General features: G+C 68.6%; 48 protein-coding genes, 1 tRNA gene and 3 pseudogenes. 27 read left to right on the top strand and 25 right to left on the bottom strand.

The annotated features are described in order from the left end of the window. Positions 1-676: 676 nt before the first annotated feature. Positions 677-724: pseudogene (locus ACZ54P_RS38440) on the top strand (hypothetical protein); the annotation flags it as partial. A 417-nt stretch (positions 725-1141) separates the two neighbouring features. Here ACZ54P_RS38440 and ACZ54P_RS38435 read toward each other — a convergent pair. Further along, a complete protein-coding gene (locus ACZ54P_RS38435; RefSeq protein WP_465466538.1) occupies positions 1142-1564 on the bottom strand; it encodes a nuclear transport factor 2 family protein in 423 nt (140 codons plus the stop codon). A gap of 537 nt (positions 1565-2101) precedes the next feature. Between ACZ54P_RS38435 and ACZ54P_RS38430 the strand changes: the two genes are divergently transcribed. Then, a complete protein-coding gene (locus tag ACZ54P_RS38430) occupies positions 2102-2341 on the top strand; it encodes a tyrosine-type recombinase/integrase (RefSeq protein ID WP_465466537.1) in 240 nt (79 codons plus the stop codon). A gap of 53 nt (positions 2342-2394) precedes the next feature. Here ACZ54P_RS38430 and ACZ54P_RS38425 read toward each other — a convergent pair. The 3 genes from ACZ54P_RS38425 to ACZ54P_RS38415 all read right to left on the bottom strand — a co-directional run bounded on the left by ACZ54P_RS38425 (position 2395) and on the right by ACZ54P_RS38415 (position 3475). Next, positions 2395-2469, bottom strand: a tRNA-Val gene (locus ACZ54P_RS38425). Between the two features lie 36 nt (positions 2470-2505). After that, positions 2506-2967 carry a peroxiredoxin gene (locus tag ACZ54P_RS38420; protein WP_465466536.1) on the bottom strand — a complete coding sequence of 154 codons (462 nt, stop codon included), beginning with the start codon at positions 2965-2967 and terminating at the stop codon, positions 2506-2508. A 76-nt stretch (positions 2968-3043) separates the two neighbouring features. Beyond that, entirely contained in the window at positions 3044-3475 is a 432-nt protein-coding gene (locus tag ACZ54P_RS38415) for a DUF3052 domain-containing protein (protein ID WP_061984298.1), read from the bottom strand. A gap of 402 nt (positions 3476-3877) precedes the next feature. On the opposite strand from ACZ54P_RS38415, the gene aceE reads away from it, so the two are divergent. Both aceE and ACZ54P_RS38405 read left to right on the top strand, forming a co-directional pair. Further along, positions 3878-6673 (top strand): pyruvate dehydrogenase (acetyl-transferring), homodimeric type, encoded by a 2796-nt coding sequence (gene aceE, locus ACZ54P_RS38410; RefSeq protein WP_465466535.1) that lies wholly within the window; start codon positions 3878-3880, stop codon positions 6671-6673. Positions 6674-6800: 127 nt separating this feature from the next. Beyond that, a complete protein-coding gene (locus tag ACZ54P_RS38405) occupies positions 6801-8012 on the top strand; it encodes an alpha-hydroxy acid oxidase (RefSeq protein WP_465466534.1) in 1212 nt (403 codons plus the stop codon). A 12-nt stretch (positions 8013-8024) separates the two neighbouring features. On the opposite strand, the gene ACZ54P_RS38400 is transcribed toward ACZ54P_RS38405, so the two are convergent. Both ACZ54P_RS38400 and ACZ54P_RS38395 read right to left on the bottom strand, forming a co-directional pair. Further along, a complete protein-coding gene (locus ACZ54P_RS38400) occupies positions 8025-8666 on the bottom strand; it encodes a nicotinamide mononucleotide transporter family protein (protein WP_465466533.1) in 642 nt (213 codons plus the stop codon). A gap of 226 nt (positions 8667-8892) precedes the next feature. Next, positions 8893-9506 (bottom strand): annotated as a pseudogene (locus ACZ54P_RS38395) (mechanosensitive ion channel family protein). Positions 9507-9835: 329 nt separating this feature from the next. Between ACZ54P_RS38395 and ACZ54P_RS38390 the strand changes: the two are divergent. The 5 genes from ACZ54P_RS38390 to ACZ54P_RS38370 all read left to right on the top strand — a co-directional run bounded on the left by ACZ54P_RS38390 (position 9836) and on the right by ACZ54P_RS38370 (position 14994). After that, positions 9836-11050 carry a PucR family transcriptional regulator gene (locus ACZ54P_RS38390; RefSeq protein WP_465466532.1) on the top strand — a complete coding sequence of 405 codons (1215 nt, stop codon included), beginning with the start codon at positions 9836-9838 and terminating at the stop codon, positions 11048-11050. Between the two features lie 432 nt (positions 11051-11482). Next, positions 11483-12409: an ACP S-malonyltransferase gene (locus tag ACZ54P_RS38385; protein WP_465466531.1), complete on the top strand. Its 927-nt coding sequence runs from the start codon at positions 11483-11485 to the stop codon at positions 12407-12409. After that, positions 12406-13389 carry a beta-ketoacyl-ACP synthase III gene (locus ACZ54P_RS38380; protein WP_465466530.1) on the top strand — a complete coding sequence of 328 codons (984 nt, stop codon included), beginning with the start codon at positions 12406-12408 and terminating at the stop codon, positions 13387-13389. Before ACZ54P_RS38385 ends, ACZ54P_RS38380 begins: the two co-directional genes overlap by 4 nt. 68 nt (positions 13390-13457) lie before the next feature. After that, positions 13458-13703, top strand: coding sequence for an acyl carrier protein (locus tag ACZ54P_RS38375; RefSeq protein WP_004559006.1), 246 nt, complete (start codon positions 13458-13460; stop codon positions 13701-13703). Positions 13704-13743: 40 nt separating this feature from the next. Further along, on the top strand, positions 13744-14994 hold the full coding sequence (locus ACZ54P_RS38370; protein ID WP_465466529.1) for a beta-ketoacyl-[acyl-carrier-protein] synthase family protein: 1251 nt from the start codon (positions 13744-13746) through the stop codon (positions 14992-14994). Positions 14995-15071: 77 nt separating this feature from the next. Here the strand turns inward: ACZ54P_RS38370 and ACZ54P_RS38365 are convergent, their stop codons facing one another. The 4 genes and pseudogenes from ACZ54P_RS38365 to ACZ54P_RS38350 all read right to left on the bottom strand — a co-directional run. After that, the gene (locus ACZ54P_RS38365) at positions 15072-17432 is read right to left on the bottom strand and encodes a cation-translocating P-type ATPase (protein ID WP_465466528.1); all 2361 of its coding nucleotides are present in this window, start codon (positions 17430-17432) and stop codon (positions 15072-15074) included. Positions 17433-17498: 66 nt separating this feature from the next. Further along, positions 17499-18092: a hypothetical protein gene (locus tag ACZ54P_RS38360; RefSeq protein WP_465466527.1), complete on the bottom strand. Its 594-nt coding sequence runs from the start codon at positions 18090-18092 to the stop codon at positions 17499-17501. A gap of 41 nt (positions 18093-18133) precedes the next feature. Continuing rightward, positions 18134-18637 (bottom strand): DUF3145 domain-containing protein, encoded by a 504-nt coding sequence (locus tag ACZ54P_RS38355; protein WP_465466526.1) that lies wholly within the window; start codon positions 18635-18637, stop codon positions 18134-18136. 168 nt (positions 18638-18805) lie between these two features. Next, positions 18806-20262, bottom strand: a pseudogene (locus ACZ54P_RS38350) (S8 family serine peptidase); the annotation flags it as partial. A 191-nt stretch (positions 20263-20453) separates the two neighbouring features. On the opposite strand from ACZ54P_RS38350, the gene ACZ54P_RS38345 reads away from it, so the two are divergent. After that, positions 20454-21896 carry a hypothetical protein gene (locus tag ACZ54P_RS38345; RefSeq protein ID WP_465466525.1) on the top strand — a complete coding sequence of 481 codons (1443 nt, stop codon included), beginning with the start codon at positions 20454-20456 and terminating at the stop codon, positions 21894-21896. 3 nt (positions 21897-21899) lie between these two features. On the opposite strand, the gene ACZ54P_RS38340 is transcribed toward ACZ54P_RS38345, so the two are convergent. Beyond that, positions 21900-23273 carry a dihydrolipoyl dehydrogenase family protein gene (locus tag ACZ54P_RS38340; protein WP_465466524.1) on the bottom strand — a complete coding sequence of 458 codons (1374 nt, stop codon included), beginning with the start codon at positions 23271-23273 and terminating at the stop codon, positions 21900-21902. 157 nt (positions 23274-23430) lie between these two features. Between ACZ54P_RS38340 and ACZ54P_RS38335 the strand changes: the two genes are divergently transcribed. Further along, a complete protein-coding gene (locus tag ACZ54P_RS38335) occupies positions 23431-24150 on the top strand; it encodes an Lsr2 dimerization domain-containing protein (protein ID WP_465466523.1) in 720 nt (239 codons plus the stop codon). A gap of 101 nt (positions 24151-24251) precedes the next feature. Here the strand turns inward: ACZ54P_RS38335 and ACZ54P_RS38330 are convergent, their stop codons facing one another. The 5 genes from ACZ54P_RS38330 to ACZ54P_RS38310 form a co-directional block, all read right to left on the bottom strand. Further along, positions 24252-24995 carry a lipoate--protein ligase family protein gene (locus ACZ54P_RS38330; protein WP_465466522.1) on the bottom strand — a complete coding sequence of 248 codons (744 nt, stop codon included), beginning with the start codon at positions 24993-24995 and terminating at the stop codon, positions 24252-24254. Then, positions 24992-26377, bottom strand: a complete 1386-nt coding sequence (locus ACZ54P_RS38325; RefSeq protein WP_465466521.1) for an NAD(P)(+) transhydrogenase (Re/Si-specific) subunit beta — start codon at positions 26375-26377, stop codon at positions 24992-24994. The genes ACZ54P_RS38330 and ACZ54P_RS38325 overlap by 4 nt, the downstream gene beginning before the upstream one ends. Then, positions 26374-26673, bottom strand: a complete 300-nt coding sequence (locus ACZ54P_RS38320; protein ID WP_037313815.1) for an NAD(P) transhydrogenase subunit alpha part 2 — start codon at positions 26671-26673, stop codon at positions 26374-26376. The genes ACZ54P_RS38325 and ACZ54P_RS38320 overlap by 4 nt, the downstream gene beginning before the upstream one ends. After that, a complete protein-coding gene (locus tag ACZ54P_RS38315) occupies positions 26673-27779 on the bottom strand; it encodes a Re/Si-specific NAD(P)(+) transhydrogenase subunit alpha (RefSeq protein ID WP_465466520.1) in 1107 nt (368 codons plus the stop codon). The genes ACZ54P_RS38320 and ACZ54P_RS38315 overlap by 1 nt, the downstream gene beginning before the upstream one ends. Before the next feature lie 226 nt (positions 27780-28005). After that, positions 28006-28662, bottom strand: a complete 657-nt coding sequence (locus ACZ54P_RS38310; protein ID WP_465466519.1) for a TetR family transcriptional regulator — start codon at positions 28660-28662, stop codon at positions 28006-28008. 103 nt (positions 28663-28765) lie between these two features. On the opposite strand from ACZ54P_RS38310, the gene ACZ54P_RS38305 reads away from it, so the two are divergent. From ACZ54P_RS38305 to ACZ54P_RS38285, 5 genes are read left to right on the top strand one after another with little or no spacing between them, the layout of a single operon-like run. Beyond that, complete coding sequence (locus ACZ54P_RS38305) at positions 28766-29857, top strand: ferredoxin reductase (RefSeq protein ID WP_465466518.1); 1092 nt, start codon at positions 28766-28768, stop codon at positions 29855-29857. 13 nt (positions 29858-29870) lie between these two features. After that, on the top strand, positions 29871-30986 hold the full coding sequence (locus ACZ54P_RS38300; protein WP_465466517.1) for a fatty acid desaturase family protein: 1116 nt from the start codon (positions 29871-29873) through the stop codon (positions 30984-30986). A gap of 10 nt (positions 30987-30996) precedes the next feature. Next, positions 30997-31200 carry a hypothetical protein gene (locus ACZ54P_RS38295; protein ID WP_037313821.1) on the top strand — a complete coding sequence of 68 codons (204 nt, stop codon included), beginning with the start codon at positions 30997-30999 and terminating at the stop codon, positions 31198-31200. A 47-nt stretch (positions 31201-31247) separates the two neighbouring features. Next, positions 31248-32513: a sensor histidine kinase gene (locus ACZ54P_RS38290; RefSeq protein WP_465466516.1), complete on the top strand. Its 1266-nt coding sequence runs from the start codon at positions 31248-31250 to the stop codon at positions 32511-32513. A gap of 14 nt (positions 32514-32527) precedes the next feature. Then, positions 32528-33172, top strand: coding sequence for a response regulator transcription factor (locus tag ACZ54P_RS38285; protein ID WP_465466515.1), 645 nt, complete (start codon positions 32528-32530; stop codon positions 33170-33172). A 65-nt stretch (positions 33173-33237) separates the two neighbouring features. Here the strand turns inward: ACZ54P_RS38285 and ACZ54P_RS38280 are convergent, their stop codons facing one another. After that, entirely contained in the window at positions 33238-33768 is a 531-nt protein-coding gene (locus tag ACZ54P_RS38280) for a GNAT family N-acetyltransferase (RefSeq protein ID WP_465466514.1), read from the bottom strand. Between the two features lie 31 nt (positions 33769-33799). On the opposite strand from ACZ54P_RS38280, the gene ACZ54P_RS38275 reads away from it, so the two are divergent. Continuing rightward, positions 33800-34363 carry a helix-turn-helix domain-containing protein gene (locus ACZ54P_RS38275; protein ID WP_465466513.1) on the top strand — a complete coding sequence of 188 codons (564 nt, stop codon included), beginning with the start codon at positions 33800-33802 and terminating at the stop codon, positions 34361-34363. An 18-nt stretch (positions 34364-34381) separates the two neighbouring features. Continuing rightward, entirely contained in the window at positions 34382-34792 is a 411-nt protein-coding gene (locus ACZ54P_RS38270) for a secondary thiamine-phosphate synthase enzyme YjbQ (protein ID WP_465466512.1), read from the top strand. On the opposite strand, the gene ACZ54P_RS38265 is transcribed toward ACZ54P_RS38270, so the two are convergent. Beyond that, positions 34730-35749, bottom strand: coding sequence for a YhgE/Pip domain-containing protein (locus tag ACZ54P_RS38265; RefSeq protein WP_465466511.1), 1020 nt, complete (start codon positions 35747-35749; stop codon positions 34730-34732). The two genes, ACZ54P_RS38270 and ACZ54P_RS38265, sit on opposite strands and share 63 nt — an antisense overlap. A gap of 129 nt (positions 35750-35878) precedes the next feature. On the opposite strand from ACZ54P_RS38265, the gene ACZ54P_RS38260 reads away from it, so the two are divergent. From ACZ54P_RS38260 to ACZ54P_RS38245, 4 genes are all read left to right on the top strand, one after another. Then, the gene (locus ACZ54P_RS38260; protein WP_465466556.1) at positions 35879-36565 is read left to right on the top strand and encodes an HAD hydrolase-like protein; all 687 of its coding nucleotides are present in this window, start codon (positions 35879-35881) and stop codon (positions 36563-36565) included. Positions 36566-36574: 9 nt separating this feature from the next. Further along, positions 36575-37495, top strand: a complete 921-nt coding sequence (locus tag ACZ54P_RS38255; protein ID WP_465466510.1) for a DUF8017 domain-containing protein — start codon at positions 36575-36577, stop codon at positions 37493-37495. Next, complete coding sequence (locus ACZ54P_RS38250) at positions 37492-38352, top strand: DUF8017 domain-containing protein (RefSeq protein WP_465466509.1); 861 nt, start codon at positions 37492-37494, stop codon at positions 38350-38352. Before ACZ54P_RS38255 ends, ACZ54P_RS38250 begins: the two co-directional genes overlap by 4 nt. A 70-nt stretch (positions 38353-38422) precedes the next feature. Continuing rightward, positions 38423-40612 carry a bifunctional lysylphosphatidylglycerol flippase/synthetase MprF gene (locus ACZ54P_RS38245; protein ID WP_465466508.1) on the top strand — a complete coding sequence of 730 codons (2190 nt, stop codon included), beginning with the start codon at positions 38423-38425 and terminating at the stop codon, positions 40610-40612. Here ACZ54P_RS38245 and ACZ54P_RS38240 read toward each other — a convergent pair. Further along, complete coding sequence (locus tag ACZ54P_RS38240; RefSeq protein WP_465466507.1) at positions 40549-41478, bottom strand: DUF8017 domain-containing protein; 930 nt, start codon at positions 41476-41478, stop codon at positions 40549-40551. The genes ACZ54P_RS38245 and ACZ54P_RS38240 overlap by 64 nt on opposite strands. Beyond that, positions 41478-43226 (bottom strand): proline--tRNA ligase, encoded by a 1749-nt coding sequence (locus ACZ54P_RS38235; RefSeq protein WP_465466506.1) that lies wholly within the window; start codon positions 43224-43226, stop codon positions 41478-41480. The genes ACZ54P_RS38240 and ACZ54P_RS38235 overlap by 1 nt, the downstream gene beginning before the upstream one ends. A 126-nt stretch (positions 43227-43352) precedes the next feature. Between ACZ54P_RS38235 and ACZ54P_RS38230 the strand changes: the two genes are divergently transcribed. Next, positions 43353-43709, top strand: coding sequence for a VOC family protein (locus tag ACZ54P_RS38230; RefSeq protein WP_465466505.1), 357 nt, complete (start codon positions 43353-43355; stop codon positions 43707-43709). A 28-nt stretch (positions 43710-43737) separates the two neighbouring features. Then, positions 43738-44640 carry a 2-hydroxyacid dehydrogenase gene (locus ACZ54P_RS38225; protein WP_465466504.1) on the top strand — a complete coding sequence of 301 codons (903 nt, stop codon included), beginning with the start codon at positions 43738-43740 and terminating at the stop codon, positions 44638-44640. A gap of 831 nt (positions 44641-45471) precedes the next feature. On the opposite strand, the gene ACZ54P_RS38220 is transcribed toward ACZ54P_RS38225, so the two are convergent. Together ACZ54P_RS38220 and ACZ54P_RS38215 are read right to left on the bottom strand one after the other, a co-directional pair. Further along, a complete protein-coding gene (locus ACZ54P_RS38220; protein WP_465466503.1) occupies positions 45472-46407 on the bottom strand; it encodes an aminoglycoside phosphotransferase in 936 nt (311 codons plus the stop codon). Positions 46408-46479: 72 nt separating this feature from the next. After that, on the bottom strand, positions 46480-47448 hold the full coding sequence (locus tag ACZ54P_RS38215; RefSeq protein WP_465466502.1) for a GNAT family N-acetyltransferase: 969 nt from the start codon (positions 47446-47448) through the stop codon (positions 46480-46482). Between the two features lie 58 nt (positions 47449-47506). Here ACZ54P_RS38215 and yaaA point away from each other — a divergent pair, with 58 nt between their 5' ends. Continuing rightward, on the top strand, positions 47507-48262 hold the full coding sequence (gene yaaA, locus ACZ54P_RS38210; protein WP_465466501.1) for a peroxide stress protein YaaA: 756 nt from the start codon (positions 47507-47509) through the stop codon (positions 48260-48262). 87 nt (positions 48263-48349) lie between these two features. Then, the gene (locus ACZ54P_RS38205; RefSeq protein WP_465466500.1) at positions 48350-49801 is read left to right on the top strand and encodes a trypsin-like serine protease; all 1452 of its coding nucleotides are present in this window, start codon (positions 48350-48352) and stop codon (positions 49799-49801) included. Between the two features lie 51 nt (positions 49802-49852). Here the strand turns inward: ACZ54P_RS38205 and ACZ54P_RS38200 are convergent, their stop codons facing one another. The 3 genes from ACZ54P_RS38200 to ACZ54P_RS38190 form a co-directional block, all read right to left on the bottom strand. Beyond that, positions 49853-51385 carry a phytoene desaturase family protein gene (locus tag ACZ54P_RS38200; RefSeq protein WP_465466499.1) on the bottom strand — a complete coding sequence of 511 codons (1533 nt, stop codon included), beginning with the start codon at positions 51383-51385 and terminating at the stop codon, positions 49853-49855. 70 nt (positions 51386-51455) lie between these two features. Beyond that, the gene (locus tag ACZ54P_RS38195; RefSeq protein ID WP_465466498.1) at positions 51456-53003 is read right to left on the bottom strand and encodes a S8 family serine peptidase; all 1548 of its coding nucleotides are present in this window, start codon (positions 53001-53003) and stop codon (positions 51456-51458) included. Next, positions 53003-54166 (bottom strand): S8 family peptidase, encoded by a 1164-nt coding sequence (locus ACZ54P_RS38190; RefSeq protein WP_465466497.1) that lies wholly within the window; start codon positions 54164-54166, stop codon positions 53003-53005. The genes ACZ54P_RS38195 and ACZ54P_RS38190 overlap by 1 nt, the downstream gene beginning before the upstream one ends. Positions 54167-54436: 270 nt before the next feature. Here ACZ54P_RS38190 and ACZ54P_RS38185 point away from each other — a divergent pair, with 270 nt between their 5' ends. Continuing rightward, complete coding sequence (locus ACZ54P_RS38185) at positions 54437-57301, top strand: ATP-binding protein (protein WP_465466496.1); 2865 nt, start codon at positions 54437-54439, stop codon at positions 57299-57301. Positions 57302-57413: the final 112 nt, after the last annotated feature.

The following is a 57413-nucleotide window of genomic DNA, read 5'->3' as shown; positions in this document are numbered from 1 at the left end:
ACTTACGACCACTCGGGTGTGAATTAGGTGCTTCCTTGCCGCGACCTGGTGTCAGCCACCCAGGATCAGCCTGAGACAGCTCTCTTCGACCACAGTCGTTCACGGCAGTTCGGAGAAAGATCTGTCACTCCCGGCGTCACGTCCCGGCCCCCTACGCACCACTCCGATGCGGCCGTAACGCGGAGCGCTACAGATGCGTCGTCCCGATGGCAAATCACACCATCGGGACGACCAACAGCTACTTGCGCTTCTTACCGGCGTCGCTGCGCTTTTCGCGCCAGCTGCCGTCCTTGGTGCGGTCACGCTCTTGCTCGCCGCCGCCCTTGCGCGGCACTTTTGGCACTGGCATCGCCGCAGCCGAAGGCAGCTGCTCAGCTAAAGGCGGATCCCTTCGGCTGGTCCCATTCCAGGCGAACACCTGAAATATCAACGTTCTTCAGCGACCGACTCGATAAACGTGCGCCGAATGGTGCCAGCTTAGACAGGTCAGTCATGTCACTCTCCTATGCGGGCCGCTGAATTTCCCCGAGCTGTTCGACGTAGCTGACCATTTCGGGTTCCTCCGGATAGCGGTTTTTCAGCACGCTGACCAGGTCGCGCGACACCATCGCGAGGGACGGTAGTGACCGCCACCCGTTAGAGATGGGCCGCGCCGGGCTGGCTGGCTCGGGCAGGAGTGGAGCTGTTCGTTTCGGACACCCGGCTCCGGGTCTACAAGACACTGCCGAAGGCAATCGCGCCGTGGGCGGAGGACTCGGGGACCCATCAACGACTGTCGCTGCTCAACGTCGCGCATCTGCGCCAGCTGGCCCCAGATCTGTGGGTCATTCCCGTGGCCCCGGGCCAGCACCCCGAGGACTACCTGTACTGCAAAGAGCTGTACTGGGAACTCGCGGGAATCGACCCGACCACCGAACCCCTGGTCGGCGTCGGCGGCGGGGCACCACTGAGGCCGGAAAGATCCTGCAGGCACTGCACGACGCCGAAGTGGCCCTGCCGCCTGGGTTTGGGTTCAAGCTGCTCGGACTCCGCGAGTTCTGGTACCTGCGCACCTCCGCCGACTCGATGTGTCTCCACCCAATCGGCAGTTGTCGGTGGATGTCGATCATGGACAGTCGGCGCGTTCGGACATGATGCAGGTCTAGGACCTCTCGTCGAACACCATGCGGTGTCCGCGTGCGGTGTCCATGTACTCGCGGACCTGGTGAATCAGTCCACCCCGCAATTCGAAGACGAAGCAGTAGTCGTTGACGTAAGCGTTCCCGTTCGCCAGGGTCGCGCTCATTGTTGTCTCCACGATCACACGCTCGCTCGCCGCGTAGAAGCCATGAAACGTGAAGCTGACGTCCCGCGCGAAAAGCCGGGAGAAGTCTTCGGTGATGAACTGAACGATCGCCTTCCTGCCGATCATATGGCTGGAAATTCCCAGCGCGACAACGGTGGCGTTGCCCTCGGGGCCCAGCCACTCGGCATCGTCGGTAAAGAAAGCCGATATCTGGTCGGCGTCGCGCTTGGAGAAAGCCTGCCACGCATCTTGGACGATATCGCGGTTCGCTTGTGCCATACCGAAACCTTAGAAGGGTGCCGGTAAACAAGGCTGGCTGGAATCCGACCTGATCCTCGGCAACTGGGCACGTCACGGTCGTCGGCTTGCAGCCTATGGCGGCCTCCAGCCTGGAGAGCGCGCCGGGCAGCGCTCCAGATGGTCTCCGGCTGCCGCACACAAGAGTTCTCGACCCGGCAGAGAACCATGGCCTGGCCGTTTGGTGCCCGACGGCTCAAGCGTCCCGCTCTGTCGGAGTGCATAGGCGGCCCGCTCAAGAACTGCGCGTCCTGCTTCACCCGGGCGATGCACTGGCGCCGGTTCGCTCTCACGGCAGCCGTCCCGCAGCTGCGCGACGCGCTCCTCGCTCAGTCCCCGCCGCAGCCGGACCCCCGCCACCTTCCGGATGTACTACGTCCTGACCACGACCCGGCCGGTGGCCGCGCCGCTGCTCACCCTGGAAACCTCGTGCCCGAGGATGACCGCGGAACCTGGCAGAGGGCCAGCCGGATGACCTGATCTTCGTCACAAGTTCCGGGTGAGTAGCCGGGCCAAGGAATGTCACCACGATGCGCGACCGCATTTTCGAAGAACGCGGAGATCGAAGGGAAGCGGGTACATGACCTGCGTCACAGCGTCGCGACGTCGCTCTTGATGAACGGAGCCCCGATCCGGGAGGTGAGGGAGCAGCTCGAGCACGTGTCGATATCGACTACCGCGAACATCCACGGGCACGTCTTGGACTCGGCCAAGCAGGAGATGGCGAAGCGCATGGACCGGCGCGCGACCGGGAGCTGATGTCAACTCATGATGCCAACGGGGCCCAGTGATTTTCGGGGCCCCTTTTCGCCTGGTGGGCGCAGTAGGGATCGAACCTACGACCGCTCGGGTGTAAACCGAGTGCTCTCCCGCTGAGCTATGCGCCCGGGAGGTGGCACCGCGAGGGTGCCACCGGTGAAGACTCAGGCCAGGGAGGCCACGGCCTTCTTCCACGCCTGCTGGTCGCGCGCCTCGCCGGGCTGGTTGACCTCGGCGAACCGCACGACGCCGTTCTTGTCGATCAGGAAGGTGCCACGGGTGGCCAGGCCCGCCGCCTCGTTGAAGACGCCGTAGGCCTTCGCGACCTCGCCGTGCGGCCAGAAGTCCGAAAGCAGGGGGAACTGGTAGCCCTCCTGCTCGGCCCACGCCTTGAGCGAGAACGGCGTGTCCACGGACACACCGATCACCTGGACGCCCTGACCGTCGTAGTCCGCGAACTCGTCGCGGAGCTGGCACAGCTCGCCGGTGCAGATACCGCTGAACGCGAACGGGTAGAACACGAGCAAGACCGGCTTCTCGCCCTGGAAGGACGACAACGTCACGGCCTGCTTGTTGTAGTCGTTGAGCGTGAAGTCCGGGGCTTGCGATCCGACCTCGACGGCCATACCGGCGGTTTCCTCTCAAGAGCGAACAGGGGCCTGCGTCGACAACCCTATCGTGTCGATCGCACGGCCTTCGAGGTCACCGCTTGGTCTTGGACGACTTCGGCGACACCAGCCGGGTACCCGCCCACTTCGGGCCGGCGCTGATGTTGGCCGTCTGCGCCAGTCCGACCTGCGGCACCGCTTCGGCGATCTCGCTCGGCTCGACATGTCCAGGCTGTCCCGTCTTGGGGGTCAGCACCCAGATCACGCCGTTCTCGTTCAAGGGGGTCCGGACCTCGATCAGCGTGTCTCCGAGATCACCGTCGTCTTCGCGCCACCACAGCAGCACCACGTCGATGACCTCGTCGGCGTCCTCGTCGAGGATGTCGCCGCCGATCTGCTCCTCGATCGCCGCACGAAGATCGTCATCGACGTCCTCGTCCCAGCCGATCTCCTGGACCACCATGTCCGGCTTGATCCCAAGCCTTTCGGCGACGCTGTTCTGATCAGCGTCTCCCGCGGCGACCACTGCTGTCACTCCTCCAACTACGACGGAGCGTGGCGTCGCCTCGGCCGGATCGACCGGGCGGGCACCACACTCGGGTACACGATGCCCGTTAGCGAACACTGGTAAGGCGCTGCGCGCAACCGTCCACACCGGATCTTGAACAACTCGTGTCGCAGCGTACGGACATTCGGCCTACTCGCGCGAGGCCAATTCAGGCGCACTTGGGCACCCCGGAGAGCCCTGCTTTAGGGTGGGGGAGAAAACGCGCGCGCGAATACAGGCGCGCGCGAGGCGTGTCGCAATCGGGTCCGCCAACGTTACCGATCAGTAGCGGTGCCGTGAACGGAATCCGAGTACGACGATGGAAGGCGAACACGCCCGCGTACGAGCACAACCAGCTACCACCTTTCGCAAGGAGACCCCTTGGCCCCGCAGAACGACGGCGCCTCCGGCAAGGAGACCCCGGCACGCGTCCGCGTCATCCGTGACGGATTGGCGGCGCACCTGCCCGACATCGACCCGGAGGAGACTGCCGAATGGCTGGACTCCTTCGACGAGGCGCTGGCCAGGGGTGGTCAGCAGCGCGCCAGGTACCTCATGCTGCGCATCCTCGAGCGGGCCAGGGAACGCCACGTCGGCGTTCCGGCGCTGACGTCGACCGACTACGTCAACACCATCCCCACCGAGAACGAACCCTGGTTCCCCGGTGACGAGGAGATCGAGCGCCGCTACCGCGCCTACATCCGGTGGAACGCCGCGATCATGGTCCACCGCGCGCAGCGTCCCGGCGTGGGCGTCGGCGGGCACATCTCGACCTACGGCTCGTCCGCGGCGCTGTACGAAGTCGGCTTCAACCACTTCTTCCGTGGCAAGGACCACTCCGGCGGCGGCGACCAGATCTTCATCCAGGGGCACGCCTCCCCCGGCATCTACGCCCGCGCGTTCCTCGAGGGCAGGCTGACCGAAAACCAGCTGGACGGGTTCCGTCAGGAGTACTCGCACGCCGGTGAGGGCGGCGGCCTGCCGTCGTACCCGCACCCGCGGCTGATGCCCGAGTTCTGGGAAAACCCCACAGTGTCCATGGGGCTCGGCCCGATGAACGCGATCTACCAGGCACGGTTCAACCGCTACCTGCGCGATCGCGGCATCAAGGACACCAGCGATCAGCACGTCTGGGCGTTCCTCGGCGACGGCGAGATGGACGAGCCAGAATCGCGCGGCCTCATCCACGTGGCCGCCGGCGAGGGCCTCGACAACCTGACCTTCGTGATCAACTGCAACCTGCAGCGGCTCGACGGTCCGGTGCGCGGCAACGGCAAGATCATCCAGGAGCTGGAGTCGTACTTCCGCGGCGCCGGCTGGAACGTCATCAAGGTCATCTGGGGCCGCGAGTGGGACTCGCTGCTGCACGCCGACCGCGACGGCGCGCTGGTCAACCTGATGAACACCACGCCGGACGGCGACTTCCAGACCTACAAGGCCAACGACGGCGCCTTCGTCCGCGAGCACTTCTTCGGCCGCGACCCGCGGACGAAGGAGCTGGTCAAGGACCTCTCCGACGCCGACGTCTGGAACCTCAAGCGCGGCGGGCACGACTACCGCAAGGTCTACGCGGCCTACAAGTCGGCGCTGGAGCACCACGGCCAGCCGACGGTGATCCTGGCCCACACCATCAAGGGCTACGGCCTCGGCCCGTCCTTCGAGGGCCGCAACGCCACGCACCAGATGAAGAAGCTCACCCTCGACGACCTCAAGCTGTTCCGGGACGCCCAGCGCATCCCGATCAGCGACGAGGAACTCGAGCGCGACCCGAAGCTGCCGCCGTACTACCACCCCGGCAAGGACTCGGCGGAGATCGAGTACATGATCGGCCGCCGCAAGGCGCTCGGCGGATTCCTGCCGGAGCGCCGTCCGAAGGCCTCGAAGGCGCTCGTGCTGCCGGGCGACAAGGTCTACGAAGGCATCCGCAAGGGCTCGGGCAAGCAGGAGGTCGCCACCACGATGGCGTTCGTCCGGCTCGTCCGTGAGCTGGCGAAGGACTCCGAGATCGGCAAGCGGATCGTCCCGATCATCCCGGACGAGGCGCGCACCTTCGGCCTCGACTCGATGTTCCCGACGGCCAAGATCTACAACCCGCACGGCCAGACGTACACGTCGGTCGACGCGAGCCTGATGCTGGCCTACAAGGAGTCCGAAAAGGGCGTCATCCTGCACGAGGGCATCAACGAGGCGGGTTCGACCGCGTCATTCACCGCCGTCGGCACCTCGTACGCCACGCACGGCGAGCCGATGATCCCGATCTACATCTTCTACTCGATGTTCGGGTTCCAGCGGACCGGTGACGGCCTCTACGCGGCGGCGGACCAGATGGCCCGCGGGTTCGTGCTCGGCGCCACCGCCGGCCGCACCACGCTGACCGGTGAGGGCCTGCAGCACGCCGACGGCCACTCGCTGCTGCTGGCGGCGACCAACCCGGCCGTCGTGGCCTACGACGCGGCGTGGTCGTTCGAGATCGCTCACATCGTGCGCGACGGTCTCCGCCGGATGTACGGCGAGACCGGGCCGGACGGCAACGGCGAGAACGTCTTTTACTACATGACGATCTACAACGAGCCGTACCAGCAGCCCGCCGAGCCGGAGAACCTCGACGTCGACGGCCTGCTCAAGGGCCTGTACCGCTACGCCGACGCCCCGTCCGGCGACGGTCCGGAGGCGCAGATCCTGGTGTCCGGCGTCACCATGCCAGACGCGCTCCGCGCCCAGCGGATGCTGGCCGAGGAGTGGGGCGTCCGCGCGGCCGTGTGGTCGGCCACGTCGTGGACCGAGCTGCGGCGTGAGGCCGTCGAGATCGACCACGACAACCTGCTCCACCCCGGCGACTCCCCGCGTGTGCCGTATGTCACGCAGAAGCTGTCCGGCGTGAACGGGCCCGTCGTCGCCGTGTCGGACTGGATGCGCGCGGTACCGGATCTGATCCGCCCGTGGGTGCCGACCGACATGCTGACACTGGGCACCGACGGGTTCGGGTTCTCCGACACCCGGCCGGCCGCCCGGCGGAAGTTCCTGGTCGACGCGCAGTCGATCGTGGTCGGCACGCTGAGCGCGCTCGCCAAGCGCGGCGAGTTCGACCAGGCGAAGGTGGCGGAGGCGGCGCGGAAGTACCGCCTCGACGACGTCGCCGCCGCGGGTCCGCAGTTGTCGGATTCCGGCAGCGCCTAGCCGTGAGATGAACGGGACTTTTCATTGCAGATTTTGCAATGAAAAGTCCCGTTCATTGCGTTCGGGACCGGACGAGCTAGGGTTAGACATCGGATGTTTCTGGGGTGTGTGGAGAAGGTGAGCGAGTGTGACGAAACGTCGACTGCCGAAGCCGAGTGAGCTGAAGCAGATCCTGCGGCCGAAGCCGATCGTGCTCAACCCGACGGAGCGGCGGCTGGCGAGCGCACACACCATCGCCGACCTGCGGATGATCGCCCGCAAGCGGACCCCCAGGGCGGCGTTCGACTACACCGACGGCGCCGCGGAGCTGGAAGACAGCCTCCGCCGCGCCCGGCAGGCCTTCCGCAGTGTGGAATTCCACCCGAACGTCCTGCGCGGCGTGTCCGATGTGGACACGAGCAGGGAGATTCTCGGCAAGCGTTCGGCGCTGCCGTTCGCGTTCGCGCCGACCGGGTTCACGCGGATGATGAATCATGAGGGCGAGTCCGCGGTGGCCCGCGTGGCGCAGCGCAACGACATCCCGATGGGGTTGTCGACCATGGCGACGACGTCCATCGAAGATCTCGCGGCGGCCGCGCCCGAGGCCCGCAAGTGGTTCCAGCTCTACGTCTGGCGCGACCACAAGGCGGGCGAAGATCTGATGAATCGCGCCTGGGCGGCCGGGTTCGACACGCTCATGCTGACGGTGGACACCCCGGTCGCGGGTGCGCGGCTGCGCGACGTGCGCAACGGGCTGACCATCCCGCCCGCGCTCACCCTCAAGACGTTCGCCGACGGCGCGATGCATCCAGCGTGGTGGTTCAACCTGCTGACCACCGAGCCGCTGACCTTCGCGTCGTTGAGCAACTTCGACGGCACGGTCGCCGAGCTGCTCAACAAGCTGTTCGACCCCACCCTGAACTTCGACGACCTCGACTGGGTCCGCCAGACCTGGCCGGGCAAACTCGTGGTCAAGGGCATCCAGAACGTCGACGACGCGCGCGACGTGGTCAAGCACGGCGCCGACGCGGTCCTGCTGTCCAATCACGGCGGACGTCAGCTCGACCGCGCGCCGACCCCGATCGAGCTGCTCCCGGCGGTACTGGACGAGATCCAGGGCACCGCCGAGGTGTGGGTCGACACCGGCATCCTCTCCGGCGGCGACATCGTGGCCGCGATCGCGCGCGGCGCCGACGCGGTGCTCATCGGGCGCGCGTTCCTGTACGGCCTGATGGCCGGCGGTGAACGCGGCGTTCAGCGGTGCGTGGACATCCTGCGCGCCGAGATCGTCCGGACCATGCAGCTGCTGGGCGTCCGTACCCTCGCCGACCTCAAGCCCTCGCACGCCACCATGCGCTGACCCCCACGCGGGTCAGGCGGAGGCCGAAGTGACCCCGGCGGGCGCGGTGCGGACCTGCTTCGCCGTGCGGTTCCAGCTCCACCAACCGTGGACGACCAGCCCGGCGAACACGATGTAGACCGCCGCCGAGAAGTACAGGCCCGAGGAGAGCTGCAGCGGCACGCCGATCGCGTCGACGACCAGCCACACCAGCCAGAACTCGACGAGACCCGCGCCCTGCGCGGCGAAGGCGACCAGCGTGCCGACGAAGATCGCGGCGTCCGGCCATGGCGCCCACGAGGCGTCCAGCGCGTCGAGGACCAGCGCCATCGCGGTGGTGCCGAGCACGAACGCGCCGAGCATCACCAGCCGCTCGGAGAGGCGGCCCTTGCGGACGACGACGCCGTAGATCGGATCGCTGCGGCGAGACCAGGCCCACCAGCCGTAGATCGAGATGGCGAGGATCGCGACCTGCCTGGTGGCGAGCCCGCCGAGATGCGCCGAGAGGTAGACCGAGAACAGCAGCACCGTGGCGCCGACCTGGACCGGCCAGGTCCACAGCGTGCGGCGTTGTGCCAGGAAGACCACGGCCAGCGCGAAGATCTGTCCCGCCAGCTCGGCGAAGGAAATCCACTGTCCGAGTACCGTGACACCGTTGTGCAGCAGGAAGTCCACGTCCGCGCCCCTCTCCGTCTACCGCTCCAACATGCTCCGCCGCACCGCCATTCCCTAGGGAGTGTGAGGTGCGGAACAGGGAACCGGCTGGAGAGCCGCTGAAGTGGCGTAGTGAGCCTGCCGTCCAGACGACGAAGGGGCCCCTCACCGCGCGTTGAGCGGTCATGAGCCCCTTCAGCTCCACACGGGCCCGGTGCCTTCCTCGATCACCGGGCCCGCGGGATGCTCAGGAATCTACGCGACCGATCCCCGCGGGCGAAGTCGGCGGCTCCGAACGGACCTCTCGCTTGCCGGAGGCCTGTCCTTGAGGGGCGGAGTCCAATTGGCCCTGCAGGTTGGCCAGCCAGCCCTGCCAGCGCTCCTGCGGTGGCTTGATCAAGCCGCCGCCGATGGTGGCGAGCAGCCGTCCGGCCGGGCGGGCCGACAGCGCGCCGGTCACCAGATCGCGGACGACCTTCGCGACGGCGGCCGCGACGATCACCAGAAGCAGTGCCACCAGGATCCGCGGCAGGAACGCGATGATGTCGTCGAGCAGCGCGCTGACCGGATTGCTCTCACCGAATACGCCGAACGCGAGTTGCAAGGCGATCAGGAGAATGAAGTAGTAAACGAGTTTGACGAGGATCCCACCGGTGTCGACATTCGCTTGTTTCAGCGTTCCGGCGAGTCCGGTCTTCTCGATGAGCTTGCCGAACCCGATCTTCGGCAGAACCAGTCCCCATGCCTTTGACACGGCCTTCGCGATCAACCAGCCGATGAGCAGGATGATCAGTTTGGGCCGCGAGGTGTGGCGACAAGGTTCCATGCTTGCCCCAGACCGTCTTTCAGCTGCTCGCCCACGGTGAACTCCCTCCTCTGCGATCCGCGCCGCACCTGGCGCGGCTTGCGAGGGATCGTTGATCACAGATACCTCACCGGCACCTCGGCACCCCACGATCGAGTGAGTGAACTAGCGGGAAAAGATCCACAAGTCGCATACTTGTTCTACCGGTGGGGACCGGGGAGACGAGGCCGTCCGGCGCAGCGAAAAACGCTAGCGCCGGGCGGCCTCGAGTTTTAGGCGAACACCTTTCACAATTCGTTCACCGCGACCGTCCACTTCGGACAAGCAGGCGGAAAGGCCGCAGGACGACGGCCATCGGGACGGGTCGGACTAGGATCGGCTGATCATGGCTGATGCGACTTCCGGACGGCGTGTGCCCAAGCACCACGGGCTGTCCGCCAAGACCCTCCGGCGGCTCGATCACGCCTCCGGCCGGCTCGCGAGCGCGAGCGTGGCGGTGATGGAGGAGCGGCTGAGCTGGTTCGCCCGCCTCCCCGCCGACCAGCGCGCGAGCGTCCTGCTGATCACTCAAGCGGGTGCCGCCGGATTCGTCGACTGGCTCCGCGACTCGAAGGAGGCCCTCTCCCTCACGACCGAGGCCTTCCGCGAAGCGCCCGCCGAGCTGTCCCGCTGGGTGAGCCTGCGGCAGGCGGTCGGCATGGTGCGGCTCGCGATCGAGGTGTTCGAGGAGCAGCTGCCGGAATTCGCCGCGAGCGAAGCGGAGCGCGCCGCGCTGATCGAGGGGATTCTGCGTTACGGCAGGGAGATCGCGTTCGCCGCCGCAAACTCCTACGCGGCCGCCGCCGAGGCGCGCGGCGCCTGGGACGCGCGGCTGGAGGCGCTGGTCGTCGACGGCATCGTCCGCGGTGACGCCGAGGAGGCGGTGCTCTCCCGTGCCGCCGCGCTCGGCTGGGATCCGGCCGCGCCCGCCACCGCACTGGTCGGCACGCCGACCTCGGACGACCCGCCCGCCGTCGTGTTCGAGGTCCGCAGCCGCGCCGCCAGGGTCGGCCGTCCCGTCCTCCTTTCGGTGCAGGGGTCCCGGCTAGTCGTGGTCGTCGCCGGACCCACCGACGGCAGCGTCAAGGACCGCGAAATCCTCACCAAGCTGTCCGTCGCGTTCGCAGAAGGCCCGGTCGTCGCCGGTCCGACGGTGCCCACCCTCGCCGAGGCGCACCACAGCGCCACCGAAGCGCTCTCCGGCCTGCGCGCCGTCGTCGGCTGGCCCGGTGCGCCGCGGCCGGCGAGATCGATCGACCTGCTGCCGGAACGCGCGTTGTCCGGCGATCCCGAGGCGGAACGCCTGCTCGTCGAGCAGATCGCCCGGCCATTGGAGGAGGCTGGCCCGGCACTGCTGCGGACCGTGGAGACCTACCTCGACAGCGGCGGCGTGCTGGAAACCTGCGCGCGGACGTTGTTCGTGCATCCGAACACCGTTCGGTACCGGCTGCGCAAGGCGGCCGAACTCACCGGCCGCCACGCCGCCGAATCACGCGACGCCTGGGTGCTGAAGGTGGCCCTGACCGTCGGACGCCTGGCCCGCTCCCGCGGTCTCTGGTAAACCGGGCCGCGGCGGTCGTGAGTGGCGATGAGGGTTAGAACCGTCAATACCACTCACGACCCACGCGACCCACGCCAAGGCGATCCAAGCCAAGGCGCCCCAGACTGAGGCGACCAAGGCTGAGGCGACCAAGGTCTTTTGATCCCTTGGAGTGCCGCGTTTTGCCCGCAGGGCTCGCGAACGGGGCGGCGGGCCGCCCCGGCACCCGCTCCAGCCGGTTCCGAAAAGTCACGGCCCGGCGACCCGTTCGCGACGGCGGCATGAGCAATCCAGTGACAGACTTCATAGCGAAAGCTGATTGAACCCGACAAGGCTTTTGGGTTAAGAGCGGAGATCAGGAAGACCCTTTTGGAGGGTTCCTACAATTACGTCGGCCGGACTTGGTGAACGTCGGCATCACGACCATGGTGGCCGAGAGTGTTCTCTTGAGAGGTGACAGCAGCAGTCCTCGCCCCCGGTCAGGGTTCCCAAGCCCCAGGCATGCTCTCCCCTTGGCTCGAGCTCGACGGTGCCCGCGCGCGCGTCGAAGCCTGGTCCGAGCGCGCCGGTCTCGATCTCGTCCACCTCGGCACCGAAGCGGACGCCGAAGAGATCCAGGACACCGCGATCACGCAGCCGCTGATCGTGGCGCTGTCCCTGCTGGCGTTCGAGCACCTGCAGCGCGAGGCCCCGGTCGCCGCGGACGCGCCGGTCGCCGGTCACTCCGTCGGTGAGCTGGCCGCCGCCGCCATCGCCGGGGTGCTGAGCCCCGAGGACGCGGTCGCGCTGGCCGCCGTCCGCGGTGCGGAGATGGCGAAGGCGTGCGCGCTGGAGCCCACGAGCATGGCCGCGGTCATGCTCGGCGACCCGGAGCAGGTCGTCGCCTGGCTCGAAGGTCACGGTCTCGCCGCGGCGAACCGCAACGGTGCCGGGCAGATCGTCGCCTCCGGCTCCGCCGACGCGATCGAGAAGATCGTGGCCGAGCCGCTCGAAGGCACGAAGGTCCGCGCGCTCAAGGTCGCGGGCGCGTTCCACACGTCGTACATGGCACCCGCGCGTGCGGCGCTGGCCGACCACGCTGCGAAGATCACTCCGGCGGACCCCACGCGTCCGCTGCTGTCGAACGCCGACGGCCAGGTCGTCGCGAGCGGGGCCGAATACCTCGACCGGCTGGTCAAGCAGGTCACCAGCCCGGTGCGCTGGGACCTCACCATGGACGGGCTGGTTTCCTTGGGTGTCACTTCGACGCTCGAACTTCCGCCGGCGGGGACGCTGACGGGACTGGTCAAGCGACAGCTCAAGGGAACCGTGACCACCACCATCGCACTGAAGACGCCCGCCGAGCTGGCGAAGCTTCAGGGTCAGGAGGACGCTTCGTGACCGACCGATCCACCTTGCGGCAGGCGCCGGGCGCCGCCGGGACCCGCATCCTCGGGGTCGGGAGCTTCCAACCCGAGAAGATCGTGACCAACGACGATCTCTCGAAGATCATGGACACCAACGACCAGTGGATCCGCGACCGCGTCGGCATCGTCGAGCGCCGGTTCGCCGAAAAGGACGAGTCGCTGGTCGACATGGCGGTCAAGGCGGGCACGGCCGCGCTGGCCGACGCCGGCGTGGATCCGTCCGAAGTGGACACGGTAATCCTGCCCAACTGCACGATGCCCACCCAGATTCCGAACGCCGCCGCCCAGGTGGCCGACCGGATCGGGATCACGCATCCGGCCGCGTTCGACCTCAACGCCGCCTGCGCCGGATTCTGCTACGGCATCGGCGTCGCCTCGGATCTGATCAGGGCGGGCAGCGCGAAGAAGGCGCTCGTCATCGGCGCCGAGAAGCTCACCGACCACGTCGACCCGGTCGACCGCGCGAACGCGATCATCTTCGCCGACGGCGCCGGTGCCGCGGTGGTCGGCGCGGCCGACACCCCGCAGATCGGCCCGGTCGCCTGGGGCAGCGCCGGCGAGCACGTCGACCTCATCTACATGCGCGACGACAAGTGGATCTACCAGGAGGGCCAGTCCGTCTTCCGGTGGGCGACCACCCAGATCGCGCCGATCGCGCTGCGGGCACTGGAGCTGGCCGGGCTCGAACCGTCCGATGTGGACGTGCTGATCCCGCACCAGGCCAACCTGCGCATCGTCGAAGCCATCGCCAAGAAGTTGCGCGCCAAGGGCGGCCGCGAGGACATGATCGTGGCCGACGACATCAAGTACTCGGGCAACACCTCGTCCGCGTCCATCCCCCTCGCGCTGGACCACATGCGCAAGGCGGGCACCGTGAAGTCCGGCGACGTCGTACTCGCCGTCGGCTTCGGGGCCGGACTCTCCTACGCGGGCCAGGCCTTCATCTGCCCGTGATGAATACTTCCCCTGCGGACGCCGTGTCCGCGGGGCAGCCGAAAGCATCACCGAGAAGGGAACAACCAGTGGCAGACAACGCAGAGATCCTCGCCGGCCTCGCCGAGATCGTCGAAGAGGTCGCCGGTGTGGCGCAGGACGACGTGACCGCCGAGAAGTCCTTCGTGGACGACCTCGACATCGACTCGCTGTCCATGGTGGAGATCGCTGTCCAGGCCGAGGACAAGTTCGGCGTCAAGATCCCGGACGACGAGCTGGCGAACCTGAAGACCGTTGGCGACGCGGTGAACTACGTGTCGGCCAACTCCAAGTAATTCCGAGTTCTTGATTGGCGCCGACCTTGGGGAGACACCAATGAGCAACATCGACGTCGTGATCACCGGGATGGGCGCCACCACGCCGCTCGGCGGAGACGTCGCGTCCACGTGGGACGGTCTGCTCGCCGGGGCGAGCGGGATCCGCCGCATCAAAGCCGACTGGGTCGACGAACTCGACCTGCCGGTGAAGATCGGCGCCATGCTCGCCGTGGACCCGTCCGAAGTCCTGCCCCGGGTCCAGGCTCGCCGTCTGGACCGCTGCGAGCAGGTGGCCCTCATCGCCGCACGTCAGGCTTGGGCGGACGCGGGGTTCACGCAGCCGACCGATGAGCATCAGGACGTGGTCCCCGAGCGCCTGGGGGTGACCATCGGCACCGGTGTCGGCGGTCCGGTCACCCTGATCTCCCAGAACGACCTTCTGCACAAGCAGGGACTCCGCAAGGTTTCCCCGCTGACCGTGCCCATGCTGATGCCGAACGGTCCCGCCGCACACGTCGGGATCGACCTGAAGGCCCGCGCCGGTGTGCACTCGCCCGCGTCGGCCTGTGCCTCAGGCGCGGAAGGCATCGCCGCCGGCTACGAGATGATCCGCTCGGGCCGCGCCGACGTCGTGGTCGCCGGTGGAGCCGAATCGTGCATCCACCCGATCACCCTCGCCGGTTTCGCGCAGGCACGGACGGTGTCGACCCGCAACGACGATCCCGCGAAGGCGTCCCGGCCGTTCGACGTGAACCGTGACGGTTTCGTCCTCGGCGAGGGTTCCGGTGTCGTGATCCTGGAGCGGGCGGACCGGGCCAAGGCCCGTAACGCGCGGATCTACGCGCAGCTGAGCGGCTACGGGATCACCTCGGACGCCTACCACATCACGGGCAACCACCCGGAGGGCGTCGGCCAGATCGCCGCCATGCGGCAGGCGATGACGATGGCCGGGGTCTCCCCGGGCGACGTCGGCCACGTCAACGCGCACGCGACCTCCACGGTCGTCGGCGACGTCGGCGAGGCCGCGGCGATCCGCAACGCCATCGGCGACCACACCGTGGTGACCGCGCCCAAGGGCGCGCTCGGCCACCTGGTCGGCGGGGCGGGGGCGGTCGAGGGCATCGCCACCATCCTGGCGATCTACCACGGCCTGATCCCGGCGACGCTGAACCTCGAAGACCTGGACCCGAAGGTGCAGCTCGACGTCGTCTCCGGTGAGGCCCGCAAGGTCGAGCTGGGCGCGGCGATCAGCAACTCGTTCGGCTTCGGCGGCCACAACACGGCGCTGCTGTTCACCCCGGCGGCCTGAGGCCGGCTGTAAGTACGTGAAGGCCCCCTTCACTGCGTCTAGCGCAGTGAAGGGGGCCTTCACGTACTTCTGGGCGGTCAGGCTTCCGAGCGTTTCACCAGATGCCGCCCGATCCACCAGGCCGCTTCCACCAACACGATCCCCACTCCGGCACAGGCGAACGCCGAGAGCGTGTACGCGCTCACGCTCGGGTCCAGCGCGAAGAACTTCTGGGTGAACGGGATCAGGAACAGCGCGAGGGTCAGACCGACCATCCCGCCGATCAGGCCGATCTTCCACCACCGGTACGGTCGCGCGACGATCCCGAGCACCCATAGCGCGATCGTGATGAGCGTGATCAGCGCCGTCGTCCCCGCCTGGATCTTGTCCACTTCGGACTGTCCGGATCCCTTGTAGACCAGCAGGTAGCTGACGAACGTCGCCGTGGCGATGACCAGCCCGGCCGGTACGGCCATCCGCATCACCCGGCCGACGAACCCGCTGCGGGCGCGTTCGTTGTTCGGCGCCAGCGAAAGCACGAAGGCGGGCAGGCCGATCGTGAACCACGCCGTGATCGTGATGTGCCGCGGCAGGAACGGGAACGGCACCTGCGCGATGCCGACCATCAGCGCCAGCAGCACCGAGTAGACCGTCTTGGTGAGGAAAAGGTTCGAGACGCGCTCGATGTTTCCGATCACGCGGCGCCCCTCGGCGACGACGTGCGGCAGGGTGGCGAACTTGTCGTCCAGCAGCACGATCTGCGCGACCGCGCGGGTGGCCGGGCTACCGGCACCCATGGCGACGCCGATGTCCGCGTCCTTCAGCGCGAGGACGTCGTTGACGCCGTCGCCGGTCATCGCGACGGTGTGCCCCTTGGACTGCAGCGCACCGACCATCGCGCGTTTCTGCAGCGGGGTGACGCGGCCGAAGACGGCGCGTTCCTCCAGGGTGTCGGCCAGCTTTTCGGCGTCGTCCGGGAGCTTTCGCGCGTCGACGGGCTTGTCGGCGCCCGGCAGGTCGAGGGTGCCCGCGACCGCGCCCACCGAGATGGCGTTGTCGCCGGAGATGACCTTGACCGCGACATCCTGATGCGCGAAGAAGTCCAGAGTGTCCTTCGCGTCGGGGCGTACCTTCTGCTCCAGCACCACGAGCGCCACCGGTTCGATGTCGCCGGGGCCCTCGGCCGCGTCGACGGCGCGCGCGGCGCGGCCCAGCAGCAGGACGCGTAGTCCACGCGAGCCGATCTTCTCGGCCTCCGCCCGGTGCTCCCCTTCGGGCAGCAGGACGTCGGCCGCGCCGAGCACCCAGTCGCCATCGCCGCCGAACGACGCGCCACTCCACTTGCGCGCCGAAGAGAACGGCATCGTCGTGGAGACCCGCCAGCCCGGATCGGCCGGATACGCCTCCGCGATCGCCCGCAGGCTCGCGTTCGGCCGGGGATCGGCGGCGGCGAGCGCGGCCAGCACGGTGTCCACCGGATGTCCCGAAATGATTTCCCGGACCTCGGAAAGCCGCATGGCGTTCTCGGTGAGCGTGCCGGTCTTGTCCGCGCACACCACGTCGACCCGGGCGAGCCCTTCGATCGCGGGCAGTTCCTGCACCAGGCACTGGCGCTTGCCCAGCCGGATGACGCCGACCGCCAGCGCGACACTGGTCATCAGCACCAGGCCTTCGGGCACCATCGGCACGAGCGCCGCGACCATGCCGCGCAACGCGTCCGGCCACGCCTGGTCGCCCGCGAGCTGGTTGTAGATGGTCAGCGCGCCCGCCGGGACGAGCAGGTAGGTGATGAACTTGAGGATCTTGTCGATGCCCTGCCGCAGTTCCGACTTCACGAGGGTGAACTTGCTGGCCTCCGCGGCCAGTTTCGCGGCGTACGATTCGTCGCCGATGATGTCCGCGCGGTAGGTGCCGCTGCCCGCGACGACGAAGCTGCCGGAGAGCACCTTGTCGCCGGGCTGCTTGACCACGGGATCGGATTCGCCGGTGAGCAGCGACTCGTCGACCTCCAGCGCCTCGGCCGTCAGCGTGGGGCCGTCGACGACGATCTTGTCGCCGGGCCCCAGTTCGACGAGGTCGCCGAGAACGACGTCTTCCGGGGCGATCTCGGCGCTCTGCCCGTCACGGCGGACGGTCGGTTTCGCCTGCCCCACGATGGCGAGCCGCTCCAGCGTCCGTTTCGCGCGGAGTTCCTGGATGATGCCGACCGCGCTGTTCACGATGATCAGTCCGCCGAACAGTCCGTCGATGAAATACCCCGTCGAGAGGATGAGGACGAACAGCACGCCGTAGATCGCGTTGATCCGGGTGAAGACGTTCGCGCGGACGATCTCGCCGGTGGTCCGGCTGGTCTTCGTCGAGACCGAGTTCGTCTGGCCCGCGGCGACCCGCTGGGCGACCTCTTCGCTGGTGAGCCCCCTCGAGGCGTCGGTCAGCAGGGCCGGCTGATCAATTGCCATGCCCGCGACTCTATTCCGCCCCCGTCCGCGCACGCGTCAGCCTGAGGGACCATGTCGGCCCTTACTTCAGCATCTTTCGTGCTCGGGATTGGTGCCGCCGTCGGTGGTGTCCACGCGCCAGGTCCCGCTCTCCAGCCGCAGCGGCAGCACCAGCCGCCAGCGGATACAGCCCTCCGGCAGGTACACCGGCGCGTCGTCGACGTCCTGCGTGCTGGTGAAGGCGACGAGCACGCGGAGCGAGCCCGGCGCGCCCGGCTCGATGCGGTAGACGAGGATGCTGCCGTCCCGAGTGGACTGATAGTCGTTCTTCCACTCCGAGGCGGTCTTGGTCTTGGCCCGGTCCCGGCTGACCACCGAAGTCCACTTCGAATAGTCACGATTGTTGATGGAGTCGAAATACCCCTGCAGCACCTGGCGGACGCTCTGGTACTGCGGATGCGCGAAGACGTCGGGCGTGACTTCGACGGTGGGCGAACCCGGCTGCGCCTCCGGGGCGACCGACGACGGCGAATCGCTGACGACCGGATCGGTGGGCTCGGCCTCGGGACGGCGATAGAGCTCGCGCGCCAGTAACCCGATGCCGACGGTCAGCGAGATCACCACCACGAGGACGGGGATCAGCCACCGCTGGCGAGAGGCGGGGCGAGGCTGGGCGGTCACCCCGAAAGGTTAGCCGCCCGCCTCCTCCGTCTTCACGCCCTCTACCCGACCTGATGCAGCCAGGTGACCGGAGCACCGTCGCCGGCGTGCCGGTACGGTTCGAGCGCTTCGTCCCAACTGGCGGCGAGGAGCTCATCGAGCTTGTGCGCCAGGGATTCGCCGGCGCGGACCTTGCTCACGAGAGCGCGCAACTGGTCCTCACCCACGACGATGTCGCCGTTGGCACTGGTCCTGCCGTGCCACAGGCCGAGGCCGGGGGCGAAACAGAACCTTTCACCATCGACCCCCGCACTGGGCTCTTCGGTGACTTCGAACCGGATCATCGGCCACGCCTTGAGCGCGGACGCCAGCTTCGCGCCGGTGCCCGCAGGCGCGCGCCAACCACATTCGGCGCGGAGCTGTCCTGGACTGGCGGGCTGCGCCGTCCACTTCAACTCGACTCGGGCACCCAGGGTGCCCGAAATGGCCCACTCGACGTGCGGACAGACCGCAGACGGCGACGAGTGGACGTACACCACGCCACGGGTGTTGCCACGGGTGCTCACTGCTGACCTCCGCTACTCGACGAGGGGCGTCTTCCCCTACGACCTCGCGAGCTGCGCTGGTCAGGTGGCTCGTGCCGCCGCCCGATACGCGTGAGCACATTGTGCACCCCAACTGTGCTGTTTGGCCACATGAACACCATAAGTCGCACCTGATTGGGACGCGGGTCGACCCTGGGCGCCGAGGGACTGCGCGGCGGCGAAGGTGTCGACCAGACCGGTGCCCTTGTCGAAGCTGGACGTGTACGGCCCGGCCGCCACGTACGGCGAGCCGTTCGCGAACTCGTACGCCGTGGCCTTGATCGCGGTCTCGATGTCACCCGGGCTCGCGTTCGGCGCGACCTGGAACAGCTGCGCGACGATGCCGGTGATCTGCGGCGCCGCCATCGAAGTCCCGCTGATCACGTTGTAGGTGGCGAGGTCCAGCAACCCCGGTCCGCTCTTGGGCTGCCCGCCCTGCGTGCAGATCGGCTGCGTCGGACGACAGGACGACAGGACGTTCTCACCGGGCGCGGAAACGTCGGGCCAGCTCGGCTGGGCGGTCTTGAGGCCGCGCGAGGAGAAATCGGACACGGTGCCGTCGCGGGTGCCGGTCCCCTGGTCGTTGAACGACGCCACCGAGAGCACGCCCGGCGTCTGGTCCTGTCCCGGCGGGTTGGAGAGGTTCGCCGAACCGTCGCCGCCGTCGTTCCCGTTCGCCCACACCGTGACGACGCCTTCCGCGGCGAGCGCGCGCTGCAGCTTCACCGTCGCCGAGTTCGGGTCGAAGGTGCCGCCACCGCTGGGGCCGTAGGAGTTGTTGGTCACTTTGATCGGCGGGCACACCGACGCCGGGACGCCCGCGCCGCACGGCGCCTTGTGGTTCTCCAGCACCCAGTTCAGCGCCGCGTCCGTGCCGAGCACGAGCAACGCGGCCCCGGTCGAGACCGAGACGATCTTCGAACCCGGCGCCGAGCCGCCGACTCTGGTGCCGTCGGTCAGCGTCAGCTGGTTGCCGGCGGCGATACCGGTGACGTGCGTGCCGTGGCCGCCGAGGGAAAGGGTGTCGGTGTCGACCGACGTCGGGACGTCGACGATGCAGCCGGTCGCGGTTCCGTCGAGACAGAGGCTCTTCAGGTTGCGCACCACCCGTGTCTTGCCGTCGGCGCCCTTGAACGCGGGATGCGCCGGGTCGACGCCGGTGTCGATGATCGCGACCGAAACGCCCCTGCCGTCCACCGGAGCGCCACCGGCGTCCTTGAGCCGCGTCTGCGTCTGGAGGCTCCGCGTCGCCGTGGTGCCGGTGCTGCCGTGTGCCTTGAGCTTCTCGTTGCCTTCGACGTAGGTGACCCCCGCCGTCTCGCGGACCGCGCGCACCTGGTCGGCGGTGCCCCGGACGGCGACGACGCCGATCTTCCCGAACGAGGTGATCTTCGTGAGCCCGGCTTCGCGGGCGGCGCGCTCGGCGGTGGCGACGTCGACGGCGTGCACGAGCGCGGTCACCCCCGTGGCGCCGGAGACGGCCGCCAGCAGCCGGGACAGTCCGGGAGCGCGGGTGCCGCCTGCGCGGGGACCATGCCCGCGGCAGGGACGGCCAGCAGGGCGACGACGAGCGCTGCACGTCGACGCCAGTGGCGAAATGCGGCCACGTGTTTCTCCTGGTGACAGAGGGCAGGGAACTGTCACTTACCAATGAGTACTACCCGGATGGGTGACGGCGCTCACGCGCATTACGACTTTTCGGCGCAACCCACCGCTCCTACCTGGGACGTGTCTCCCCATTAGTCCGGATGGAGGCGCTAGTTTGTGCACCGAGACCGACGAGATGGGGAGGGGTTCGATGCGACTCGTTCGCCTCGCTCAGCAACCGTCCCGGGTGGCCGAGGACGTCCGTGCCGCGCTGGCCTCGCTCGGCCGCGGCAGCACCGTCGTCGGCGGGATCGCGCTGGTCGGCGCCCGGCCGGCCGACGAACGGGCCGTCGAGGCGGTCATCGTCATGCCCAAGGGCGTCATCATCGTCATCGGTGTCGACCTGCCGGACCCGGCACTGAAACTCGAAGCCCCGCTCGGTGGGCCGTGGAAGGCCGACGGCTGGCCGCTGGTCCACGGCGATACGTCGATCAACCCGGCCACCGACGCGCTGTCGCTGTCCGCCGCGTGCACGCACAAGATCGCCGACGTCGCCCCCGGTGCGGGGCCGATCGGCACGATCATCGCCGTCGGCCCGTACGTGGAGACGGTCGATCAGCCGCCGGCGGACCTCGCCGGTTCGGTCCGTGTCCTGTATCCGACGGCGACGACGATGCTCGCCGCGACGGTCTCGCTGGCCACCGCGGACCGGCCCCGGTCGGTCCAGCAGGCGCGGGACCTGATCGCCGCGCTCGCCCCGGACGCGCCGCCGATGCCCGAAGAGATGTTGCTGGGCGAGGGATTCAGCGCCTACTCCGACGACGAGCCGACCGTGATCCGTGAGAACCCGCTCGTCGCGATCGCGCCGACGGTTCCCGTGCAGCACCCGGGAACGACGAAGAGACCGGCGAAACCGGCCGCACCGCCCGTCAAGCCCGCGCCGCCTGTTCAGTCCGTCCCTCCGCGGGCCGCCGCGAAACCGGTTCCCCCGGTCCGGCAGACCCCGCCCCCGGCGGCCGCCCCCGCCGAGTCCGCACCGAAGACGTCTCACCAGTCCAAGACGGTGAAGTGGCTCCCTGTCGCCGCGATCGGTCTGCTCATCGTGCTGCTGATCGCGGCCATCACCGTCGCTTCCGGCGGGGACGACACCGCCTCCACGCCGACTCCACCGGCACCGACCCCGGCGACCAGTTCCGCCCCGCCGAGCAGCAGCGCCGTGGAGAACATCCAGTTCACCTCGCGGGCGTCGGCCGCGGACCAGAAATGCGCGTCGCACGCGTACGGCGACGTCCAGGCGAGCCTTCAGCAGACGAGTTGCGCGGGCGTGAAACGGGCCAGCTTCGCCAGTTCCATCGACGGCCGGGCCGCCGCGGTGACGATCGCCGTCGTGGAGTTCCCGGACGCGGCGCAGGCGACCGCGTTCAAGGCGGCCGCCGACACCCCCGGCGGTGGCGGCATCCTCGATCTCGCCACCGAAACCAACCAGTGGCAGGGCGAAGTCCCGGTGTTCGAGGGCGCGGCCTACCAGAGCAGCCAGGACGGGAAGGCGGTCCGGCTGATCCAGGTGGTGTGGGTGCCGGGACCGTCCACTCCGGACGATCCCGGCCTGGTCCGTGGCGCGAAGGCCGCGCTCGAACTCCCGGTCAGTGGCTGAGACTCAAAGCCCGTATGCCTCCAGCAGGCGCAGCCACACCTCGCTGATCGTGGGGAACGACGGGACCGCGTGCCACAGTCGCGACAGCGGGACCTCCCCCACGATCGCGATCGTCGCCGAATGCAGTAGTTCGGCCACGTCCTGCCCGACGAAGGTCGCACCGAGGAGGACACCGCGTTCGGTGTCGACGACGATCCGCGCCTTGCCCGTGTAGCCGTCCGCGTGCAGTGACGAACCGGCGACCGCGATGTCGATGTCGACGACGCGGTGCGGTTTGCCCTCTTCCGGCCCGGCGAGCCCGACCGAAGCGACCTCCGGGTCGGTGAAGACGACCTGCGGGATGGCGGTGTGGTCTGCCGTGGCGCTGTGCGCGCTCCACGGAGCGGAGTCGACCGGCTTGCCCGCCGCCTGCGCGGCCACCGCGTCGCCGGTGGCCCGGGCCGCGTACTTGCCCTGATGGGTCAGCGGAGCCCGCCCGGTGACGTCCCCGACGGCGAACAGCCAGTCACCGTCCACAGCGGACACACGACCGTTGTCGTCGGTGGTGAGCGCCGCACCGGCTTCGAGACCCAGCACCTCCACGCCGAGTCCGTCGGTCGCCGGGCGGCGGCCGGTGGCGACGAGCAGTTCGTCGACGACCAACCGATCGCCACCCTTCAGTGCCAGTTCCTTACCACCGTCCAAAGCGGACACGGAGTCGACACCGGAACCGGTGTGCACGGTGACCCCGGCTTCGCGCAGTCCCGCGATGACCGCGTCGCCGGCGAACTCCGGCAGCCGCGGCAAGGGACGCTCCCCCGAGATGATCAAGTGGACGTTGGCGCCGAGCGTGGCATAGGCCTGCGCCATTTCGACACCGACGACACCGCCACCGAGCACGCCGAGGCGGCGCGGCACCTCTTCCGCCGACGTCGCCTCCCGCGAACCCCACGGGGAAATGGTGTCCAGCCCGGGGATCGACGGCGTCCGCGGGACGCTGCCGGTGGCGACGATCACGGCGTGCCGCGCGGTCAGCACGTCACCGCCGTCGACCGTGACCTCCCGCTCACCGGTGATCCGGCCGTGGCCGCGGAGCGGGGCGATCCCGACGCCTTCCGCCCACTTGACCTGTCCGGTGTCGTCTCCCTTGCCGGTGAACCAGTCCCGGCGCGCGAACACCTCCGCCGGGTCGACCGCGTCACCGACCGGGACACCCGGGACACGTTTGGCCGCGGCGAGCAGGTTGCCCGGGCGCAGCAGCGCCTTGCTCGGAATGCAGGCCCAGTAAGAACATTCGCCGCCGAAGCGTTCGTGTTCGACGAGGGCGACCTGGAGGCCGCCGCGGGCGGCGCGCTCGGCGGCGACCTCGCCGACCGGGCCGCCTCCGATCACGATCACGTCAAAAGTCTGTGCTGACATGCATTCAGCGCACACCACCGCGCAGCTTCGCGCAACCTGCCGCTATCCTCGTGTCGCTGCGTGAGTCATCAGCCGCGGGTTCAGGTTGCACCGTGCCGGTTACGCAGTAGAACGATCGAGCGCGGGAGGTTTTTTCATGGCCAGGAACACTGCTGTGCATTTGCTGGACGATCTGACCGGTGAAGCGGCCGAAGAAACGGTCGCCTTCGCTTTGGACGGAATCGCCTACGACATCGACCTTTCGGCCGACAACGCCACCGCGCTCCGGGGAATCCTGCGTGCCTATGTGGAAAACGGCCGTCGGATCGGTGGCCGGAAACTGCGTCCGCGGGTCGTGCAGCGACCCAAGGGCGCCCGGGTGTCGAAGTCGACCCCGAAGACCGCGGCGACCGCCGCGAAGGCCGAGGCGAAGACCGCCGCGAAGCCGGGTCGCAAGCCCGCCGCGAAGGGTGTCGCCGGCCGCAAGCCCGCCGCCGCCAAGGCCGCCCCCAAGACCGCCGCCGCGAAGGTCGCCGCCCCCGAGGCCGACAGCAAGACCACCGCCAGGAGCACGGCGAAAGCCACCGCGGCCAAGGCGAAGGCGGCCCGCGGCACGGCGGCGAAGGCCACCACGGCCAAGGCCCCGGCCGGACGCGCCAAGGCCGCCGCCGCGACCAAGGCCCCGGCGAAGACGGCGGCCGCGAAGCCCGCGGCCAAGACCGTCAAGACCACGACCACGACCACGAAGACGACGGCCGCCAAGGCCGCTCCGAAGGCCGCCGCCAAGACTCCGGTGAAGAAGGCCGCTGAGCCGAAGAAGACCACCCGGGCCGCCCGCAAGGTGCCCGCCGTCACCTTCTCGGCCAAAGAAAAGTAGTTCTCCCGAAAAGGGGCCCCATTCGCGTAATCAAGCGAATGGGGCCCTTTTCGTCTCGTGAGTGTTAATGATGGTTCTAACCGTCATTACCACTCACGAGGCTATTTACGCTGAGCGCCTTCGGAGTGCCACCGCGAGTACTGGTACCGCGTGTGCCGGAGCGAGCCGTGCCACTCCCGCTCCGCCGCCGAGGGCTTCCGGGTGGTGAGTTCACCCAGTTGCGCGGCCGCCGCCGCGCGGACCGCGGCCGTGACGTCCGCGACACCTTTGCGCAGGCCATGATCGGCGAGTGACGCGACCCGGCTCCGATGTGAGTCGAGCGGACGGGGATCCGGCGGTGCCACGGTGAGGTACCGGCCGACCCGTTCGGCCGCGGTCGAAACGAGCAGGGTCGAATGCGCGAGCAAGCCCGTTCGCGTCCTGAACACGGCGAAACCGCACAGCTTGGCGTCACCGACGAACAGTCCTCGATCACCGAGCCGCGACGGCAGCCCGAGTCCGGCCACCGTCGCGGTCATCAGTTCTCCGAGTGCTTCGAGCGGCTTGACGGCTTTCGCCGACAAGCCGAGCCCCGGCAGGACGAGGGTGATGTTGAGATTGCCGGGATCGTGGAACACCGTGCCACCGCCACTGGCCCGGCGCAGCACCGGAACGCCGTCGCTCGCACAGACGTCGGCCTTGACCTCGCGTTCGATCTTCTGCCCCCGCCCCACGACCACACAGTCGGTGTTGCGCCAGATCCACAGGACCGGCGCTTCCGGTGCGGCGCGCAGGAGGGCTTCGTCGAACGCGAGGTTGTCGGCCGGGTCGTCGAACGACGCGACGACTTCCGAGGGGTCGGTCACAGTGCTTTGAGTTCCTCCACGATCTCGCCCACCGACGACTTCGCGTCGCCGAAGAGCATGCTGGTCTTCGCATCGTAGAAGAGTTCGTTGTCGATGCCGGCGAAGCCCGAGCTCATCGAGCGTTTGAGCACGATCACCGACCGGCTGTGGTTCACCTTGAGGATCGGCATCCCGTAGATGGGCGAGCCGGGATCGGTCTCCGCCGCCGGGTTCGTGACGTCGTTCGCGCCGATCACCAGCGCGACGTCGGTCTGGGCGAACTCGGAGTTGATCTCGTCCATTTCCTTGAGCTGCTCATACGGGACGTTGGCTTCGGCGAGGAGCACGTTCATGTGCCCCGGCATCCGGCCGGCCACCGGGTGGATGGCGTAGGCGACCGTGATCCCCTTGGCCTCCAGCAACTTCGCCATCTCGCGGACCACGTGCTGCGCCTGCGCGACGGCCATGCCGTAACCGGGGACGACCACGACCTTGTTGGCGTACGCCATCTGAATCGCGGTGTCGGACGCGCTGGTGCTGCGGACCGGCCGAACCTCACCGGAGCCACTGCTCGCGACCGCCGAGCCGCCACCGAACCCACCGGCGACGATGGCCGGGATCGACCGGTTCATCGCCTTCGCCATCAGGTTGGTCAGGATCGAACCCGAAGCGCCGACGATCATGCCCGCCACGATCAGCGCGGTGTTGTCGAGGGCGAGCCCCATGGCCGCCGCCGACAGACCGGTGAGCGCGTTCAGCAGGGAGATGACGACCGGCATGTCCGCGCCGCCGATCGGCAGCACGACCACCACGCCGAGCACGCCGGCGGCCACCAGCAGGCCGATCATCAGCAGTTCGGCGTCGCCACCGATGGCGATGACGACCGCGAGGACGACCGCGGCGATCAGGACCAGCGCGTTGACCGGCTGCTGCAGTTTGCCCAAGGTGATCGGACGGCCGGAGATGAGCTCCTGCAGTTTCCCGAACGCGATGTTCGAGCCCCAAAAGGAGATCGAACCGACGATGGCGGCGAACAGCGACGCGATCGCGACGTACGCCGGCTCGTGCGCGTAGCCGTCCGTGGTCCGGAACTCGACCCAAGCGATGAGCGCGACCGCCCCGCCGCCGACGCCGTTGAACAGCGCCACCATCTGCGGCATCGCGGTCATCTTCACCTTGCGCGCGGACGGCACGCCGACGACGACACCGATCGCGACACCGAGGGCGATCAACAGCCAGTTGCTCATCCCGGGGGTCAAGAGCGCCGCGATCACCGCGATGCCCATGCCGATCGCCGCGATCCAGTTGCCGCGCACCGCGGTGCGCGGACCGGTCAGGCCCATCAGTCCGTAGATGAACAGTGCGAAGGAAATGATGTAGAGGACGGCGATGAAGGTCGTCACTTGTCACCACCCTCTTCCGGCTTCTTCGCCTTGAACATCGAAAGCATCCGGTCGGTGACGAGGAAGCCGCCGACCACGTTGATCGTGCCGAAGGCGATCGCGATCACCAGCAGGATCTTGTTCAGTACGCCGTCCACCCCGAGGCCGAGCACGATCAGCCCGCCGAGCAGGACGATGCCGTGGATGGCGTTGGTCCCCGACATCAGCGGCGTGTGCAGCGTGTTGGGCACCTTCGAAATGACCGTGAAGCCCACGAATCCGGCGAGTACGAGGATCGCCAAACTGCCTACCAGCATCACTCGCCCCCTTCTTCTTTTCCGGCCACGCAGGCCCCGGCGACGATCTCGTCGGAGAAGTCGAGCGCGAGCTTGCCTTCCTTGTCGACGAGCAGTTCCAGCAGTTCCGTGACGTTGCGCGCGTACAGCTCGCTGGAATGCGCGGGCATCTCCGCGGCGAGGTTGAGCGGCGAGCAGATGGTGACGTCGTACTCGACGACCTCCTCGCCCGGTTTCGTCAGTTCGCAGTTGCCGCCGGACTCACCGGCGAGGTCGACCACGACACCACCGGCGGGCATGCCCTTCACCGCGTCGGCGGTGACGAGGGTCGGCGCCTTGCGGCCGGGGACGAGCGCGGTGGTGATCACGACGTCGAACTTCGTGATCGCCTCGGTCAGCCTGCGGTGCTGCTCGGCCCTTTCCTCTTCGGTCAGCTCACGGGCGTACCCGCCTTCGCCGACCGCCTCGATGCCGAGGTCGAGGAATTTCGCGCCGAGCGACTTCACCTGCTCGCCGACCTCGGGCCGGACGTCGTACCCGGTGGTCTGCGCGCCGAGCCGTTTCGCCGTGGCCAAGGCCTGCAATCCGGCGACGCCCGCACCGAGCACGAGCACCTTCGCCGGTGGCACGGTGCCCGCCGCGGTCGTCAGCATCGGGAAGAAGCGCGTGAGCTTCTCCGCCGCCAGCAACACCGCGCGATAGCCCGCGACACTGCTCTGCGACGACAACGCGTCCATCGCCTGCGCGCGGGAGATCCGCGGGATCGCCTCGACGGCGAAGGCGCGGACGCCCGCCGATTCGAGCGCCGCTATCCCGTCCGGATCACCCCGTGGATTCAGGAAGCCGATGAGAATGGTGCCCTGTTTGAGCTTCGCGACTTCGGCCGCGCTCGGCGGCGCCACCTTCACCACGATGTCGGCATCCCACGGGTCACCGATCACCGCGCCGGCCTGCTCGAAGGTCTCGTCGGCGAGCAGCGCGCCGGCACCCGCGCCGGGCTCGACCACCACCCGCAGTCCGCGTCCGGAGACGCGCTCGATGAGCTTCGGCACCAGCGCGATGCGGCGTTCACCTTGTCCGGTTTCCCGGACAACACCGACCGTGAGCTGCTCGTTTTCTGCCGCCACAGGCGACCTCCTCGCTGGAGAGGACCACACGAACCCGCACTGTTTACCACGTCCGACCGACAACTTTCCTGGCTGAACGTATCCGGACGACATCTTTCCGTGACATCGCTCATCACGATCGATCCAGCCATCGATCCAGGTGTGCGATGTCATAAGGGGTCCCCATAGGACCGCTTTCGTCCTATGGGGACCCCTTATGACACTTACGGAGCAACGGTTTCGTCCGTCACGGAACGCTGCGCCAGTTCGGCACCCCCAGGAAGATCAGCCGCAACCGCCGTTCGGCCGTGCGCACGATCTCCTTGTCGCGCGAAGGGGTCTCCAGTAACTCCAGCACCGTGGTGAGCATGGTGGTCACGATCAGGTCGGCCAGCAGGTGAAGGTCCTCCGTCGCCCATTCGCGGAGATTGTCGAATCGCACGAGATCGACGGCGAGCTCGCTGACGAAGAGCTTGAGTTCGAAGCCGATCGCCTGCTGGACCGGACCGGTGCCGCCGTAGCGCTCCCTGGTCAGGAAGCGGAAATGATCCTCGTGCGCCCGCACGTGCTCGTGCAGGATGCGCACCGACATCCGGATCATGTCGTTGTACGCCGCGGGCCTGGTGCGCGCCGAGCGGATCATCATGCGAAGCGTGCGCATCGATTCCTCGACGAGCGCCACGCCGAGTTCGTCCATCGACGCGAAATGGCGATAAAACGCCGTCGGCACGATGCCCGCCTGTTTCGCGACCTCTCGCAGACTCAGCCCGGAGAACCCGCGCTCCGCCACCAGATCCAGCGCGGCGTCCAGCAGGGCCTGCCGTGTGCGCTGCTTGCGCTCCTGCCGGGAAACGGGCTCTGTTGTCACGACGGACAGCGTAATCACCTCCGCGGTATCACCCACGTCACATCGCCATCCTCTCGCGTTGACAAGCGGGACCATCGCCACTTCACTGTTGAGTGTACAAGCGTTCACTGAATTTCTGGAAGAAAACCTGGGAGAAGTGATGACGGCACTCCTACCGCGCAGGGCCAGGCGGCTGGCCTCGCTGGCCGAGGCCCTGCTCACCCCCCATGGCATGGACCGCTACCTCGAACTCGTCGATCCGATGCTGGTCCGCCGCGAGATCCGCGGCCTGGTCACCGACGTCCGGCGGCAGACGCCCGACACGGTCACCCTGACCATCCGGCCGAGCCGGGCCTGGCGAGGTTTCGTCGCGGGTCAGTACGTGCGGGTCACCGTCGAGATCGACGGCGTCCGCCGGACCCGGTGCTACTCACCCGCCGGGTCGGAGCACGACCGCGCGCTGGAACTGACCATCAAGGCGGATCCGCAGGGCCTCGTCTCACGGCATCTGAACCGCGCGATCACGATCGGCTCCGTCCTCGGACTGTCCACTCCGGACGGCGAGTTCACCCTGCCTTCGCCGAGGCCGCGGCGGATCCTGCTGCTGAGCGGCGGGAGCGGGATCACGCCCGTCCTGTCGATGCTGCGTACGCTCGCGGACGAGCGATACGAGGGCGATGTCGCCTTCCTGCACTACTCCAACGGCGCCGAAGACGCGCTCTACCGCGCCGATCTCGGCGACCTCGCCCGCCGCCTCCCCGGCCTCCGGGTGGTACACGCGTTCACCCACGCGAAAACCGGCGGCGACCTGCACGGGTTCTTCTCGAAGGAGCACCTCGAGGAGGCCGCGCCGTGGTACCCCGACGCCGAGACCTTCCTCTGCGGTCCGAAGCCGCTGATGGATTCCGTTCGCGAGGCGTTCGAGGCCGACGGCCTGAGTGCACAGCTGCACACCGAAGAGTTCACTCCGCCCGCGCTCACCTTCGACACCGACAGCGCCGAAGGGCAGATCCGGTTCGCGCGCAGCGGCCGCGAGTTCGAGAACTCCGGGAAGCCCTTGCTGGAGCAGGCCGAGGACGCGGGTCTGCGCCCGGAACACGGGTGCCGGATGGGCATCTGCTTCTCCTGCACGCAGATCAAGACCTCCGGCTGCGTGCGCAACGCCAAGACCGGCGAGACCTCCAGCGAAGAGAACGAAGAGATCCAGCTCTGCATCTCCGTCCCCGTCGGGGACGTCGAGATCAACGCTTAGAAAGGACCGGACCATGACCGGCTTGCAGGACAAGCTCACCCCCGCCCAGGTCGAGGAGTTCGGCCGCGAACTGGACGAGATCCGGCAGCGGATCGTCGCCGACCTCGGCCAGGTCGACGTCGACTACATCCACAACATCATCAAGACGCAGCGCGCGCTCGAGGTCACCGGCCGCGGTCTGCTGTTCGCCGGCTTCTTCCCGCCCGCGTGGGTCGCCGGGGTGGCCGCGCTTTCGGTGGCGAAGATCCTCGACAACATGGAGATCGGCCACAACGTCATGCACGGCCAGTACGACTGGACGCGCGACCCGGCGCTGAGCTCCCAGAAATTCGAATGGGACAACGTCGCCCCCGCCGAGAACTGGCGCCATTCGCACAACTACATGCACCACACGTACACGAACATCCTCGACAAGGACCGCGACATCGGTTACGGCGTCCTGCGGATGGACCCGGCGCAGAAGTGGAACCCGTACTACCTCGGCAATCCGGTGTACGCCGTGGCGCTGGCGTTCATGTTCCAGTGGGGCGTCATGCTGCACGACCTCGAGTTCGACCGCATCGTCAAGGGCGAGCGCAAATGGTCGGACAACAAGGAGGTCGGCCTCAAGATGCTCAAGAAGGCCGGTCGCCAGGTCGGCAAGGACTACGTGCTCTTCCCGCTGCTGACCGGTCCGCTCGCGCCGTTGACCTTCCTCGGCAACGCGACCGCGAACCTGACCCGCAACCTCTGGGCGTTCTCCATCATCTTCTGCGGGCACTTCCCCGCCGATGTCGAGAGCTTCACCGAGGAGGAGACCGAGAACGAGTCGCGGGGTCAGTGGTACCTGCGGCAGATCCTCGGCTCGGCGAACATCACCGGCGGCAAGCTCTTCCACATCATGACCGGGAACCTGTCGCACCAGATCGAGCACCACCTGTTCCCCGACATCCCGGCGCGCCGCTACCCGGAGATCGCGGACGAGGTACGGGGAATCTGCGAGAAGTACGGCCTGCCGTACAACACCGGCCCGCTGCACAAGCAGCTGTTCTCGGTGGCCAAGAAGATCGTGAAACTGGCCATGCCGTGGAACGGTGAACCCCGCTCGACCGCTACCGTGGAAAGCGACAAGACCCTCCGAGCGGCATAAGGTGTCTGACATGGTCGGTCAGTTCGAAAGCACCAAGGACGTGGTCCAAGAGGTCACCGAGTCGGCGGCCACCCACATCGGCAACATCGCGACGATCATCACCGGCGCGATCCGGGACATCGCCCGCGAGACCGGCGATTGGCTGACGGACGTCATCGAGATGCGTGAGGCGTCACAGCGGGCGCAGGCGGACGAACAGCACCGCGAAGACTAGGGAAACCTGGATGGCCTGAGGCGGGTGGTCACGGCAGGCTGAAGGCCGTGACCACCCGCTTCGCCTCGCTCAGACGCGTCCTCGGCGCGCAGCTGAGCCGCGCGTACTGGGCCGAGCTGGCCTGGGTGCTGATCGGCGCGCCGCTGACGCTGGTGTTCGTGGCGCTCGTCGTCGTCGGACTGGTACTCGGGATCGGTCTGAGCCTGCTCACCATCGGGCTGCCGGTGCTCATCGGTGTCCTGGCGGGAGCGCGGCTGATCGGCGCCGCGCACATCGGGCTCGCTCGGACCCTGCTCGGCACGAAGGTCACGCCACCGACCCCACCGGAGCTGCGGCCGGGCCTCTGGAACGGGATCAAGAGCAAACTCGGTGATCCGGTGGGCTGGCGTTCGATCGCCTACCTGCTCATCCGCCTGCCGCTCACGCTGATCGAGTTCTTCCTGGTCTCGACGTTGTTCATCTACGCCGTGAGCACGCTGACCTACCCGCTCTTCTGGTTCACCCTGAACGGCGACGCCATGCCGACGTTCGACCTCCGCGTCGACACGTGGCCGCTCACCCTGCCGCTCGCGCTGACCGGGCTGGCCGTGCTGCTGGCGATGCCGTGGGTGGTCCACGGTCTGACCGAATTCGACCGGCTGCTGGTGCGCGCCGTCCTCGGCACCGAGGATCTGTCCCAGCGCGTGCGCGATCTCGAACGCAGCCGGGCGACCGCCGTCGACGACGCGGCACGGCGCCTGCGCCGGATCGAGCGTGACCTGCACGACGGCGCGCAGGCCCAGCTGGTCGCGCTCGCGATGAAACTCGGCATCGCGAAGGACGAACTCGCCTCGGAAGGCGCCGACGTCGCCCACGTCACGACCCTGGTCACCGCCGCGCATGCCAACGCGAAGCAGGCACTGGTCGAACTACGGGATCTCGCCCGCGGAATCCACCCGGCCGCGCTCGACGCCGGCCTCGACGTGGCACTGTCCACTTTGGCCGCCGGCTCGGATATCGACGCGCGGATCACCGTCGACCTGCCGAGCAGGCCGTCGCCGTCGATCGAGACCATCGCCTACTTCACCGTCGCCGAACTGCTGACCAATGCCGCCAAGCACACTTCGGCCGCGATCGAGGTCGATGTGGGCATCGTCGGTGACGTACTACGGCTCGTGGTGCGTGACGGCGGCGAAGGCGGGGCACGGCTGGAACGCGGCGGCGGGCTCGCCGGGATCGCCGAACGGCTCGCGACCGTCGACGGCGGGCTCGACATCGACAGTCCACCGGGAGGGCCTACGGTGATCAGCGCGGAGATACCACTACGGAAATAGGACATGGGGGCGGCGTGCGCGTCGTGATCGCGGAGGATTCGGCCATTCTGCGGGCCGGACTCGTCGAGCTGCTCAACCTTCGGGGGCACGAAGTCGTCGCGGCCGTCGCCGACGGCGACAGTCTGCGCGCGGCGGTCCGGGACCACCGGCCGGATGTGTCCATTGTGGATATCCGGATGCCGCCGACGCACACCGACGAAGGCCTGCGCGCGGCGATCGCGCTCCGCTCGGAACTGCCCGGTTGCGCGATCCTGCTGTTCTCCCAGTACGTCGAGACGCAGTACGCGACGGAACTCCTCGCCGACCGCGCGGGTGGTGTCGGCTACCTGTTGAAGGACCGCGTCGCGGAGGTGTCGGACTTCCTCGACGCGCTACGGCGGGTCGCCGAGGGTGAGACCGTGCTCGACCCGGAAGTGGTCAGCCAGCTCTTCAGCGCCACCCGGAAGACCGACGCGCTCGCCGGGCTGACCCCGCGGGAGCGGGAAGTACTGGGACTGATGGCCGAGGGGCGGTCGAACTCGGCCATCGCGGCGGCGCTGTTCCTTTCGGCGGGCTCGGTGGAGAAGTACGTGTCGAGCATCTTCGGGAAGCTGGCACTGCCTCAGTCCGAAGGGGACAACCGGCGGGTGCTGGCGGTGCTGCGATACCTGGAGTCTTAGTCAGACCTTCTCGTGAGTGGTAATGACGGTTCTAACCGTCATTACCACTCACGAGACCGGACGACTTACCGCGGCTCCACCGGTTCCCCGGCCGCCTCCGGCAGGCACAACTGCATCCACGCCACATCCCGCCAGGCCCCGTGTTTGTACCCGATCCGCTGGTAGGTCCCCACCGGCTCGAACCCCATCGCCTTGTGGAGACCCGCGCTCGCTTCGTTCGGCACCACCATTCCGGCGCAGAAGTTCCGGAACCCGCGCGACGCCAGGCTGTCCAGCAGCGCTTGGTAGAGCGCGCGGCCGCCACCCTTCCGCTGTCGGCCCCGCTCCAGGTAGACGCTGACCTCGCACGACCAGCGATACGCGGCACGGCCACTGAAAGGGCCCGCATACGCATAGCCGATGACGCGGCCTTCGTCGTCTTCGAGCACGAGCCAGGCATGCGACCGCTGCGCCTTGGCGATGCGCTCGGCCATCTCGTCCGGCTTGGGCGGCTCGGTCTCGAACGAGATCACCGTGTCGGTGACGTACGGCGCGTAGATCTCCGCGCACGCCGCCGCGTCGTCTGGGGTCGCTTCCCTGATCACCATGGTCAGCATAGTAGCCGAGACTGCTACTATAGTGATCAGCATGTCGGATCCCTTGTCCGCGTCGCTCGCCGCGACGCTCCAGTCCGCGAGAGTCGGCCAGAACCTCTCCGCCAACGCGCTCGCCGAGATGTCCGGCGTGTCCCGGGCGATGATCGGGAAGATCGAACGCGGTGAGGCGCAGCCGACGGCGGTCCTGCTCGGCCGGCTTTCGGCCGCGCTCGGGATGACGTTGTCCGAGCTGGTCGCGCGGGCGGAACACGGCGACCGACGGCTCGTGCGGGTGGCGGACCAGCCGACGTGGGTCGACCCGGACACCGGGTACGTGCGCCGCGCCGTCTCGCCGTCGCTCGGCGGACCGCTGGAACTGGTCGAGGTCGTGCTACCCGCCGGCGCCGAAGTCTCGTTCCCCGCCCACACCTACGCGCTGACCCACCACCAGATCTGGGTGCTCGACGGACACCTGCGGTTCCGCGAGGGCGACGTCGACCACGAACTCGACACGGGTGACTGCCTCCAGCTCGGCACGCCCCAGCCGTGCGCCTACGTCAACCCGACGGATCGGCCGGTGCGTTATCTGGTCGCGTTGGCCAGGCGGCACGCCTGAAGCACTACCGTGAAGGGCATGTACTCCACGGAGATCGAGGTGCGCACCGGCAGCGTGGCCGTGGTGCACGACCTGACCAAGGACGCCGAGACCTTCCTGCGCGACGCGGACGCCGAAGACGGGATCCTGCACGTCTTCGTGCCGCACGCGACGTCCGGGCTGGCGATCCTCGAAACCGGCGCGGGCAGCGACGAAGACCTGCTCACCGCGCTCGACGACCTGCTCCCCCGCGACGGGCGCTGGCGGCACCAGCACGGCAGTCCCGGTCACGGCCGTGACCACGTCCTGCCCGCGCTGCTGCCGCCGTACGCCACGATCCCGGTACTCGGCGGGGTGCCGGCGCTGGGCACCTGGCAGTCGATCTGCCTAGTGGACACCAACCTGGACAACCCGGTCCGGCGTGTCCGCTTCAGTCTTCTGGAGGGTTGATTTCCGGCGGGCTGACCGGCTCGGCCACAGCGCGAGCACCAGCCCGGCCACGAGCAGCGCGGCCAGCACCCAGACGGCGGTCGTGACGTCCGGCGCGCCGGGCACGCCCTGCAGCAGGCTGCGGAGACCTTCGGCCGAGAACCGGAACGGCGTCCAGGACCACAGCACCGCGCGGTAGGCGGGGTTCAGCAGTTCCGGCACCTGACCCGCGACGGCGGGCGCGATCAGGTACAGCGGGCCGAGGATCGCCATCGCCCGCACGCCGAGCAGCCGCAGCAGGCCGGTCTGCAGCGCGGCGAACCCGGTCGAGGTCAGGAAGAGGAACCCGAGGACGTCCCAGCCGAGCGGGAGCGAGGAGTCCCACAGTTTCAGGAACCCGGCCAGGACGCCGGTGACCAGCACGCCCGCCGAAACGATCTGCGTGAAGCGCGCGCCGACTCCCGCGTCTCGGCCGATCCGGTGTCCGACCAGGAGCAGCACGGCGCCCGCGACCAGGCAGCCGACCCAGGCCAGCGCGCTCAGCCCGAGCGGAGCGACGCGGCCCGCGGCGCTCGCGGCGTGCAGCGTCTCGACCTTCGGCGTCCCGCCCATCGCCTGCGCCGCGCCGGTCAGCACCTGCTGCGCGATCTGCGTGCCGGACGGATTCACCGCCCCGGAGACCACGACCGTCGACGGAAGTTCGAGTACGCCGTAGACCTCCTTGTCCTCCAACAGTTTCCGGCCTTCCGCCGGTGAGGTCACCCGCCAGGAGACCTGGTCTCCGCCGTGGGACGCGATCCCGTGCGCGGCCACTTGGAGCGGTCCCGGTGGCGCGGCGACGGCGATGGGGAGACCGTCGGGCGCGACGGTGGCCTGCGCACCGAAGGTGAGAAAGCCGAGTACGACGGCGACCAGCGCGCCTGCCGCGGCGGCGAGTAAGGCGAACGCCCCGGCGGGGCGCCGGCTCTGGGTCGGCATGACCATCCTCCATTTATTCTTCGCTTGTTGAATTAGTGCCTCAAGGTAAACCGTCACGAGCAAAGAAGTCAACAGACGTTGAATTAGCTCACCGGTACCGTCGGCGGCGTGACTACTCCGCACCGGCTCGTGCTGTGGGACATCGACCAGACCCTCGTGGACCTGCGCGGTATCGGCGCCGCCTGGTACACGGCCGCCCTCGCCGAGGTCGCCGGGGTCGAACTGCGGGCACTGCCGAACTTCGGCGGCCGCACCGAACGCGCCATCAGCGCGGACGTCCTGACCTCGCACGGCGTCGAGCCCACCGAGGAGAACGTGCGCAAGCTCTGGCTCGCGCTGATCGCGGTCTCCGAAAGCCACGCGCCGACACTGTCCTCGAACGGCCGCGCGCTCCCGGGCGCCAGGGACGCGCTGAACGCCTTCGCCTCGCACGGCGGCATCGTGCAGACACTGGTCACCGGGAACCTGCCGGAGATCTCCGTGCACAAGCTGACCGCGTTCGACCTGCACGAACACGTGGACTTCGAGATCGGCGGCTACGGCTCGCTTTCGGCGCACCGGCCCGATCTCGTGCCCGCGGCCGTCGGCAGCGCGTCGGCCAAACACGGCACCGAATTCGCGCCGACGTCGGTCGTCGTCATCGGTGACACCCCGGACGATGTGCGGGCCGCGCTCGACAACGGCGCCGTCGCGGTGGCCGTGGCGACGGGGCAGTTCAGCGCGGAGGAACTGGCCGACGCGGGCGCGCACACCGTGCTCCGCGACCTGACCGATCCGGCAGCGGTTCGTGCCGCTGTGCTCGGGAGCGCCGACTAAACTCGATTCATGGCATATCCAGGGGGCAACGGCTGGCCGGAGCAACCACAGCGGCCCGATCAGCGGCAACCCCCGCCATCGGGGTACCCGCCCCAGTACGCCCAGGATCCCCAGCAGCAGTACCAGGGCTACCAGCAGCCGAGTTTCCAGCAGTTCCCGCAGCAGACCTACCAGGGATTCTCTCCGGAACCGCCGAAGAAGGGCAAGAAAGGCCTGTGGATCGGCCTCGGCGCACTCGTCGTCGTCATCGCCGTCGGGGCCACGCTCTTTTTCGTCCTGCGCGACGGCGACGACCCGCGCCCTGAGCCCACTCCACCGCCCGCGGCCGCTTCCGCGTCGAAACCTCCGTCGACATCCCCAAGCGGTGACACCCCGGAGGACAACAAGGTCCCGGCCAAGACGTCAGGCTGGCAAGGAATCGTCTCCCGGCAGGACAAGACGGCGTACGACCTGCCCCCGACGGGCTGGGAGACCAAGCCGGGCTACAGCACCGGGAACACCGAGCGCGACCTGAAGATGGTCATCCACGAGGCGTCGCTGTACAAGATCGGCGCCTGCCCCGACGTCAGCGGCTCGAACCGGGGAACGGTCGGCTTCGCCACCGCGGATCAGATTCCGGTCGAGAACGCCGCCCGAGGCGCCGTCCGGCTCTGGATCCAATCCGCCACCGGCAAGACCGACGTGCCGCTGCCCGAAGTCAAGCAGATCCCGATCGCCGGCGGCACGATCCAGGCTCTCAGTTCCTCCGCTTCCTACACCCCGAGCGAAGGCGAAGGCTGCCGGGCGCCGAGCGTGAAAGTCACTTCCGCGGCGTTCAAGATCGGCGAACAGACCATCTGCTTCGTGATGATCCTCGACCAGGGCACCCCGGACGCCCTGTCCGAAGCGGACGCGCAAACGATCCTCGCGAGTTTGAGGCCACAGCAATGACCGGCCCCGGTGGGCGCCCCGGCGAACCGCGAACGTGGTTCGTCGATCCGCTCACCGGGCAACCGCTCGAATCCGAGACCGAACAGACGAAACCGATTCCCGTCGTCCGGGACGCCGTCTCGCCGCGCCGCCGCTTCCGCCTGCTGCCGACGCTGGGCGTCATCGGCCTGATCGTCGTCCTCGCGGTCGGCACGACGGCCACCTATCAGGCCAAAACCGTGCCCCCGCCGTCCGCCACGGACCTCGTCCTGCCCGATCCGGTGCTGCCCACCCGGATCGGCCCCGTGATCGCGGGCTGGCAGCCGGTGCTGTCCGACGATCACCCGCTCGTGTTCGACGTCCCGCCGGACTGGACGATCGAAGAGCCCGACGTCGCCGTCGGTTACGAAACTCCGGCCGGGGAACTGGTCACCTTGCAGGGCGTCGCCCGGTACCACCGCGATTTCTGTCCCGGCTCCGGACAGTCGGCGCGGGCGATGGCTGGGTTCACCACCCTCGACGAGGGCGAGGTCGGCGACATCGCACAGGCGGCGGAGGAGACGACCCTCCGGTGGGCCGAAGCCGCGTACGGCTCGATCGGCGGCGGACCCCCGAAGACCGAAACCGGCGCCGCCGGGCCGGTGAGCGTGCTCGACGGCGGCACGATCGCCACGGCCGTGACCACGACCGTCGTCCCCACCGCCGACGGGCCGTGCGCGGCACCCTCGGTCTCGATCACCGCGATCGCCCTGCCACCGCGCGCCTTGCCCGGATCCGGCCGCTACCACGTCCTTCTGGTACTGGCGGACCAGGGAATCCCCGGTGCGATAGCCAGGGACATCGTCCTCAAGATGGGTGGAAGCATCCGTCGGGAGTAGCACTCCCCTAAGGGAAATATGGGTCCCCTGCCCGATGTCCCGGCGGCCTCGGCCCGCTTACCTTGTTTCCATGCCAACAGGGGGAAGCGGGACGGCCGCGCCGGACCGGACGCACAAGATCACCACGGTGCTGAGGCACCGGCTGCCTTTCACGACCCTCGTCACGGTGACCATGCTCGCGCTCGCCTTGGCCACGGGCGCGCTCTGGTCGGCCGCCGAGGACCGCGCGGTGTACCCGTACATCGCCTATGGGCTGCCGTCGCTCGAATCAGGCCGGTGGTGGACCTTGCTCACCGGACCGCTGTTCGCGGTCGTCCCGCTGTACTACCTGCCGATGGTGCTGAGTTTCGCGCTGTTCGCCGGATTCGCGGAATGGCGGCTCGGCACCCGCCGGGCGATGGCCGTCGCCATCGGCGGCCAGTTCGTCAGCGTGCTGGTCGCGGTCCAGTTCCTCGCGCTGAGCCGCAACTCCGGCTGGGAGTGGGCCGAACGGGTCGCCGGCAGCCTCGACGTCGGCTTCTCCGGCGGCGCGCTCGCTGCGGTCGCGGTCGCCAGCGCCACCCTGCGGCCGCCGTGGCGGTTGCGGTTGCGCGCCGGGCTGTGCGTCTACGCCGGGATCGCGATCATCTTCGTCGGCACGCTCGCCGACCTCGTGCACTTCTTCGCACTCGTGCTGGCCCTGCCGTTCGGGCGCAAGTTCATCGGTTCCCCGGATTCCGCCCGTGAACGGCGGCCAAGCCTGCGCGAATGGCGGTTCTACGTCGTCGCCGGGCTGCTGGTGCTCACCGTCGCGGAACTGGTGATGTCCTTCGTACCGGGCAACGGCCCCTTCGGTTCGTCCGAGGAGCTTTCGCTGTCCACCTGGGAAGTCGGCGTTCTGTGCCTGATCGTGGTGCCGATCATGAACGGCCTGCGCAAGGGCAGCCAGGTCGCCTGGTGGTGCGCCATGATCCTGACCTCGTTCGTCATCCTGCAGGTGATGGCCTACGGCGGGGTGCTCGCGCTGGCCGAGGTCTTCGGTGAGGACACCGGGCTTTCGGATCCGCCACTGTTCTTCGTGGACAATCTCCTGTGGACGGTCGAGTTCGCGCTGCTGATCTCGTCGCGCGGCGCCTTCCGGGTCCCGTCGCGGCGGAAGTGCCGCCGTCTCGGCCGGATGGGTAACCCCGCGCTGGCCCGCACGCTGCTCAGCCGTCACGGCGGAAGCACGCTTTCGTGGATGACGACCTGGCCGCAGAACTCGTACTTCGTGGCCGCGGACGGCAAGTCCTACCTCGCCTACCGTCGCCATGCCGGTGTCGCCATCGCGCTCGGCGACCCGATCGCGCCCGACGGCGCCGGTGACCGGACGATCGCCGAGTTCATCACGATGTGCGAGAACACCGGTCTCGTGCCGTGCCTGTTCTCCGCCACCGGGGACACCACCGCCAAGACGACGGACCTCGGCTGGAAGCACGTCCAGGTCGCCGAAGACACCTTGATCGAACTGGACACGCTGGAGTTCCGCGGCAAGCGCTGGCAGGACGTGCGGACCGCGCTCAACCGCGCCAAGAAGGACGGCATCGAGTTCCGGCTGGTGCGGCTCGCCGATCAGCCCCGTTCGGTGATCTCGCAGGTGCGGGCGATCTCCGAGGAATGGATCGGCGACAAAGGCATGCCGGAGATGGGCTTCACACTCGGCGGCGTCGACGAGGCGATGGACCCGGAGACCCGGGTCGGTCTCGCGGTGGACGCCGACGGCGTGGTCCACGGAGTGACGTCATGGCTGCCGGTCCACACCGGTGCCGGTGCCGTCGGCGGCTGGACGCTGGACGTCATGCGCAAACGCGCCGACGGGTTCCGTCCCACGATGGAGTTCCTGATCGCGTCGTCGTGCCTGGCCTTCCGCGAGGAAGGTGCGAAATTCGTTTCGCTGTCCGGCGCTCCGCTGGCGAGTTCCGGCGAACCCGCGCACGCCGTCGAACGCGTCCTCGACGCGCTCGGCACGATGATGGAGCCGTTCTACGGATTCCGCTCGCTGCACGCGTTCAAGGCGAAGTTCCAGCCTCGGCACGTCCCGCTGTACCTCGCGTTCCGCGACGAAGCGGATCTGCCGAGGATCGGAATCGCGCTCGGCCGGGCTTACCTGCCGAACACCGGACTGCTGCGGCTGGCCAAACTCGCGAGGTCGGGCAAGAAGACCCAGCCCCGAAAAGATCAGCGCAGCGTAGAGGGCGGCGGCGTGATGGTCTTGCGGTCGGCCTCCGGGACACCCCGGTAGGACTCGAGGATCTTCAGGATCTGCTCGCGGTCCGCGATCCCCGGACGGTCCTGATCCGAATAGACCAGCATGGTGAGCGACTTGTCCCCCGAAGCGACGGCGAGCGCGCCGACCACCGCGCGTCGGGAGATGCAGGCGTTGCTCTGCACCGGGACGACGTCGAGAAGCACGATGCTCGCGGGGGCCTTCACACCGTTGGCGAGCGGGATCTCCGTCTTCAGGGCCGGCGAAACGGTGAACGTCGCGAGCGGCCCCTCGTCCGGACTGTAGGCACTCACCGCGAGGTCGGACGCGGCCTTCAGGGCGGCCGCGGCCGGGTCCGCGGTCTTCTCGCTCCGCACACCGCTGCCCGCCAGCCTGCTGGACCGCTCCTGCGGGCAGAAGCCGTCACCGAAGAAGGCGCTGGTCGCCATGGTGATGCCGGGTACGGCGGCGGTCTTTTCCCAGCCGTGCACGGTGCCGGGTTTCGGCGTCCAGCCGGGTGGGACGTCGTAGGCGTACGTGCCGTCTCCCCCGGTGACCGATTGCCAGCCTTCGATGGACGGCGGGCTCACGACCTGCGGCGACGGCGTGTAAACGATCGGCTTCCGGCTCGTCGGCGCGCTGGTCTCCGAGGAGTTGTCACTGGTGTTCGCCAGCGCGGCGACCGCGATGACGCCGAGCGTCGCGAAGAAGCCGTACATGGCCCTTCGCCCGCTCCGCGACATCGGCTGCTTCGCGGGCTTCTCCGGCTCCGGTTCGGCCAGAGCCGGAGTCTCCGGCGTGTAGTCGCGCGAGTCCGAGGGCTGATAGCCCCCGAACCCGTCCAGCGCGGCGTTGTCCTCGTAGCCCGGGGAATCCCCGCGCTTCTTGCCGAACCAGCCCATTACGAACGGACGAGTTTGACCAGATGCTCCACGACCGCGTCGACGGCGATCTCTTCGCGCTCGCCGGTGCGGCGGTCCTTGACCTCGACGACGCCGTTCGCCAGCCCGCGGCCGACCACCAGGATGGTCGGCACCCCGACGAGTTCGGCGTCCGCGAACTTCACCCCGGGGCTGGCCTTGCGGTCGTCGAGGACGACCTCGATCCCGGCGGCGTCCAGTTCGGCGGCGAGCTTTTCCGCGCCGGCGGCGACCGTCTCGTCCTTGCCCGCGATGACCACGTGCACGTCGAACGGTGCGACCTCGCGCGGCCAGATGATGCCGAGGTCGTCGTGGTTCTGCTCGGCGAGCACGCCGACCAGCCGCGAGACACCGACGCCGTAGGAGCCCATGGTGATGCGGATGGGCTTGGAGTCCGGGCCCAGCGCGTCCAGCTCGAAGGCGTCCGCGTACTTGCGACCCAGCTGGAAGATATGCCCGATCTCGATACCGCGCGCGGCGACCAGGGTGCCCTTGCCGTCGGGCGAGGCGTCGCCTTCGCGGACCTCGGCGGCCTCGATCGTGCCGTCACCGGTGAAGTCGCGGCCCGCGACCAGGTCGACCACGTGATGGTCGCGCTCGTCGGCGCCGGTGACCCAGGCGGTGCCGTCGACGACGCGCGGGTCGAGCAGATAGCGGACGCCGTTGTCCTTCAGCGCCTTCGGACCGATGTAGCCCTTCACGAGGAAGGGGTTCTTGGCGAAGTCGGCTTCGTCGAGCAGTTCGAACTCGGCGGGCTCGAGCGAGGCTTCGAGGCGCTTCGTGTCCACCTCGCGGTCGCCGGGGAGGCCGATGGCCAGCAGCTCCCACTCCTTCGCGCCCGGCTGACGCGTCTTGACCAGGACGTTCTTGAGGGTGTCCGCGGCGGTGAAGGTGCGGCCGAGGCCGGCGTCGTTCAAGAAGGCGACCAGCGATTCGATGGTCGGGGTGTTCGGCGTGTGGTGGACCTTCGCCTCGGGCAGGCCTTCGATCGGCTTGGCCTCGGGAGCGGGCGTGGTGACCGCTTCGACGTTGGCCGCGTAACCCGATTCGGTGCTGCGGACGTAGGTGTCTTCACCCGTCTCGGCGACCGCGAGGAACTCTTCGGAGGCCGAGCCGCCCATCGCGCCGGAGGTGGCCTTGACGACGACGTACTCGATGCCGAGGCGGTCGAAGAGCTTCGTGTACGCGTTGCGGTGAAGCTCGTACGACTTCGCCAGGCCCTCGTCGTCGAGGTCGAAGGAGTAGGAGTCCTTCATGACGAACTCGCGGCCACGCAGGATCCCGGCGCGGGGACGCGCCTCGTCGCGGTACTTGGTCTGGATTTGGTACAGGACGACGGGGTAGTCCTTGTACGAGTTGTACTCACCTTTCACGGTGAGCGCGAAGAGCTCTTCGTGCGTCGGGCCGAGCAGATAGTCGGCGCCCTTGCGGTCCTTGAGGCGGAAGAGGGCGTCGCCGTACTCGGTCCACCGGCCGGTGGCCTCGTAGGGCTCCTTCGGCAGCAGCGCGGGGAACTGGATCTCCTGCGCGCCGAAGGCGTTCATCTCTTCGCGGACGACGTTCTCGATCCGGCGCAGCACCCGCAGACCCAGCGGCAGCCAGGAGTAGCCGCCCGGAGCGACTCGGCGGACGTAGCCGGCGCGTACCAGGAGCCGGTGGCTCGGTACCTCGGCGTCCGCCGGATCCTCACGCAGGGTGCGAAGGAACAACGACGACATCCTGGTGATCACTTCTGGGCTCCTCGCTGGAATTACGTGCTGAGACGTTCTGCGCAGCGTAGTCACCCCGCCCCGGGGCGATTCAACCGGTTATCGCGGTGCGCGGTTTTTGTCGGTGGGTGCCGCTAGCTTGCCGCCATGGGAATCGAGCTGGGCATGATCACGATCGACTGCGCGGATCCGCGCGGGCTCGCGGCGTTCTGGACGAAGGCGCTCGGGGTGGAGGTGGATCAGGACTACGACGGCGAATTCCTGATCCTGCACCCCAAGGTGGAGAACGGGCCCGTGTTCGCGTTCCAGCGCGTACCGGAGCCGAGGGCGGGCAAGAACCGGGTCCACATGGACTTCGGTACCGACGACAGGGAGAAGGAGGTGGAGCGTCTGATCGGACTGGGTGCGAAGAAGGTGGACGAGCACCAGATGCCGGGGATGGCCTGGACGGTGCTGGCCGATCCCGTCGGCAACGAGTTCTGCGTCGCCACCCATCAGGGCTGACGCCGATCCCGATGGTCAGAATGGCGGCATGAGCGAGCGAGCCCTCCTGCCTTGGTCCGACATCGAGCTGCCCGAGGGGCTGAGCGCCCGCTTGTACGACGGCATCGGCCCGCTGCCGGACGGCGATCTCGGTGACGTCGAGGTGTACGTGCTGCCGTACGACACCGGAGCGGAGCCGACGAAGCTGCTCGATCGGCTGCCGTCGCTGAAGTTCGTGCAGTCGCTTTCAGCCGGGGTCGAGAAGCTGCTCCCGCTGGTGCCGACGGGGGTGAAGCTGGCCAACGGCCGCGGCCTGCACGACCTCAGCGTCGCCGAGCACGCGCTGGCGCTGATCCACGCTTCCCAGCGGGATCTGCCGCGCTGGTTCGCGCAGCAGGCGACGGGCTCGTGGGAACGCGAGCACACGCGCTCGCTGGCCGACAGCCGGGTGCTGCTGGTCGGCCACGGCTCGATCGGCCAGGCCATCGAGCGGCAACTGCTCGCGGCTGAAGCGGTCGTGACCAGGGTGGCGAGCACGGCGCGCCCCGAGGAGCGGGTGCACGGTGTCGGCGAACTGGCGGACCTGCTGCCGTCGGCCGACATCGTGGTCCTGATCCTGCCCGAGACGCCCGCGACCATGGGCCTGTTCGGTGCCGAGGAACTCGCCGCGCTGCCGGACGGCGCCCTGGTGGTGAACGTCGGGCGCGGCTCGGCGATCGACACCGCGGCGCTCACCGCCGAGACCGTGGCCGGTCGGTTGCGCGCGGCGCTGGACGTCGTCGACCCGGAGCCGCTGCCCGCCGGGCATCCACTGTGGACCGCGCCGGGGGTGGTCATCACGCCGCATGTCGCGGGCGGGTCGGCTTCGTTCTACCCGCGCGCGAAGCGGCTGGTCACCGAGCAGCTGCGCCGCTACGTCGCCGGGGACGAGCTGCTGAACGTGGTCAGCTGACCCCGCGTTTAGTCCTCTAAATGCGTACGTGCCGGACGCCGACTCGGGTCCTCCCTGCGCCCTGACTTGCGTGAGGGTAACGGTTCAGCGGATGCCGGGATCGACGACGGAGGATCGGGGACGTTGACTGTCCCCGATCCTGACGTTGCTCAACGTCAGGTCGGCCAAGACCTCCGGCAGGGCTCCGAGCGGGGAAGATCCCGGACGTTCAACGGCCGGAATCTTCCCCGCTCATCCGGGCTGCCGAGATCGACGACGAAGGAATCGGGACGTTGAGTGTCTCGATTCCGTCATCGTCGCTACCTCACCACCACGGCCAGGATCGACCCGTCCTTGACTGTCCATTAGGAACACTTCTCGCGACCATGGCGCCCGTTTTAGGTGGTTTGCACGGTTTCGAGAGGGGTCGTGAGTGGCAATGAGCGTTCTATTGAGGGGTAAGTCAAACGTGTCGTGGTGGAGTTGGCGGGAGCGGGCAGCGGCTGGGCCGTGAAGGACTCCTTGAGGGACCCAGGGGCCCTCGAAACTCCCTTCACCCTGTCCCGGAAGGCCATCGCCAGCCTCGACAGCACCACCAGTCACAAGCGGCAGCGCGTGAAGGCCCCCTTCCCTCGGCTCAGCCGAGGAAACTCGACCTTCACACCTTCCCCAAGTACGGGAGTGCGGCGGCGGGTGGGCCGTGCGTCACGGTGGTCGTGAGTGGCGATTCGGGTTAGAACCCGAATCGCCACTCACGACCAACCTGACCCCGCGCAGAACCGCACATAGAGGCATCAACCAGGCATCCAGTCGTCCGGATTTGTCCCTTATGGACACTGAGGTCGGTCGGCTCTACTGCCAGTGCGTGCGGTAGGCGAGCCAGTCACGCATGGCCGCGGCGAGACGGCGCTGCGCCGCGCGGACCCCGGTCGTCGCGGGTGGTTCCGGCAGCCGGCAGGCTCGTTCGGCGTGCCCGGCCAAGGCGACGCCGAACGCGGTGACCGCCCAGACCGGGATGCCGGTGAGCACCGGACGCCGCCGCAACAGGCGGTCGACGTCGGCCGGCCCGTGCCCGGCGTCCAGGAGGTAGGGCACCAGCGCCACCAGGTCGAGCCAGCCCGCGCCCCTGGCCGGGTAACGCCAGTTGGTGACGAGCACCCGGCCGGTTCCGGTCCGCACCAGGTATTCGGGCTGGATGTCGTTGTGCAGCAACGTGTCCCCGGCCGCCCAGGGGTACCACGAGGTCTCCAGCTGGACGAGCCGGTCGAGGTTGCGGACGGCCCAGCCGTCGAGGTCGTCCGGTGGTTCCTTCGCGAGTTCGTGCCAGCCGCGCAGGAGCGGGCCGAGATCGTCGAGGGCGTCCGGGACGTCGGGAAGCGGGCACGGCGTGAGCGTGCGCCCGAGCGCGCCGAAGGTGGCCAGCACGGCGGAGAGATCCGGTGATCCGGGGCGCAGGTTCGGCCTGGTGCCGTCGAAGTCGGCGAAGGCGAGCACCAGCCAGTCGCTGTCCACAAAGGACAGCAGCTTCGGCGTGGGCGCTTCCGTGGGCAACCTTCGCGCGATGGCGGCCTCCGTCCGGTAGCCGCCCGCGCGCGGGCTGCTCGCGGGGATCGCCTTCAGGAAGACCCAGCGATGATCGCGTTCGAGCTCGAGCCTCACGGCGACACCGCCGTCGAATTCCGGGGTCTGCCACAGCGAACGACGGACCACCGACCCGAGCTCACGCTCCACGGCGTCACGCGTCACCGACGGCAGGTCATGCCAGCCGAGGCGTGCGGAAACCGGCAACGCCCAACCACCCCCGCGATCTCTCAGAGAAGATCGACTGTACCGAAATCCACCCTTTCGGGTGGCAACCGGTCAGGTCGGGACGGGCTTCACGTACCCGGCCCAGCGCTGATGCTCGCTGAACCCGACGCGTTCGTAGACGCCGAGGGCGCGGTGGGTGTTGTCCTGGTCGACGTTGAGTGAGGCCCGCTGAAAACCGTTGGCCTTGGCTTGGACGAGCGTGTGCCCGAGCAGCGCGCTCGCGATGCCGCGTCCACGAAGGCTCGCGTCGGTCGCGACGTGGCTGACGTACAGGTCCTTCAGACCCGTCGCGGCCTCGTCGGAGGCGAAGAAAGCGCTCAGCACCATCGCGACCACCCTGTCCCTCTCCGGGCTCAGCAGCAGGAACGACAGATCCGGCCGGAAGTCCTTGCCTCCGACCACCAGATGCCGCCAGGCCTCCGGGGACTGCTCGGTACTCCCCCAGTGGTCGGCGAAGGTCTCGTTGCGGGACCGCAGGGTGAGTTCCTCGTACTTGTCCTCGTAGTTGACGAGCGGGAACTCTTCGGGCAGCGGCTGGGCCGGCGGGATCGACGCGAGGTCGGCCCGCATGTCGACGAACCACCGGGCGTGCTCGTACCCGGCGCCCACGAGGACGCCGGTGAGCCAACGCTGTGTGGCGCAGGCCCCGACGTGCAGTTCCAGCGGCGCGTCCGGGAAGGATTTCGCGTGGATCCGCCTACCCGTTTCCTCGAACCAGCCGGTGAGGTGCGCGGCGATCGCGTCGTCGCGGTATTCGGGGTGGACGAGCGTCTCGACCCGCATCATGTGCACCGGGTTCGCCGCGTCGCGCCGCCTGAGCAGACCGTAGGCGACCAGCGTATCCCCGTTCCAGGCGCTGGTGGTCGCGGTGGGCAGGTCGACGTTCGGCGAGCTGATCTCTTCGGCGAGATCCTCCGCGCTGTAGTGCTCGTCGATCGGCTCGACGCGCTCCGCCGCGGCGGAGGTGTCCGCCAGTCGCGGCATGTCGTCCATGGTCAGCGGGCGCCAGGTCAGGCTCATGCGGACGAGGCTAAGCCCGCGCCCAGGGTGACGCACTCCATTTAGCTACGCTGCCGTGGTGCTCGTGCTGCTCCCCCCTTCCGAAACCAAGGCCGTCGGCGGCTCCGGCGCGCCGCTGGATCTCGGCGCCCTGTCTTTCCCGGAGCTGAACCCGACCAGGGCGAAGCTGGCCGACGCACTGGCCGAACTGGCGGGCGACCTCCCGGCCAGTGTCGCCGCGCTCGGCATCACGCCGCGGCAGGCCGACGAGGTCACCCGCAACGCGGAGCTGTGGTCCTCGCCCACGATGCCCGCGCTGCGCCGCTACACCGGCGTGCTCTACGACGCTCTCGACGTCAAATCCTTCACCAAGGCGACGCTGGCGAAGGCCGAGAAACGCCTTGCCGTCGCTTCCGCGCTGTTCGGTGTGGTCGCGGCGACCGACCCGATCCCCGCGTACCGGCTCTCCGGCGGGAACGCGCTGCCGTCGCTCGGGACTGTCCGCAGCGTGTGGAAGCCGGTGCTCGAACCGGTACTCCAGGGCATCGAGGGCCTTGTCGTCGACCTGCGGTCCGGAACCTACTCGGCGCTCGCGAAACTCCGTCCGGACGCGGTGACGGTGCGCGTCGTGACCGAGGACGCGAAGGGCAACCGCACCACGGTGAGCCACTTCAACAAGGCGTACAAGGGAAGGCTGGCCGCGGAACTGGTGAAGTCCCGCGCGGAGCCGTCCACTGTGGAGCAACTGATCCGGGTGCTGTCGAAGGCGGGACTCGACGTCGAGCGCACCGGGGACCACAGTCTGGAACTGCTCACCGGAGACGGCGTGCATTAGTTCCGTACCCCTACGGGCCCCTTCCTCGGTTGTTCCGCCAGGTGCACATGCGGAAAGTGATTTCCAGCCATCTGGAAAGGAACCACCGTGAACAGAAGACAACGGCTCCTGGGGATCGCCAACGCCACCCTCGGCTGCCTCTCGGTCCTCCTGCCCGCACCGGCGGCCGCCGCGAACCTGACCGCCGTCACCCCGACGGATCAGGCGGTCGTCCCCGGTGGACTGCACACGAACTCCATCGGCGGCACACCCGCCTCGGTCCGGGACTACCCGTTCATCATCGCGGGCCTGCGCGAAGGCGGGACGCGGCCGCAGGGGCAGACCTGCACCGGTTCGGTCGTCGCCCCGCGCAAGATCCTGATCGCCGCGCACTGCAAGGACGCGGCGGGGGCGAAGAGTTTCCTTTACGGCCTGGACGATCTCAACGCCGGTGGCGGAACGCGGATCGGCGTCGTCAGCTATGAAAAGCATCCGAAGTACGTCAACTTCGACCAGGGTTACGACGTCGCGGTGGTCACCACGGACGCCGACATCCCGGTGCCGGGCGGTCAGTACGCGAAGGTCGCGACTTCGGCCGACACGGAACTGAACAAGCCGGGCAAGTCCGGACTCGGGCTCGGCTACGGCAAGAAGGACCACAACGACGACACCCGCAACGTCGAACTGCACAAGTTCACCCTGCCGATCGTGGCGGGCAGCAACTGCAACGGTGTCGGCGCGGGCTTCAAGGACGCCACGATGATCTGCAGTGGCTACAGCGACGGCCACGTCACGATCCTTCCCGGCGACAGCGGCGGGCCGCTCATCGTGGACGGCAAGGTCGTCGGTGTCGCGTCGTGGAGCCGTAGCGACTTCAAGTGGTACAGCGTGTACGGCAGGCTCAACAACGACATGGGCGACTGGGTCAAGCAGCAGATCGGCGAGCCGCAGAACCCGGAAAAGTTCTCCCTCGGCGTGACGCCGTCCTCGCTCAAGGTCGAGCCAGGCAAGTACGTTTCGGCCACGGTGACCAGCAAGCCCGGTAAGGACGGCGCGGAGAAGGTCGACCTGAGCGCTTCGGGTCTGCCGGACGGGGCGAAGGCCACTTTCCAGCCCGCGTCCATCAACTCGGGCGAGTCGGCCAAGGTGAGCATCGAAGTCCCCGCCGGGACGGCCGAAAAGGACTACGCGGTCACGATCTCGGGCAAGGGCACCACCGACACCGCGACCGCGAACCTGACACTGACCGTCGGCGCCGGCGGTCCGCAGCCCGGTGAGCTCAAGGTCAGCGTGAACCCGGGCAGCGGCACCGTCCAACCCGGTTTCTTCAGCAACGTCACCGTTTCCGCCACTGGCGGCACGGGCGCGATCACGCTTTCGGCGTCCGGCCAGGGCCTGCCGTTCGCGCCGTTCTTCAACCCGAAGACGATCTCGAGCGGGGGCAGTTCGACCATGCAGGTGGTCGCGCCCTTCCAGCGCGGCACCTACCCGGTGACCGTCACCGCGACGGACTCGGCGGGCAAGACCTCCACGGCGACCTACACCCTCACGGTCCAGTAGCGCGTGTCATAAGGGGTCCCCATAGGACAGATTTTGTCCTATGGGGACCCCTTATGACACGCGGGACCGCGAAAGCACGGCCATCGCGGCATTGTGCCCGGGGATACCGGAGACGCCACCGCCCCGCACGGCCCCGGCTCCACAGAGCAACACCCGCTCGTGCGCGGTCTCGACGCCCCAGCGACCCACCTGATCGGCATCCGGGGCGTAAGGCCACGACAGGTCCCGGTGGAAGATGTGCCCGGCAGGCAAGCCCAGCTCGGCTTCGAGGTCCAGCGGGGTCTTCGCCTCGATGCACAACCGGCCATCCGGTGAACGGAGCACGCAGTCTTCGATCGGCTCGGCCAGCACACTGTCCAAAGAGGACAACGTCGCCCGCAGCGCCTCCTCGCGCGCGGCGTCGTTGCGGCCCTCGAACAACCGTGCGGGCATGTGCAGCCCGAACAACGTCAGCGTCTGCACACCGGCGGAGCGTTCGGCCGGGCCGAGGATCGACGGGTCGGTCAGCGAGTGGCAGTAGATCTCACACGGTGGCACCGACGGAATCCTGCCCGCGGCGGCCTCGGCGTACGCCGTCGCCAGCTGCTCATAGCCTTCGTTGACGTGGAACGTGCCCCCGAACGCCTCGCGCGGGTCGACATCCGGATCGCGCAGCCGCGGCAGCCGCGACAGCGCCATGTTCACCTTGAGCTGCGCGCCTTCCGGCTCCTCGGGTGACTCCTCCCCCAGCAACCGCGCGAGCGTCCGCGGCGCGACGTTCGACAGTACGTGCCCACCGCGCACCCCGATTTCTTCGTCACCGAGCCGGTAACGCACCGAGCCGTCCGGATCGATGGACAGCACCTCGGCGCCGGTCACCAGCCGTGCCCCGGCGGCCCGCGCGGCGGACGCGAGCGCGCCGGTCACCGCGCCCATCCCGCCCACCGGCACGTCCCAGTCGCCGGTCTCGTTGCCGATCACGTGGTAAAGCAGGCACAGGTTCTGCCGGAAATCCCCGGCGTCGGCGAACGTCCCGATCAACGCGTCGGTCAGGACGACGCCGCGGACGGTGTCGTCGTCGAACATCCCGGTGAGCGTTTCGGAGATCGGCCGCTCGAACAACGCGTCCCACGCCGCCGGGTCGATGCGTGACCGCAGTTCCTCCCTGGACATCAACGGTTCCGTCAGCGTCGGGAAGGTCCGCTCGGCGACCACGGAGGTCATCGCGTAGAACCGTCGCCACGCCTCCAAGTCCTTTGTGGACCCGGTGAGCGCGGAGAACGACGCCGCCGTGCGAACGTCGTCGCCCGTGTCGACAAGGAGACCTCTGTCGTCGACAGGCGTATATGACGACATTCGCCGCCGACGCAGCTCCAACCCGAGGCCCAGGTCCGTGATGATCTTGCGTGGCAGGAGGCTCACCAGGTACGAGTACCGCGAGAGCCGGACGTCGACACCGGGAAAGGCTCGGAACGAGACAGCCGCCCCGCCGACTTCGTCGCGGCGTTCGAGCACCAGCACCGAACGGCCCGCCCTCGCCAGGTAGGCCGCCGCCACCAGTCCGTTGTGCCCGCCACCGACGATCACGGCGTCAAAGGACTCCATCCAAGCCTCCCAGCGAAACGACGGTGCGCCGCGGTCATCGTGACCGCGGCGCACCGCCGTTCGCAAGGACTCAGAAGGTGATGGAGAATCCTTCGATCGTCCCGGTGTCGAACCGGTGGACGTCACGGACCCGCAGCTTCCAGGTCCCGTTCGCCGGTTCGGACGAGGCGTTCACCGTGTACGACGTGTGCACGCCGCTCGCCTCGCCGATCCCTCCCGCCTGCTTGAGGCCGAACACCGCGCCGCTCGGCCCGATCAGGTCTATCGCCAGGTCACCGGTGTAGGTGTGCGCGATGTCGACCTTGACCGGCAGCGTCGCCGACGCCTTGCCGTCGCAGCCTTCCTGCGTCACCGAACTGGTCACCGCGTCACCCGCGTCCGGAATGGACACCGGTGTCGTGTTCGATTTGGCCCCGCACGTCGGCGTGGGGCCACCGCCGCCGATGAACGACACGTTCAGTAGTTTGTTGACCGTGCCGGACGGCAGTCCCTTGAGCACGCCGTCGGAGGCGTTGTTCACCAGCGCGTCCCGCGTCTGCTGCGCGGTGGCGCCGGAATTGGCGACGAGATACAGCGCCGCCGCCCCGGCCACGTGCGGCGTGGCCATCGACGTGCCGCTCATGTTCGCCGAACCACCGTTGGACGTGGACAGCGACGTGATGTTGCTGCCAGGGGCGAAGATGTCCACGCACGAGCTGTGGTTGGAGAACGAGGACTTGTTGTCGTTCTCGTCCGAGGCGCCGACCGTGATCGCCTCGGGGATACGGGCGGGGCTGACGTTGCAGGCGTTCTGGTTCTCGTTGCCCGCCGCCACCACGTAGACGAAGCCCGCCGCGATGGACTTCTTGATGACGTCGTCGCCGAGCCCGACCTGGTCCATCCGCAGGCTCAGGTTCGCCACCGCCGGTTTGGTGCCGTTCGCGGTCAGCCATTCCGCCGCGTCCACGATGGCGGAGTCGGGACCGTTGCCCGAACAGTCGTTGCCCAGCACCTTCAGCCCGACGAGTTTGACCTTCTTCGCCACGCCGTAGGTCTTGCTGCCGATGGTGCCCGCGGTGTGACTACCGTGCCCGTTGCAGTCCTTCCCGTTGCCGCCCACGAAGTCCTTGCCGATGGACGCGCGCCCCTCGTACTCCGGGTTCTCCGGGTTGATCCCGGTGTCGAGGTCGTACGCCGTGACGCCTTCGCCCGTGTTCGGGTACGTGAAGCTCTTGTCGCGCGGCAGGTTCTTCTGGTCGATCCGGTCGAGGCCCCAGGTGGGATTGGTCTGAGTGCCGACGGCACGCGCGGTGCCGTCCTCATAGACCGCCTTGACCGCCGGGTCGGCCGCGAGCCGCCTGGCCTGCCGCTCGGACAGGCCCTTGACCGAGAACCCGCGGAGCACGTTCTTGTACGCCGACCGGACCTCGCCACCGTAGCGGCCGGTCAGCGTGGCCGAAGACTGCTCGACCGCCAGTGCGCCGACGTCGTGGAGCACCACGATGTACTGGTCGCCGTAATGCTGATTCGCCTGCACGACAACGCCTTCCGCCTCCGCGGCGAGGGCGTTGCCCGCGGCGAGCGCGGCCAGCGCGGTGGCCGCGACGGCCACCACACCGGCCCGCACGCCGCGGCGCATCAGAGACCCGCCACGTTCAGCAGCTTGTTGGTCGAACCGGAGCCCGGGCTGGTCACGACGCCGGAAGTGGCGGCGGTGGCCAGACCGGACGCGACGGCGGCCGGGGTCGCCGACGGGTGCGACGTCAGGTAGATCGCGGCAGCGCCGGCGACATGCGGCGTCGCCATCGAGGTACCGCTCATCTGCTGGGTACCGCCACCGTTGCGCAGCGAGGTGATGCTGGTGCCGGGCGCGAAGATGTCGGTGCAGCTGCCGTAGTTCGAGAACGAGGACCGGCGGTCGTCGCTCTGGGTGGCGTTGACGGTGATGGCCTCACGCACCCGGGCCGGGCTGGTGCCGCAGGCGTCGGTGTTGGAATTGCCCGAGGCCACCGTGTTGGTGATGCCGGCCGAGACGGCGCGGCGCACGGCGGCGTCGACTCCGGAGTCGGCCGGTCCACCCAGGCTCATGGTGAGCACCGACGGGCCCTTGGCGTTCTTCACGACCCAGTCGATCCCGCTGATGATCTGTGAGTACTGGCCGCTGCCCTGGCAGTTCAGCACGCGGACCGAAACGATCTTGGCGCCCTTGGCCACGCCGTAGGTGGCGCTGCCGACGGTGCCGGCGACGTGCGTGCCGTGTCCTTGGCAGTCGCGGGCGTCGCTGTCGTTGTCGATGAAGTCGTACCCACTGGTCGCGCGGCCGCCGAACTCGGTCTGGCGGTAGTCGACACCGGTGTCGAGGACGTAGACCGTCGCCCCGGCACCGTCGTTCGGGTAGGTGTACTTCCGGTCCAGCGGCAGGTTCTTCTGGTCGATCCGGTCCAGGCCCCAGGTCGGGTTGGTCTGGGTGCCGGTCATGTGCGCGACAGCGTCCTGCTGGACGAAGTCGACGTTGGGGTCGGCGGCGAGCCGCTTCGCCTGCGCCTCGGTCATCTTGGCCGAGAAGCCGTTGAGCGCCGCGGTGTAGGTCGCCTTGACCTGTCCGCCGTATTTCGCCGCGAGGCCGGCGTCGCCGCTCTTCAGCGAGACGATGTACCCGTCCGTGACCGCTCCCGGCACACCGGCGCCGCGGATCTGTCCCTCGGCGGCCGCGGCCGGTCCGGCGAAGGCCACGGAGGCCGCGACAGCGGCCCCGGTGAGCACCGCACCCGCGATCCGGTGACGTCGAAGTTCTCCACGCATTTCCTGAGCTCCGTTCACTCGAACAGGTGGTTCGCGCCGACGGGGATCCGGGTCGGCGCCGTGACGTGCGGTCACGTTGGAATCACTTTCGGGTGGCGACACCTGCACGAACAAGCGAGGCAACGGTCCGTAGGACTACGTATCTAATAGGGAAAGCCACCGTCCCTACGAAAGTTCTGTGACCTTCCGAGTGGGTTCCGTGATCACTGAGCGCGCGCTTAAGCTGCGTTCACTCGAACGGTGTTGTTCGTGAAGCGGGGGTGACCCGGCATGGTGATCGGTGGATGCCGACGCAGGACGAGTTCGCCGGTACTCGTCGGCCGTGATGCGGAACTACGCGCGATCCTCGACGGCGCGATGCGCTCGCCCGCGGTGATCATGCTCGAAGGGGAAGCCGGCGTCGGCAAGACCCGGCTCGCCACCGAACTGCTGGCCTGCCCGGAACTGGCCGGACGGCCGGTCCTGACCGGGAGCTGTCAGCCACTGCGCGAACCCTTCCCGTACGGCGTCGTCTTCGACGCGCTCAAGGACGTCCGACCGCCGCGCGATCTCAACCCGGTGACCGGCGTACTCGGCCCTTACCTGCCGGAACTCGCGGCCTTCCTGCCCCCGCCGCCACCGCGGCTCGGCGACCCCAGAGCCGAACGGCACCGGCTCTTCCGCGCCGTCCGGGAACTGCTCGGCTCACTGGGCCCGCACATCCTCCTGATCGAAGATCTCCACTGGGCGGACGACGGCTCCCGCCGTCTGCTGCGGTTCCTGATGACCGACCCGCCCGCCGGGCTGACCCTCCTGCTCACCCACCGGCGAGAGGAGACCCCCGGCGGCATCCCGCTCGGCAGCGCCTACCGCCCCGCGCCCGGCACCGAGCACGTGCTCGTCACGCTCCGTCCGCTGAACCGCGACGGCGTCCAGGCGCTGGTGTCGGCGCTGCTCGGCGAGGCGAACGTCTCGGCGGAATTCGCCGCGCGGCTGCACGAGCGGACCGCGGGGATCCCGTTCGTGGTCGAAGAGGTCGTGCACGCGATCGGCGGCATCGAAGGCGCCGTGCACGCCGACGGCGCGACCGCCCGGCGTCTGCTGGACGCCGTCGAAGTCCCGGCGCTGCTACGGGAAGCGACGGTGGAACGGCTCGCCGCGCTGCCACCGGCCGCCCGGCGGATCACCGAGGCCGCCGCCGTACTCGGCACACCGTCCACTTCGGACCTGCTGACGGCCGCGGCCGCGCTCACCCCCGAACGCGCCCACCGCGCGCTGGTCGTCGCGCTCGAACGCAACGTCCTGCTGGAGACCGGCGAAGGCGAGTACGGATTCCGGCACGCGCTCGCGCAGCAGGCCGTCTATCGCACCATCCCCGGCCCCGACCGCCAGGAACTGCACCGGCGCGCCGCCCGGCTGTTGCGCGACCGCCTCCCGCAGTCACTGGTGCGGCTCGCCGAGCACTGCCGCAAGGCGGGTGACCGGGCCGGTGCCCTGAAGTACGGCGAGGCGGCCGCCGATCAGGCGTCGACGGTCGGCGATCTCGCCACCGCGACGGACCTGCTCCGCACCCTGCTCGACGAACCGGGCCTCCAGCCGTCCGATGTGGACAGACTGGCGGTCAAGTTCAGTTCGGTGGCGTGCAACGGACTCGCCCAGACGGAGGTCGTCCCGGCGCTGGAACGCCTGCTCACCGACGGCAGGCTGTCGGGCAGGCTGAGCGGTGAGGTCCGGCTGGGACTCGGGCTCCTGCTGGTCCGCCAGGCAGGCGGGCTGGAGGCGGCCAGGACCGAGATCGAGATCGCCGTCAACGACCTCGCCGACCGCCCCGACCTCGCCGGACGCGGGATGGGCGTGCTCGCCCAGCCGTGGGTCGGCGCGACCCCGCTGCACGAACACCGGCGCTGGATGGACCGGGTGGACGGGCTCATCGACCGGGCGACCGACCGGCGGCTGAAGATCATCCTGATGGCCAACAACGTCGCGTCACGACTGCACATCGGGGACGCGCGCGGCTGGGCCATGCTGGACCGGGCACCCACCAGCGTCGGTTCGGCCGACGAGCAACGGCATCTGGCGCGGTTGCACTGCAACAGCGCCGACGCCTGCGCCTGGATCGGCCACCACCGGCGCGCCAGGAGCCTGCTGCGCAGCGGGATGCAACTGGCCGCCGACTGCGGCGCGCCGTACGTGGTCAGCACCGCTCGCGCGACAGCGGTCCACACCGACTGGCTCACCGGGAACTGGGACGGCCTCGCCGAACGGGCGGGCGCGCTCATCGACGAGTACCGCGACCTCCTGCCGGTGACCAGCGAACTCTGTCTCGTGCTCGGTCTGCTCGCCGCCGCCCGCGGCGAATGGGACGAAGCCGCGGCCCGGTTCGCCGGCACCGCGGCGGACCAGCCGGAGAACGCGTTCACCCCGGTCGCGATCGCCGCGCACGCCGGGATGGCGGGCATGCTGCTCGCGCAGGACCTCGGCGAGGCCGCCGTCGCGCAGGCCGAGAAGGGGCTGGAACTCCTGCGCGCCAAGGGTGTCTGGGCCTGGGGTGCCGATCTCGTCATGGCCGCCGCCGACGCGTACTGCGCCACCGGACGGGACGCCGTGGCGCAGGCGCTGACCGACGAGTTCGAACGTGAGATCTCCGGTCTCGACGCGCCGTCGACCCGCGCGGCGCTGGCCGCGAACCGCGGGCTCATCGCGGCCTCGCGAGGAGAGCACGCCGAAGCGATCCTGGCTTTCGAGCAGGCACGGACGCGTTTCGACGCCCTCCCCGCGCCGTATCACGCGGCACTGATCGCGGAACGGGCCGCGCGGTGCCGCCTGGCCGGGAACGAGGACGTCGCCGAAACCTTCTCCGCGCTCGCCGAGACGTTCGACCACCTCGGCGCCACCCGCGACGCCGCCCGCTGCCGCCACGCGTTCCGCTCCACCGGCGCGGTCGCCCCGTCGCGACGCGGCCGCCGGGGTTACGGCGACGAGCTCTCCCCGCGCGAGCGCGACGTCGCCCGGCTGCTGTCCGCCGGGCACACCAACCGGGAGATCGCCGAGGTGCTCTTCCTGTCGCGGCGCACGGTGGAACAGCATGTCGCGAGCGTGCTGCGCAAGCTGAAGGTCCGGTCGCGGAGCGAACTGGCAGGGCTGCGTTCGGCGTAGGCAGCGAGGAGGGTGGCTGTGAGGCGTCGGTCCAGGTGGTCGTGAGTGGCGATTCGGGTTAGAACCCGAATCGCCACTCACGACCGCCCCGAACCACAACTCACCCCACGCG

This window comes from Amycolatopsis sp. NPDC034160 (assembly GCF_055575355.1).
The sequence above is the reverse complement of the archived record's forward strand: the minus strand, read 5'-3'. Positions and strand labels throughout refer to the sequence as shown.

What these genes read in the sequence shown, in the direction of transcription:
- ACZ54P_RS38435 (WP_465466538.1), bottom strand. Translation starts at nt 1,564, where the DNA reads ATGGCACAAGCGAACCGCGATATCGTCCAAGATGCGTGGCAGGCTTTC.
- ACZ54P_RS38430 (WP_465466537.1), top strand. Translation starts at nt 2,102, where the DNA reads ATGTCACCACGATGCGCGACCGCATTTTCGAAGAACGCGGAGATCGAA.
- ACZ54P_RS38420 (WP_465466536.1), bottom strand. Translation starts at nt 2,967, where the DNA reads ATGGCCGTCGAGGTCGGATCGCAAGCCCCGGACTTCACGCTCAACGAC.
- ACZ54P_RS38390 (WP_465466532.1), top strand. Translation starts at nt 9,836, where the DNA reads ATGGCTGATGCGACTTCCGGACGGCGTGTGCCCAAGCACCACGGGCTG.
- ACZ54P_RS38370 (WP_465466529.1), top strand. Translation starts at nt 13,744, where the DNA reads ATGAGCAACATCGACGTCGTGATCACCGGGATGGGCGCCACCACGCCG.
- ACZ54P_RS38365 (WP_465466528.1), bottom strand. Translation starts at nt 17,432, where the DNA reads ATGGCAATTGATCAGCCGGCCCTGCTGACCGACGCCTCGAGGGGGCTC.
- ACZ54P_RS38345 (WP_465466525.1), top strand. Translation starts at nt 20,454, where the DNA reads ATGCGACTCGTTCGCCTCGCTCAGCAACCGTCCCGGGTGGCCGAGGAC.
- ACZ54P_RS38335 (WP_465466523.1), top strand. Translation starts at nt 23,431, where the DNA reads ATGGCCAGGAACACTGCTGTGCATTTGCTGGACGATCTGACCGGTGAA.
- ACZ54P_RS38320 (WP_037313815.1), bottom strand. Translation starts at nt 26,673, where the DNA reads ATGCTGGTAGGCAGTTTGGCGATCCTCGTACTCGCCGGATTCGTGGGC.
- ACZ54P_RS38305 (WP_465466518.1), top strand. Translation starts at nt 28,766, where the DNA reads ATGACGGCACTCCTACCGCGCAGGGCCAGGCGGCTGGCCTCGCTGGCC.
- ACZ54P_RS38300 (WP_465466517.1), top strand. Translation starts at nt 29,871, where the DNA reads ATGACCGGCTTGCAGGACAAGCTCACCCCCGCCCAGGTCGAGGAGTTC.
- ACZ54P_RS38295 (WP_037313821.1), top strand. Translation starts at nt 30,997, where the DNA reads ATGGTCGGTCAGTTCGAAAGCACCAAGGACGTGGTCCAAGAGGTCACC.
- ACZ54P_RS38280 (WP_465466514.1), bottom strand. Translation starts at nt 33,768, where the DNA reads ATGCTGACCATGGTGATCAGGGAAGCGACCCCAGACGACGCGGCGGCG.
- ACZ54P_RS38275 (WP_465466513.1), top strand. Translation starts at nt 33,800, where the DNA reads ATGTCGGATCCCTTGTCCGCGTCGCTCGCCGCGACGCTCCAGTCCGCG.
- ACZ54P_RS38270 (WP_465466512.1), top strand. Translation starts at nt 34,382, where the DNA reads ATGTACTCCACGGAGATCGAGGTGCGCACCGGCAGCGTGGCCGTGGTG.
- ACZ54P_RS38265 (WP_465466511.1), bottom strand. Translation starts at nt 35,749, where the DNA reads ATGCCGACCCAGAGCCGGCGCCCCGCCGGGGCGTTCGCCTTACTCGCC.
- ACZ54P_RS38255 (WP_465466510.1), top strand. Translation starts at nt 36,575, where the DNA reads ATGGCATATCCAGGGGGCAACGGCTGGCCGGAGCAACCACAGCGGCCC.
- ACZ54P_RS38250 (WP_465466509.1), top strand. Translation starts at nt 37,492, where the DNA reads ATGACCGGCCCCGGTGGGCGCCCCGGCGAACCGCGAACGTGGTTCGTC.
- ACZ54P_RS38245 (WP_465466508.1), top strand. Translation starts at nt 38,423, where the DNA reads ATGCCAACAGGGGGAAGCGGGACGGCCGCGCCGGACCGGACGCACAAG.
- ACZ54P_RS38240 (WP_465466507.1), bottom strand. Translation starts at nt 41,478, where the DNA reads ATGGGCTGGTTCGGCAAGAAGCGCGGGGATTCCCCGGGCTACGAGGAC.
- ACZ54P_RS38230 (WP_465466505.1), top strand. Translation starts at nt 43,353, where the DNA reads ATGGGAATCGAGCTGGGCATGATCACGATCGACTGCGCGGATCCGCGC.
- ACZ54P_RS38225 (WP_465466504.1), top strand. Translation starts at nt 43,738, where the DNA reads ATGAGCGAGCGAGCCCTCCTGCCTTGGTCCGACATCGAGCTGCCCGAG.
- ACZ54P_RS38215 (WP_465466502.1), bottom strand. Translation starts at nt 47,448, where the DNA reads ATGAGCCTGACCTGGCGCCCGCTGACCATGGACGACATGCCGCGACTG.
- ACZ54P_RS38200 (WP_465466499.1), bottom strand. Translation starts at nt 51,385, where the DNA reads ATGGAGTCCTTTGACGCCGTGATCGTCGGTGGCGGGCACAACGGACTG.
- ACZ54P_RS38195 (WP_465466498.1), bottom strand. Translation starts at nt 53,003, where the DNA reads ATGCGCCGCGGCGTGCGGGCCGGTGTGGTGGCCGTCGCGGCCACCGCG.
- ACZ54P_RS38190 (WP_465466497.1), bottom strand. Translation starts at nt 54,166, where the DNA reads ATGCGTGGAGAACTTCGACGTCACCGGATCGCGGGTGCGGTGCTCACC.
- ACZ54P_RS38185 (WP_465466496.1), top strand. Translation starts at nt 54,437, where the DNA reads ATGGTGATCGGTGGATGCCGACGCAGGACGAGTTCGCCGGTACTCGTC.